The 57,671-nt window shown below is 35.5% G+C and carries 48 protein-coding genes (1 of these 48 running past the window's edge); 26 read left to right on the top strand and 22 right to left on the bottom strand.

Translation table 11 applies throughout. The features are described from left to right. A protein-coding gene (locus J0M08_07405; protein ID MBN8702875.1) for an ABC transporter permease crosses the window boundary here: on the top strand, positions 1-624 show its final stretch. Its footprint begins 642 nt before the window's first position; only the last 624 of its 1,266 coding nucleotides appear in the window; the start codon falls outside the window, past its left edge; it ends in the stop codon at positions 622-624. 225 nt (positions 625-849) lie between these two features. Continuing rightward, positions 850-2,463: a phosphoenolpyruvate carboxykinase (ATP) gene (pckA, locus tag J0M08_07400; GenBank protein MBN8702874.1), complete on the top strand. Its 1,614-nt coding sequence runs from the start codon at positions 850-852 to the stop codon at positions 2,461-2,463. A gap of 143 nt (positions 2,464-2,606) precedes the next feature. Here the strand turns inward: pckA and J0M08_07395 are convergent, their stop codons facing one another. After that, a complete protein-coding gene (locus J0M08_07395) occupies positions 2,607-2,978 on the bottom strand; it encodes a hypothetical protein (GenBank protein ID MBN8702873.1) in 372 nt (123 codons plus the stop codon). 262 nt (positions 2,979-3,240) lie between these two features. On the opposite strand from J0M08_07395, the gene J0M08_07390 reads away from it, so the two are divergent. Continuing rightward, positions 3,241-4,368, top strand: coding sequence for an SPFH domain-containing protein (locus tag J0M08_07390; GenBank protein MBN8702872.1), 1,128 nt, complete (start codon positions 3,241-3,243; stop codon positions 4,366-4,368). 12 nt (positions 4,369-4,380) lie between these two features. Next, positions 4,381-5,487: a hypothetical protein gene (locus tag J0M08_07385; GenBank protein ID MBN8702871.1), complete on the top strand. Its 1,107-nt coding sequence runs from the start codon at positions 4,381-4,383 to the stop codon at positions 5,485-5,487. 72 nt (positions 5,488-5,559) lie between these two features. On the opposite strand, the gene J0M08_07380 is transcribed toward J0M08_07385, so the two are convergent. Next, positions 5,560-6,837, bottom strand: coding sequence for a methionine adenosyltransferase (locus tag J0M08_07380; protein ID MBN8702870.1), 1,278 nt, complete (start codon positions 6,835-6,837; stop codon positions 5,560-5,562). A gap of 176 nt (positions 6,838-7,013) precedes the next feature. Between J0M08_07380 and J0M08_07375 the strand changes: the two genes are divergently transcribed. Continuing rightward, positions 7,014-9,509 (top strand): T9SS type A sorting domain-containing protein, encoded by a 2,496-nt coding sequence (locus J0M08_07375; GenBank protein MBN8702869.1) that lies wholly within the window; start codon positions 7,014-7,016, stop codon positions 9,507-9,509. Between the two features lie 16 nt (positions 9,510-9,525). On the opposite strand, the gene J0M08_07370 is transcribed toward J0M08_07375, so the two are convergent. Further along, complete coding sequence (locus J0M08_07370; protein ID MBN8702868.1) at positions 9,526-10,515, bottom strand: hypothetical protein; 990 nt, start codon at positions 10,513-10,515, stop codon at positions 9,526-9,528. A 2-nt stretch (positions 10,516-10,517) separates the two neighbouring features. Next, on the bottom strand, positions 10,518-11,033 hold the full coding sequence (locus J0M08_07365; protein MBN8702867.1) for a heavy-metal-associated domain-containing protein: 516 nt from the start codon (positions 11,031-11,033) through the stop codon (positions 10,518-10,520). A gap of 59 nt (positions 11,034-11,092) precedes the next feature. Between J0M08_07365 and J0M08_07360 the strand changes: the two genes are divergently transcribed. After that, the gene (locus tag J0M08_07360; protein ID MBN8702866.1) at positions 11,093-12,988 is read left to right on the top strand and encodes a T9SS type A sorting domain-containing protein; all 1,896 of its coding nucleotides are present in this window, start codon (positions 11,093-11,095) and stop codon (positions 12,986-12,988) included. 59 nt (positions 12,989-13,047) lie between these two features. Here the strand turns inward: J0M08_07360 and J0M08_07355 are convergent, their stop codons facing one another. The 5 genes from J0M08_07355 to J0M08_07335 all read right to left on the bottom strand — a co-directional run bounded on the left by J0M08_07355 (position 13,048) and on the right by J0M08_07335 (position 18,637). Continuing rightward, the gene (locus tag J0M08_07355; GenBank protein ID MBN8702865.1) at positions 13,048-14,712 is read right to left on the bottom strand and encodes an SBBP repeat-containing protein; all 1,665 of its coding nucleotides are present in this window, start codon (positions 14,710-14,712) and stop codon (positions 13,048-13,050) included. A 90-nt stretch (positions 14,713-14,802) separates the two neighbouring features. Continuing rightward, the gene (locus tag J0M08_07350; GenBank protein ID MBN8702864.1) at positions 14,803-15,108 is read right to left on the bottom strand and encodes a DUF5389 family protein; all 306 of its coding nucleotides are present in this window, start codon (positions 15,106-15,108) and stop codon (positions 14,803-14,805) included. Between the two features lie 80 nt (positions 15,109-15,188). Further along, the gene (locus J0M08_07345; protein ID MBN8702863.1) at positions 15,189-17,048 is read right to left on the bottom strand and encodes a gliding motility-associated C-terminal domain-containing protein; all 1,860 of its coding nucleotides are present in this window, start codon (positions 17,046-17,048) and stop codon (positions 15,189-15,191) included. 128 nt (positions 17,049-17,176) lie between these two features. Next, on the bottom strand, positions 17,177-17,509 hold the full coding sequence (gene gldC / locus J0M08_07340; protein ID MBN8702862.1) for a gliding motility protein GldC: 333 nt from the start codon (positions 17,507-17,509) through the stop codon (positions 17,177-17,179). A 39-nt stretch (positions 17,510-17,548) separates the two neighbouring features. Next, positions 17,549-18,637 (bottom strand): hypothetical protein, encoded by a 1,089-nt coding sequence (locus J0M08_07335; GenBank protein ID MBN8702861.1) that lies wholly within the window; start codon positions 18,635-18,637, stop codon positions 17,549-17,551. Between the two features lie 18 nt (positions 18,638-18,655). On the opposite strand from J0M08_07335, the gene J0M08_07330 reads away from it, so the two are divergent. The 7 genes from J0M08_07330 to J0M08_07300 all read left to right on the top strand — a co-directional run bounded on the left by J0M08_07330 (position 18,656) and on the right by J0M08_07300 (position 26,014). Next, positions 18,656-19,444 carry an outer membrane beta-barrel protein gene (locus J0M08_07330; protein ID MBN8702860.1) on the top strand — a complete coding sequence of 263 codons (789 nt, stop codon included), beginning with the start codon at positions 18,656-18,658 and terminating at the stop codon, positions 19,442-19,444. Between the two features lie 63 nt (positions 19,445-19,507). Beyond that, on the top strand, positions 19,508-20,284 hold the full coding sequence (gene nadE, locus J0M08_07325) for an NAD(+) synthase (GenBank protein MBN8702859.1): 777 nt from the start codon (positions 19,508-19,510) through the stop codon (positions 20,282-20,284). A 24-nt stretch (positions 20,285-20,308) separates the two neighbouring features. Then, positions 20,309-20,755: a hypothetical protein gene (locus J0M08_07320; protein MBN8702858.1), complete on the top strand. Its 447-nt coding sequence runs from the start codon at positions 20,309-20,311 to the stop codon at positions 20,753-20,755. 201 nt (positions 20,756-20,956) lie between these two features. Then, positions 20,957-22,318, top strand: a complete 1,362-nt coding sequence (locus tag J0M08_07315) for a pyridoxal-phosphate dependent enzyme (GenBank protein ID MBN8702857.1) — start codon at positions 20,957-20,959, stop codon at positions 22,316-22,318. Between the two features lie 45 nt (positions 22,319-22,363). Then, on the top strand, positions 22,364-23,164 hold the full coding sequence (locus tag J0M08_07310; protein ID MBN8702856.1) for an ABC transporter substrate-binding protein: 801 nt from the start codon (positions 22,364-22,366) through the stop codon (positions 23,162-23,164). A gap of 44 nt (positions 23,165-23,208) precedes the next feature. Further along, positions 23,209-25,491: a patatin-like phospholipase family protein gene (locus tag J0M08_07305; GenBank protein MBN8702855.1), complete on the top strand. Its 2,283-nt coding sequence runs from the start codon at positions 23,209-23,211 to the stop codon at positions 25,489-25,491. Positions 25,492-25,558: 67 nt separating this feature from the next. Continuing rightward, positions 25,559-26,014: a hypothetical protein gene (locus J0M08_07300; GenBank protein MBN8702854.1), complete on the top strand. Its 456-nt coding sequence runs from the start codon at positions 25,559-25,561 to the stop codon at positions 26,012-26,014. 77 nt (positions 26,015-26,091) lie between these two features. Here J0M08_07300 and J0M08_07295 read toward each other — a convergent pair whose 3' ends face one another. From J0M08_07295 to J0M08_07285, 3 genes are all read right to left on the bottom strand, one after another. Beyond that, positions 26,092-26,313, bottom strand: a complete 222-nt coding sequence (locus J0M08_07295; protein MBN8702853.1) for a DUF2795 domain-containing protein — start codon at positions 26,311-26,313, stop codon at positions 26,092-26,094. 173 nt (positions 26,314-26,486) lie between these two features. Next, complete coding sequence (locus tag J0M08_07290) at positions 26,487-27,035, bottom strand: cob(I)yrinic acid a,c-diamide adenosyltransferase (protein MBN8702852.1); 549 nt, start codon at positions 27,033-27,035, stop codon at positions 26,487-26,489. Positions 27,036-27,040: 5 nt separating this feature from the next. Next, positions 27,041-27,727, bottom strand: a complete 687-nt coding sequence (locus tag J0M08_07285) for an ABC transporter ATP-binding protein (GenBank protein ID MBN8702851.1) — start codon at positions 27,725-27,727, stop codon at positions 27,041-27,043. A gap of 153 nt (positions 27,728-27,880) precedes the next feature. Between J0M08_07285 and polA the strand changes: the two genes are divergently transcribed. Together polA and J0M08_07275 are read left to right on the top strand one after the other, a co-directional pair. Next, complete coding sequence (gene polA, locus J0M08_07280) at positions 27,881-30,697, top strand: DNA polymerase I (GenBank protein ID MBN8702850.1); 2,817 nt, start codon at positions 27,881-27,883, stop codon at positions 30,695-30,697. A gap of 89 nt (positions 30,698-30,786) precedes the next feature. Further along, positions 30,787-31,452 carry a hypothetical protein gene (locus J0M08_07275; protein ID MBN8702849.1) on the top strand — a complete coding sequence of 222 codons (666 nt, stop codon included), beginning with the start codon at positions 30,787-30,789 and terminating at the stop codon, positions 31,450-31,452. Here J0M08_07275 and J0M08_07270 read toward each other — a convergent pair. Together J0M08_07270 and J0M08_07265 are read right to left on the bottom strand one after the other, a co-directional pair. Beyond that, on the bottom strand, positions 31,438-33,348 hold the full coding sequence (locus J0M08_07270; GenBank protein ID MBN8702848.1) for a glycosyltransferase family 39 protein: 1,911 nt from the start codon (positions 33,346-33,348) through the stop codon (positions 31,438-31,440). The genes J0M08_07275 and J0M08_07270 overlap by 15 nt on opposite strands. Positions 33,349-33,363: 15 nt before the next feature. Then, positions 33,364-34,353: an acyl transferase gene (locus J0M08_07265; GenBank protein MBN8702847.1), complete on the bottom strand. Its 990-nt coding sequence runs from the start codon at positions 34,351-34,353 to the stop codon at positions 33,364-33,366. 10 nt (positions 34,354-34,363) lie between these two features. On the opposite strand from J0M08_07265, the gene J0M08_07260 reads away from it, so the two are divergent. Then, positions 34,364-34,897, top strand: coding sequence for a hypothetical protein (locus J0M08_07260; GenBank protein MBN8702846.1), 534 nt, complete (start codon positions 34,364-34,366; stop codon positions 34,895-34,897). 16 nt (positions 34,898-34,913) lie between these two features. On the opposite strand, the gene J0M08_07255 is transcribed toward J0M08_07260, so the two are convergent. Genes J0M08_07255 through J0M08_07240 form a run of 4 tightly spaced genes read right to left on the bottom strand, consistent with a single transcriptional unit; the run spans position 34,914 to position 38,228 of the window. After that, positions 34,914-36,335, bottom strand: a complete 1,422-nt coding sequence (locus J0M08_07255; GenBank protein ID MBN8702845.1) for a TlpA family protein disulfide reductase — start codon at positions 36,333-36,335, stop codon at positions 34,914-34,916. 26 nt (positions 36,336-36,361) lie between these two features. Beyond that, a complete protein-coding gene (gene coaD, locus J0M08_07250; GenBank protein ID MBN8702844.1) occupies positions 36,362-36,823 on the bottom strand; it encodes a pantetheine-phosphate adenylyltransferase in 462 nt (153 codons plus the stop codon). 11 nt (positions 36,824-36,834) lie between these two features. After that, complete coding sequence (locus J0M08_07245) at positions 36,835-37,365, bottom strand: RsmD family RNA methyltransferase (GenBank protein ID MBN8702843.1); 531 nt, start codon at positions 37,363-37,365, stop codon at positions 36,835-36,837. Continuing rightward, positions 37,353-38,228, bottom strand: a complete 876-nt coding sequence (locus J0M08_07240) for a DUF3822 family protein (protein ID MBN8702842.1) — start codon at positions 38,226-38,228, stop codon at positions 37,353-37,355. Before J0M08_07240 ends, J0M08_07245 begins: the two co-directional genes overlap by 13 nt. Before the next feature lie 184 nt (positions 38,229-38,412). Here J0M08_07240 and J0M08_07235 point away from each other — a divergent pair, with 184 nt between their 5' ends. The 3 genes from J0M08_07235 (at position 38,413) to J0M08_07225 (ending at position 41,293) form a co-directional block, all read left to right on the top strand. Then, entirely contained in the window at positions 38,413-39,237 is an 825-nt protein-coding gene (locus J0M08_07235; protein ID MBN8702841.1) for a T9SS type A sorting domain-containing protein, read from the top strand. Positions 39,238-39,303: 66 nt separating this feature from the next. Then, the gene (locus tag J0M08_07230) at positions 39,304-40,737 is read left to right on the top strand and encodes an AAA family ATPase (GenBank protein ID MBN8702840.1); all 1,434 of its coding nucleotides are present in this window, start codon (positions 39,304-39,306) and stop codon (positions 40,735-40,737) included. Beyond that, positions 40,727-41,293, top strand: a complete 567-nt coding sequence (locus J0M08_07225; GenBank protein MBN8702839.1) for a 2'-5' RNA ligase family protein — start codon at positions 40,727-40,729, stop codon at positions 41,291-41,293. The genes J0M08_07230 and J0M08_07225 overlap by 11 nt, the downstream gene beginning before the upstream one ends. A gap of 22 nt (positions 41,294-41,315) precedes the next feature. Here the strand turns inward: J0M08_07225 and J0M08_07220 are convergent, their stop codons facing one another. Both J0M08_07220 and J0M08_07215 read right to left on the bottom strand, forming a co-directional pair. Continuing rightward, complete coding sequence (locus J0M08_07220) at positions 41,316-43,055, bottom strand: ABC transporter substrate-binding protein (GenBank protein ID MBN8702838.1); 1,740 nt, start codon at positions 43,053-43,055, stop codon at positions 41,316-41,318. 57 nt (positions 43,056-43,112) lie between these two features. Further along, entirely contained in the window at positions 43,113-43,682 is a 570-nt protein-coding gene (locus J0M08_07215) for an aminoacyl-tRNA hydrolase (GenBank protein ID MBN8702837.1), read from the bottom strand. 216 nt (positions 43,683-43,898) lie between these two features. Between J0M08_07215 and J0M08_07210 the strand changes: the two genes are divergently transcribed. From J0M08_07210 to J0M08_07190, 5 genes are all read left to right on the top strand, one after another. Next, positions 43,899-44,582, top strand: coding sequence for a succinate dehydrogenase cytochrome b subunit (locus J0M08_07210; protein ID MBN8702836.1), 684 nt, complete (start codon positions 43,899-43,901; stop codon positions 44,580-44,582). Positions 44,583-44,621: 39 nt separating this feature from the next. Next, entirely contained in the window at positions 44,622-46,604 is a 1,983-nt protein-coding gene (locus J0M08_07205) for a fumarate reductase/succinate dehydrogenase flavoprotein subunit (protein MBN8702835.1), read from the top strand. A 25-nt stretch (positions 46,605-46,629) separates the two neighbouring features. Further along, entirely contained in the window at positions 46,630-47,397 is a 768-nt protein-coding gene (locus J0M08_07200) for a succinate dehydrogenase/fumarate reductase iron-sulfur subunit (GenBank protein ID MBN8702834.1), read from the top strand. 512 nt (positions 47,398-47,909) lie between these two features. Continuing rightward, complete coding sequence (locus J0M08_07195) at positions 47,910-48,512, top strand: hypothetical protein (GenBank protein MBN8702833.1); 603 nt, start codon at positions 47,910-47,912, stop codon at positions 48,510-48,512. Between the two features lie 31 nt (positions 48,513-48,543). Then, on the top strand, positions 48,544-49,479 hold the full coding sequence (locus tag J0M08_07190) for a hypothetical protein (protein ID MBN8702832.1): 936 nt from the start codon (positions 48,544-48,546) through the stop codon (positions 49,477-49,479). A 122-nt stretch (positions 49,480-49,601) separates the two neighbouring features. Here the strand turns inward: J0M08_07190 and J0M08_07185 are convergent, their stop codons facing one another. Beyond that, complete coding sequence (locus J0M08_07185; protein MBN8702831.1) at positions 49,602-52,487, bottom strand: outer membrane beta-barrel protein; 2,886 nt, start codon at positions 52,485-52,487, stop codon at positions 49,602-49,604. A gap of 155 nt (positions 52,488-52,642) precedes the next feature. Here J0M08_07185 and J0M08_07180 point away from each other — a divergent pair, with 155 nt between their 5' ends. Beyond that, complete coding sequence (locus tag J0M08_07180) at positions 52,643-53,515, top strand: diacylglycerol kinase family lipid kinase (GenBank protein ID MBN8702830.1); 873 nt, start codon at positions 52,643-52,645, stop codon at positions 53,513-53,515. Here the strand turns inward: J0M08_07180 and J0M08_07175 are convergent. Beyond that, a complete protein-coding gene (locus J0M08_07175; protein MBN8702829.1) occupies positions 53,508-54,119 on the bottom strand; it encodes a fumarylacetoacetate hydrolase family protein in 612 nt (203 codons plus the stop codon). The two genes, J0M08_07180 and J0M08_07175, sit on opposite strands and share 8 nt — an antisense overlap. Positions 54,120-54,447: 328 nt before the next feature. Here J0M08_07175 and J0M08_07170 point away from each other — a divergent pair. Next, on the top strand, positions 54,448-57,671 hold a 3,224-nt coding region (locus J0M08_07170; GenBank protein ID MBN8702828.1), incomplete at its 3' end, for a SprB repeat-containing protein.

The raw sequence follows: 57,671 nt of genomic DNA, 5'->3' as shown, positions 1-57,671 counted from the left end.
AAAAAATCGGTTTGGGTTGATATACAACAACTGCAAAAAATAAATTACTGGCCGCCCAATCAGATTGCAGGCTTTGAAATACTGCTGCATACAATTGAAAATTTAAACCCTACCGCAGATTATATAAGTACAGAAATAGGACCTTTGTATTCTTCAAAAACAATTCAGCAAGCAAACCCAACAATATTTTCATGGCTAGACCTTCAAGACATGAATGCCATTATTGTAATAGCTCTCATGATAATTGTAGCCAGCATTAATATGATTGCCACGTTGCTTATACTTATACTCGAGCAAACCAATTTAATTGGTATTTTAAAAGCTATTGGAGCAAAAAATTTTACTATTCGAAAAATTTTTCTGTATCACGCTTTATACATTTTATTTGTTGGGATTTTGGCGGGAAACATTTTGGGTATTGGATTGTGTTTTCTGCAACAAAAATTTGAATTTTTAACCCTTGCTAAAGAAACCTATTATTTATCAGTTGTGCCTATAAATATTGACTTTGTATCTATTGGACTGCTAAATTTATTGATTGTAATTTGTTGCATACTTTTTCTAATTATCCCATCCTACATCATATCTAAAATATCGCCTATCAAATCTATAAAGTTTGAATAAACGGTTAGAAAATGTTTAGAATAGCCCAAAAAAAGCGCTAATTTTTCAATTTATTAACAAAAAAGTGTTGTGGTTGAATTTTGCAAAAAGCCTACTATATAGATAATCAATTCATTACGCTTTTCACCCACCCGCCAACTTGTTGAAAACTTGTTTATAAGCCCTAGAATAGGGTTTCTTTAGTCTAGATTTGTTAAATTTGTGCCTTATTCTAAAACCAAAAAAATGAACGAAATAGGCTTAAGAGGCAAAAATGCAACTGTGGCAGATTTAGGTTTAAAGCATGTTGCAGCGGCATATTGGAATTATACTCCAGCACAGTTAGTAGAGGAGACAATACTTAAAGGCGAAGGTTTTTTAACTGATACAGGCGCGTTGGCTATTGAAACTGGCGAATTTACAGGTCGCTCGCCTAAAGATAAGTTTCTTGTTTACGATACTATTACAAAAGATACTGTTTGGTGGGGGGATGTAAACTATAAATTTGATGCGGATAAATTTGATAAATTATATGACAAAGTAGCCGCTTATTTAAAGGATAAAGAAGTATATGTTAGAGATACATACGCTTGTGCTGATCCTAAATACAGATTGAATATTCGTGTAGTAACGGAGACTCCTTGGGCTAACTTATTTGCAAACAATTTATTTCTTCGCCCTACTAAAGCCGAAATTGAAAATTTTGTACCGGAATGGACAATACTTTGCGTACCTAGTTTTATGGCAAAGCCTGAATTAGATGGCACTAGACAGCATAATTTCGCTATCCTAAACATGACACGCAAGGTTATTTTAATTGGCGGAACAGGTTACACCGGAGAGATTAAAAAAGGAATATTTACATTACTAAATTATATTTTACCGCAAGACAAAGGTGTATTATCAATGCACTGCTCTGCGAATATTGGAAAAGATGGCGATACAGCCATTTTCTTTGGATTATCGGGCACAGGAAAAACAACACTTTCTGCCGACCCTAACAGAGGGTTGATAGGCGATGATGAACATGGTTGGGGAGACAATACTATTTTTAATTTTGAAGGAGGATGTTATGCAAAATGCGTAAATCTTTCGAAAGAAAAAGAACCCCAAATATTTGATGCCATAAAATTCGGTGCGTTAGTAGAAAACATAGAAGTGTTTGAAGGCACATCAACTGTAGATTACGACAACATTTCAAAAACAGAAAACACAAGAGCTGCATATCCAATAAACCATATTGGCAATGCGGTAGAACCTTCTGTTGGAGGAATTCCTAAAAATATTTTTTTCTTAACATGTGATGCATACGGTGTATTGCCTCCTATCTCTAAGCTTACAACCGGTCAGGCAATGTATCACTTTATTTCAGGTTATACAGCAAAAGTGGCAGGAACGGAAGTTGGGATTACAGAACCAACCTTAACGTTCTCGGCTTGTTTTGGGAAAGCATTTTTACCATTACATCCAACAAAATATGCCGAACTACTTGGTAAAAAATTAAAAGAAAACAAAGTAAATGTTTGGCTTATAAACACAGGATGGACAGGTGGTGCTTATGGTGTAGGAAGCAGAATAAAACTTTCTTATACAAGAGCATTAATTACTGCTGCATTAAATGGAGAGCTCGATAAAGTAAAATTTGAAACACTTCCAATATTTGGACTAAGTGTTCCAACAGCTTGTACAAACATCCCTGCAGAAATTTTAAACCCTAGAAATACCTGGAAAGATAAAGAAGCGTTTGATACCAAGGCAAATAGCTTGGCTGCTTCATTCATCAAAAATTTCGAGAATTTTGCAAGTGCTGCTAACGAAGAAATTATGGCTGCTGCTCCAAAAGTAGCGGTTAACGCATAGTTTTTAGCCTACAGAGTGCATTCTTACACAAAAAAGCCGACAAACCAGTGTTGTCGGCTTTTTTGTATCCATCAAATTTTTGGCAAAAAAACTTATGCAATACCATAATCTGCTCGCTGTGCGCTGCTAAACAAAGGGGATTCTCAATCAACTAAAACTAAATTAACCCCTTTCAACTTCTTTTTTTCTCCATCCTTTATAGCTGTTATGCTTTCAATATAAATTTTTGCAGGATGTTCTTTTGCATTTAATAGATTCTTCATGTCTTGTGTCAATTTATTATCCTTAGACTGAAGAAGGTTTAACTGCTCTTTATAAATACAAGAAAAATCAAATGAAATTATCTTATAGGTAGAATCGGATGCAAGCAAAGAGCAGTCATTAAGGAGTTCTGAAACCTTAACTGTGGCTCCATCTTTATATCCTGCTACTGTTGCATATACTTGTGCTTGAGTTGTGCTTGTGATTAACAAACATGTTGCTAATACACAAAAAGAAATAAATTTATTTTTCATGGTTTGACGTTTTGGTTTACTTTAATCTACGCTCAAAAAAAAGTAAAATCAAGGTGTATTTACAAAAAAAAAACACAATATGTCTTCGGCTTTTCCGTTTGGCGCAACGGCAAAAAGCAACGGAAAAGAGCACATAAATGAGTAGTTAATTCTAATGTACAAATTCTATCAAGCTCTATTTGTACGAACAATTCTATCTCACAAAAACTTTACCTTTTACAAATATTATTTTGTAACTTATAATAAACCAAAAAAAATAGAGATGGGACTATTTGACAAAATAAAAGGCGAATTCATTGATATTATTGAATGGGTTGATGACCAAAACGATGTATTAGTTTGGAAATTCCCACGCTATCAAAATGAAATAAAAATGAATGCGAAACTTACTGTTCGCGAAAGCCAGTTAGCCGTATTTATGAATGAAGGGAAATTTGCCGACACTTTTGGTCCCGGCTTGCATACGTTAACAACGCAAAATATGCCTATTATGACAACCTTAAAAGGTTGGAAATACGGGTTTGACAGTCCGTTTAAGGCTGATGTATTTTATGTAAGCACCAAGCAATTCGCTAATTTAAAATGGGGAACAAAAAACCCAATTACACTAAATGATGCTCGCTTTGGATTTGTTGAATTTAGAGCCTTTGGTAATTACAGCATTCAAATTAGTGATGCTATAAAATTTTTGAAAGAAATTTCCGGAACTAATACTACCTACGAAACATCTCTTATTCAGGATCAGATACGAACATGGGTTGTAAGAAAGGCTACTGATGCACTTGGAGAAAGCAATATTCCTATAGAAAAAGTAGCAGGCAATATTGACGAGCTTTCCGATCTGCTTAAGGAAAAAATTTCTCCTATGCTTGATGTTTATGGCTTAAAACTTACTGATTTTAATATTGAAAATATATCCTTACCGGACGACCTAAAAAAAGAAATTTTCAAGTACAGTCGTTTAGATAAGATAGATATGCAAAAACTCACCCAATTTAATGCAGCTAACAGCATTGAACTAGCAGCCCAAAACGAAGGTGGAACTGCCGGAGCGGGCGTAGGAATGGGTATTGGACTAGGCGTAGGAAACATGATGGCAAATGCCATGAACCAAAATTTACAATCCAACAACAATCAACAAAATAACTCAGGAGTAAATAAAACACCACCACCACCACCTGATGGAATTCAATACTTTGTTTCCTTAAATGGCCAACAAAATGGACCAATGAGTTTATCTCAACTCACACAACTTGTTCAACAAGGAAACATAAAAAAGGAAACTTTTATTTGGAAAACCGGAATGGAAAACTGGATTGCTGCTGAAAAGTTTGACGAGTTAAAATCAATCTTTACCAGCATTCCGCCTGTTCCGCCTCCAATAGGATAAAAGATTTCCCAAATGGAATCAACAGAAAAAAATACCGATTTGATTGGCAATACTATTAAATGTAAAGGCTGCGGCTCGGCATTGACATACAACATCAAATCCGGTGAATTAAAGTGTATACATTGCGGAACAACCAATAGCATACGTTCCGAAAACGAAGCGGTTATTATTCATGAAAATGATTACGAAAAATTTATTTCGGAAAATGAAATCCCTTCTAATCTCAAACAAAAAGTACATGTTGTAAAATGTAATTCATGTGGCGCAAGTACAGATTTAAAGCCAAATGTAACGGCCGACAATTGCGCATTTTGTGGCTCACCAATTGTGATAAACAATGCTACCGATTGTGAGATCATAAAACCTTCCTATCTGCTTCCATTTAAAATAGAGTCCTCAGAAGCTAGTGTTCGTTTTAAAAAATGGCTTAAAGGTAAAATCTTTGCTCCATCCGGAATTGTTGAGCTGGCTCAAAAGAAGCAATTGCAAGGCATATACATTCCCTATTGGACTTTTGATAGTCATACCAAAACTAATTATACCGGACAAAAAGGAATCAATAGAACAGTATTCTATACTACTACTGAAAATGGAAAGACTGTTCAACGAAGCAGAACTGTAACCGATTGGTACCCATGTAGCGGCTACGTTGAAAATTTATTTGATGACACATTGGTTGTTGCCAGCACTTCGCTTCCAGTTGGGTACGCCAATAACCTAGAGCCATGGGATTTGCAAAATTTGGTAGTATACGATGAAAAGTATATTAGTGGTTTTAAATCCGAACAATATCAAATTGATTTAAAATCAGGATTCGAAAATGGAAAAGCAAAAATGAAAGTTGCAATTGAAAGCACTGTAAGAAGTGATATTGGTGGCGATAGTCAGCGCATTTCAACTATGGATATAAATTATACAGATATAAAATTCAAACACTTACTATTACCCATTTGGATTAGCGGTTACAGATACAACAACAAGCTATACACCTTTTTGGTGAATGGCAGAACTGGAGAAGTGCAAGGGGATTATCCTTTAAGCATAATAAAAGTTACACTTGCTGTAATTTTTTTCATAACTCTAATTTGGCTACTGTACACAACATTTGGCACCGAATAAATTTCAGATACACCCAAAAACAAAGAGGGCTGCAATATGCAGCCCTCTTTGTTTTTTATTAAATTTATTATTTTACGCCATTACTTCCTTCTCTACCACAGCAAATTCTTTTTTGAAAGAATCTACTAAGTCTAATTTTTCCCAACCAAATGTATCGTAGTTTTTACCGTTTACTTGTATAGTTTCAGGAGTACGGCCCATATGACCATATGCTGCGGTGTTTGCGTAAATTGGATTTTTCAAACCAAATCTTTTTACAATAGCACTCGGACGCATATCTACTAATTTTGCTACACGTGCAGCAATTTCTCCATCAGTTAATTTTTTACCTTCTGCATTTCTTACTTTACATGTATCGTAGGTATTTACATACAAACCTACCGGTTGTGCAACGCCAATTGCGTATGCTACTTGCACCAATACTTCGTCAGCAACGCCTGCAGCCACTAAATTCTTTGCGATGTGTCTAGTTGCATACGCAGCAGATCTATCTACTTTAGATGAATCTTTTCCAGAGAAAGCTCCTCCTCCATGTGCACCACGACCACCATACGTATCTACAATAATCTTACGACCTGTCAATCCGGTATCGCCATGAGGCCCACCAATCACAAACTTACCTGTTGGATTTACATGGTATTTTATTTCTTCGCCAAATAATTTTCTAACTCTGCCCGGTACTAATTTTTTAATACGAGGAATTAAAATATTTATAACATCGTCCTTAATTTTTGCTTGCATGTTAGCTTCCGAATCAAAGTCGTCATGCTGAGTAGAAAGGACAATAGTTTCAATCTTTTCAGGTTTACCTTTATCAGAATATTGAATTGTTACTTGCGATTTTGCATCTGGGCGCAAATACTTCATTTTTTTTCCTTCTCTTCTTATTGCAGCTAATTCTTTTAATAATAAGTGAGACAACTCCAATGGCAATGGCATGTAGTTGTCTGTTTCACGACATGCATAACCAAACATCATGCCTTGATCTCCAGCCCCTTGCTCTTCATCCTTTGAACGCTCAACACCTTGATTAATATCAGAAGATTGCTCATGCAACACATTTATAACACCACAAGAAACTGCATCAAATTGGTATTCAGATTTTGTATAGCCAATTTTAGCAATTACATCGCGCGCAATTTTTTGAACATCTACTTTAGCTTTAGCTGTTTCATTACATTTTATTTCTCCGCCAATAACTACCAATCCGGTTGTAACAAAAGTTTCGCATGCTACTTTCGCATTCGAATCGTGCGTTAAAAACGCATCAATAATTGCATCTGAAATTTGATCGGCAACTTTATCCGGGTGCCCTTCTGATACCGACTCTGAAGTAAATAAGTATGACATAGTAGTTTGTTTGATTAAGGGACAAAAATACAACTTTTGTGCTAAAAAACGATTTTTCGGATCGTAAAATCAAACAATTAAAGACATTTATTCGCTTTTTTGCCATTTTTTTCGTAAATTAAGTGATCCCCCTTTATTTTAACGGAAGCTATTTTTTATACTAAAACAGCCTTTTTATGATTAAACATTTTGTTAGCCTCGGCTTTATGCTGGCTTTTGTAGTTGCCTTTTCACAAAACACCACCTCCTCCCTTTCTGCTTCCAAAGAAGATTTTTACAAAAACATAGAACAGCAAAAAAAAGATGGCGTGCATAAGCGCAGAGTAAACCACTCTGTAAAAAGATTTAAGCGTTGGGAGTCGTTCCAAAAAGGTAGAATTGCTGAAGATGCCGGATTTTATGACCCTTCTATTCTATTTTCAGAATACAAAAAAAACAAACTTTCCGTAAATAAGAACAGTGCTACAGGCAACTGGTCATCACTAGGTCCTTCAAATGTTGAGTTGTTTAATTTTTCGAATTACCCTGGAATTGGACGCGTGAATGGCATTTTCTTTCACCCATCCGATTCAAATACATTTTGGGTAGGCACACCTGATGGAGGCTTGTGGCAAACCACAAATGGCGGGCAAACTTGGAGCTGTAATACCGATTTACTGCCCAATTTGGGTATTTCGGACATGGCAATAAACCCCCAAAATCCAAACACGATGTACGTTGCAACAGGCGACAAATATGGATATGTAGGATCATCCAGTGGCTTTTGGGGCGGAACATATAGTTCGGGTATATTAAAATCTACCGATGGTGGTAATACCTGGAATACGTCAGGCTTATCTTATTCTTTTAACAACCTACGACAGATACATAGGTTGTTAATGCATCCCACAGACACTTCAACTTTATTTGCTGCAACTACCAATGGATTAATGAAAACCGTAAATGCCGGGGCTACTTGGGTATCTAAATCGGGCGGACTATTTTATGATATCGAATTTAATGTTACCAATCCGGCTAGAATGTATGCCTCCGGACAACACGACATTTATTTATCAACAGACACCGGAAATACATGGACAAAGGTTGCAGCCAACGCTTGTGGAGGCTCAAGACTTTCTTTGGCTACTACCGCTGCAGATTCAACTATTGTGTATGCACTTTGCGGAGATGTAAATGGAGAGGTTTTTAAATCGACCAATGCAGGAAGCAGTTACAGTTCTTTATCCAATGCTACTATTTACTTTGATGTATATACAACCGTTTTAGAGGCATCTCCTACAAATAAAAATGTAGTATTTGTAGGAGATTATGAAATGCAAAAATCTACCAATGGGGCCAATTCATGGATTACGCTTGCGAATGACGGCTCTAACAATGATTATATACACGTAGATTATCATGATATAAAATTTGCTCCATGGAATAGCAATGTTTTATTTGCTTGTACAGATGGAGGTGTTTACAAAAGTGCCGATGGAGGTGCTACTTGGCTTGACTTAAGTAACGGGCTTGCTATTACACAAATGTATCGGTTAGGTGGCACACAAGGAAATGTAGATTATATGCTTTGTGGGGCACAAGATAATGGCACGTATCTTTACCGTAATGGCTCTTGGAGCCATATCCCATTAGGAGATGGCATGGATTGCGCTTTTGACCCCAACGACACTTCAATATATTATGTTTCTTACCAAAATAGCGGCATGTACGACTCTTGGGGAAATGACATATCGTACAATCAAGGATGCACTACTTGCCCTTGGGTTACAACTATTGTAACTAATCCACAAAAAACCTCAACAATATATACCCTTACAGATGATTTGGGTTACTCAACAGACTATGGTCAAAGTTGGAATTGGATTAGCGTGCCAACAGGGAACGAACTTACACACCTAGTTATTTCTCCGCAAGACACCAATATTATTTACACATTTACAGATAAGCGCATTTACAAAACCATTAATTACGGCAGCTCGTGGACAGATGTAACAGGAAACTTACCAACTTCGGGAGTAAACATTACCGGTATTACAATAAGTGATGTAAACCCAAATCATGTTTGGATTTCGTTTGGTGGATTTAATGCATCAAAAAAGGCATATTATTCAAGTGCCGGAGGAGCTACATGGACAAGTATCTCCACAGGCATTCCGAACATTCCTGTAAATTGTATTCTACACCAAAATGGTGCAAACGATGTGCTTTATGCAGGAACTGACCTAGGCGTATATTACAAAGACAACACGATGTCTAGCTGGATGCCCTATAACACAGGACTTCCGAATGTAATTGTAAACGAAATGGAAATTCAATATGGCCTAGGGAAGCTAAGGGCTGCTACATTTGGCAGAGGATTGTGGGAAACAAGCTTACATAATTACCAACCACCCAATGGAATAATGGAGCAAACAAGCGCAATCAACAATCTGCAAGTATATCCGAATCCTGTTTCCGGAAATATGCTAAATGGCAACTACTATACATCTAAAGAAACAACAGCAACAATTACTTTATATAACAGCATGGGGCAAACTATAAAATCAATAAAAACCGACACGAAGCCAGGAATCAATTATTTCAACATGGATTTTACGGGATTAGCAAAGGGGGCTTATGTTGCAGAAGTAAAAACTCCGTATGGTATAAAACGAGAAAATATAATCCGATAAACCTTGCTACTATTTTTTACAAATAAAAGTAGCGTTGAATTGCCAAGTGAAACACCGGGTAAGACTGCACAAACGATTGTTTGTATAGGGGAAGGCCAACGGTAAAATCAATACGCATATTTGATTTAATAATTTTTTGAATGCCTAGATGCACATCTACATAGTTATTGGCAAGCATTCCGGGATTTGAAATTTTAGCCATTTCTCTGTCTTGAATAATTATAAGTTGTTCGTAAGATCTACCTTGAAACTCTACATAGACATTGTAGTTGGTTTCATTATAATCGCTGTACTTTTTAGGAAAAATTAAGTACCCAAATGATAGGTTATAAATAAGTGTTCTGCCATAAATAAGTTCTGTTTTAACAGCTGGGCTATACGAAGTAGGATACGCATCTTCTTGATATTTCTTTGGGAAAGCAGCTCCGGTAGTTAATGATACAGCTAGTTTTTTATGCAGCAACGTAAATAAAAAACCTCCACCATAACCACCATTATCCTCCATCAAATCAGTTTCAGCCTCATCGTGCGCAGTTTTCACTAATGAGTACTCTCCATACACAGCAGCTCTAAAATGCGTGCCATCGCCATCTATTGTTAAATATCTGTATTTACTATAAAAATGAAAGCCTCCAAATCTATATGGATAAGACTTGCCCAAATTTATTTTATTGGTATAAAAAATAGTTTGGTTGCCTATGTGTGTATGTGTAATTAAATCTCTCGGAAGTTGTTTATCATGATGATTGGAGGCTGTTGCATTTACCAAAAGAGTAAGTTTAGGTGTTATGCCATACATAAGTCGCAAACCACCCATATTTCTTGGCTGACCAGCCTGCTTATAATTTTCGGCAAACAGACGTACTCCCAAAACTCCTTTAGGAACATTGCTAGCAGGCTCTGACAACGGATACAACTCTTGAGAAAATGCATGGTTAGTTAAAAGGGCAAAAAACAGAAATATAATTCTGCAGAAGTATCCCATAAATTTATTTATACGTTTCATTCTCAAAATGTAGCTATATAAATATTCTCCAAGGCTTTACCCTTGTTTCTTAATTCAGTTACTTTAACTTTCCATTTTTTATACTCCTTGGCACTCGTAAAATCTTTGTCCAAAAAAACAATTTCTCTCTCTCCCGATAATTTATCCTTTGAAACATCAACAAACAAGATGGTAAGATTGTTGGAATTATAGATAAAATCATCTATAAACTTTCCTTCGTTAAAATTAATTTTTGCTTTTACATGTCGCACCGAAAACCCTGCATCTACAACCTTTTGAGCCAATGCGTGAAAATCTACAACAACATCGGGCACCAATTGTATTTGAGCTGTTTTGGAATTCAAATCCATTTGCAAATCTTTTACAAAATCTAATTTGCGTATAGACCGCTCTGTTCCATAGGAACAGGCTGAACAAGTAAGTCCATTTATACCTATATTTACAGATACAATTTGAGCATACAGTGAATTTACAAACACATATACTACAAATAAAAAATAAAATCCAATCTTCTTCATACGCACCTCAATTTACGCAAATTAGCCCTAAAAGCCTATTAGTATCAGCTATTACTTTCTTGCTATTAGCTGTAAAAGTGCTAAATGCAACACAACTATCCAATGACACAAATCAGTGTGGTTACACAAAACGTGCATTAAACGCTATTCAACAGAGTAATTCTACTACACAAACAAGCAAATACGATGTAGTATATACAAAACTTAATCTTTGGCTAAACCCCGACACTAATTACATAAACGGCTATGCATCGCATTATATTATAGCCTTACAGAATTTAGATACATTGGTTTTTGACTTTTCGGACTCGCTGTCAATTGATAGTATTATCTACCATCATGTATCAACCAACTATATTCGGGCAAACAATACAATTAGTATCCCTATTGGAAATAAAATTACAACGGGCACACTTGATTCGATAAAAATTTACTATTCCGGAGCACCTGCAAAAACAGGGTTTGGTTCATTTAATAGATCGCAACATAATGGTACAAATATTTTATGGACGCTCTCTGAACCTTTTGGCGCAAAAGATTGGTGGCCATGTAAAATTAGCTTATCAGACAAAATTGATTCGATGGATATTGTAATTACAACACCATCTTATTATCGTGCTGCTTCTAACGGATTACTGGTAGCAGAAACTACAATCGGAAACCAAACAACATCACACTGGAAAACCAACTACCCTATAGAGCCTTATTTAGTGGGAATATCAATAACCAACTACACTATTTACTACAACTACTATATCAAAAATTCCGACACGCTAAAAATTTGGAATTACGTATATCCCGAAAACATTACTACTGCGCAACAAGAAACAGCTGAAATTGTAAAACACCTGCATCTTTTTGACAGCTTACTAATTCCCTATCCATTTGGCAAAGAAAAATATGGACATGCTCAATTTAACTGGGGAGGAGGAATTGAACACCAAACAATGAGCTTTGTTTCAAGCTTTAACAAATCTTTATTAGCGCACGAACTGGCTCATCAATGGTTTGGAGATATGATTACTTGCGCTAGCTGGGAAGACATCTGGCTAAACGAAGGATTTGCAACCTACTTGGAAGGGCTTACACAACAATACATTTACAAACAAAATTGGATGCTTTGGAAAAAAAACAAAATCAATTCCATAATTTCTTTGCCGGATGGAAGTGTAATGTGCAACGACACTACTGATATAAACAGAATATTTAGTGGCAGAATGAGCTATTCTAAGGGGGCGTATTTGTTACACATGACAAGGTGGGTGTTAGGAGATTCTATTTTTTTTAAATCGCTAAAAAATTATCTTACTGATACTTTATTAAAATATAAATACGCCAAAACCTCACAATTGATAGCGCATTTCGAAGAAACAAGCGGAAAAAACTTGCAAACATTTTTTAATCAATGGTATTACCAAGAAGGGCACCCAAGCTATACTGTTAGCTGGGGTTTTGCAGATGAAACACTTACGCTGCTTATTAACCAAACAACTTCACATACATCCATTTCTTTTTTTGAAATGCCTGTACCTATCTACATTAAAGGAGTTGCAGGCAAAGACACACTGCTTATACTTAACAATACGTACTCCGGACAAAAATTTGAAGTACCACTATCTTTCATTCCTAAAGAAATAATTTTTGATCCTGATTTATGGATACTATCCGCAAACAATAAAGTGCAGCGAATTAGTGAATTAAACAATGACGACAACAGAATACTAGTTTATCCTAATCCTGCAAAAAATGAAATTACAATTGAACTAGTAAATTTTTATAAACCCATTGATCAAATTGAATTAATCAATATTTTAGGACAAAAGGTATTTAGAAGCGCTTTCCCAGGTGTAAACAACACGGTAATTATACCTATTGACAATATAGACAAGGGCTCGTATTATTTAAGGGTGCTAACTGCAACAAACCATGCAATAAAAAAAATTATAAAGTATTAAATAAAAAAACGGGGTGTTAAATAATAACACCCCGTTTTCTATTTGCTATTTGCTATTTTCTAGTGTTGAACTACCACCCGTTTAGAAACAGATTTATCACCCTCCTGAATATTTAATAAATAAATACTACTTGAAAGACTTGACAAATCAAGCGATACATGTGCATCAAAAGAAATATTATCTATCAATTTCTCTCCAACTAGATTATAAACTGAAATACTTCTTCCTTCTGAATAAGACGTTGCAAATTGCAAACTCATCATTCCATTTGTTGGATTTGGCGCTAAAATCAATTCAATTGGCTTATCATTTGCACTGATTGCAGAAGGCGATAAAGTCATATTTGATGGATTAAAGCTCGCAAGAAAACATGTGGTATTAAAACCTGATGTGCTAATAGTTGAAGAACCAAAAGTGCAATTCGAACCATTTAAACTACCACTTAAAACGAAATTGCTTCCATTTTTTGCCAATGCTCTTCCATAACAAAAACCTACATTATGTTCATAGGCAGTTAAGCTTCCTGAGCCATCAAACTTTGCAAGATACAAAGGGCTTATTGAACCATTAGGAGACGGATATGAACCTCCTATATTTGACCCGGAATTCATTCCGCCTGTAAATAAAATATTACCAGAGCCATCAAATAATACTTCGTCAATTGTTGCTCCAATAGCGGTAATTACTTGTGTAGCCCACAAAACAGATCCATTAGTGCTAAGTTTGGCAACAAATGCATTAGTTGCTGCAACAGAAGAAGAAAATGTATTAACACCAAACATAGCACTACCGGTAAATGTGCCGGTTAAAGCTATATTACCTGTGGCATCCACATCAATTGAAATGGGATTATCCGTAGCAGTACCTCCCATCACCTCAGCCCACAAAGCACTACCAGAAGAATTAAATTTCGCTATATAAATATCATTCATTAATGCGGTACCCAATGTAGGAACTATAATTGTATCAATTTTATCCAAACTTCCCATCGAAAAGGTTGTACTGTTACCTGCAATATATACATTGCTCGAATTGTCAATTGCCAGTGTATTACCTTGATATGCGGCATTCTTAATCCATTGTTTATTTCCATTGGAGTCAAATTTTGCTAAAAAGCCTGTTCCCGTAAATGTTGAGCTACCGAAAGAATAATTGGTCGCACCCAATATCCCTGCCATGTTGCCCGTTAAATAACAATCTCCATTACTATCTACCACCAAGTCGTTAACCAAATCAGGATTGGAAGAACCAAAAGAACGCACCCATTGCAATACCCCGCTCGAATTATACTTTGCTAAAAAAATATCCTCTGATGTAGTTGGCACAGACGAAACTGTACTATCACCAAAAGTAGCAACTCCTTTTATTATTCCTGCTATATAAACATTACCGCTATTATCAACACCTATACCTGTTGTTTGATCATCTAAGCTAGAGGCTGTGTTAGCAGTACCTGCTTGCACAGTCCAAAGGCAGGAACCAGAGCTGCTGTATTTTGAAAGAAAAATATCTTTATTTCCACTACAAGTAAAAGTGGAAGCGCAAATGGAATTATTACCATAAAAATTATTGGTAGTAAATATATTGCCACTATTATCAATAGCAACATCGAAAGCCCATACAGGCGTTGCGGTATTATCATTTAACCGAGCAGCCCAATTCCATACCTGAGCATTAATACTCAACGCAAATAATCCGAAAAGAGATAAGTAAATTTTTTTCATATAACTTAAATTGGTTTTCTACAAATATATTTTTCTTTTTTTAACTAAGAAAATAGACATGCCTCCATTAAAAAGAAAAGATTATGACTTTTACATGAATATTATATACAAAGTCAAAAAAAGGATTACCCCTAAAGAGCCTGATAATAAAAGCATTGAGCGCCTAGGATTCTTAGTATATGTTTTATAGCTAAAAATACAATTACCAATTAACACCAATGGATAACTATTCATTAAAATAAATACAATCCAAGTTGATGTATGTGAGCCGGGAGCATCAAACAAAAATATAGAACTAAAAAAAATTAATGGCCACAAAAAAATTGGCAAAATATTGGCAACTAGTAAAAACACAAACCAAAACGGCTTGTTGTTATTTGCTTTATTTATGTCCATTTGCTTTTCATAACTATAAATTAAAAAAGCATCCTTAAATTGATTAATTTAAGGATGCTTTTTACAATCTAAATACGCACTTAATTTTTACTTCTACCTGCCAATAAGCTTAAAAAGCCTTGCACATCAAACTCTTTACCCGAATGCAATTCTGCTTTTAAGTTATAGTAATAAGTTCCATCAGAACACATAACACCTGCAATGGACCGTCCATCCCATCTAATCTCATCAGAGCTGGACTCAAACACTTTTAAACCCCATCTGTCGTATATTTCTATGTAAAAAGTTTTTACACCGCTGTTCGGAATATAAAATTCATCGTTTGTACCATCTTTATTAGGCGTAAACACGTTAGGTATAATCAACCCTTCTCCCACTTCAATAACTTTGTATGCGGTATCTTTACAGCCTTTCAAATTGGTAACAACTTGCATTACGGTATATGTTCCAGCTGCCTCATACAAATGTTTTGGATTTTGTTCTTGCGTTGTAACACCATCCCCTAAATCCCAAAAGAAAGTGGCACCTCTTTTGCTGCTATCTACAAAAGAATAGTTATTGCCAAACAAACCTTTTACAAGCGTGTCATAAGCTGCAATAGGAAGTGTAGCAATATTTACCTTACACATAGAAACTTTAGAAGTACATCCGTTTGCAACTGTTTGAAACACGGTAACAAAACCTGCAGTATCATTCCAATCCACAGCCATATTGCTAGTGCCTTGTCCATTAGTAATGGTAGTTCCTAAGGCAGATGTCCATGTAAAAGTTGGTCCGGTAGCGGAAGCTGTAAATTGATTGTTTGTATTCCAAGGGCAAATACTATCTATACAAGTAATAACAGGGCGTTCAGGCACATAACGAATAAGTGCGTATTGTGGATTATTGAAAGTGCTCCAAGAATTTTTTTCCAATGAGTTGTAAGGTGTTGCAGCGGATGCAGTTACTGCTCCCATATTATTCCAATTAGCCGCCAACGGAGCATTCCAATTTCCAATTCCGTCCCAAACACCACCATCTGTAGCCGCATCGTAATATACCTTTACGGATGCAGGAGGAGTGTTAGTTGTAAGATTCGTTGTCAAATCTAAATTATTTATCACATGGTAATAATCCGGCAATACGCTGCAAATAGTAGTATCTATAGCCGTTCGATTATATCCATCCACAGTGGCATCTTTGTTTACAAAACGAACCGCATAATTTGCATTAACCGCATTTTGAGGAGTAATTTCTATAGGTCTGTATCGAGTTGTACCAACAGCAGAGCCTACCGGAAATAAATAAGATGAAGTAGAATTTGTTAATCGCATTAAACTGCCTTCCATACCGGAGGAGGCTTTTATACTACTAACAAACCCTTCGCTTAAATAAGTTGTACTATTTGTTACAGCAGCAGGAGATGGATTCTTAACCTTAAAAACAAATGAGTCTGTTGCTAATTCTCTATCGTTAAGCGTAAGAACCCCTGTGGTAGAAGTCCAAATTGTATCTAATAAAATTGTTTTTCTTCTTGCAGCTCCGGTTCCTGTACCCGTTAATACTACATTATTAAACTCAGTACGCTGAGAACCTCTGATAAATTGTTCTGCCGTGCTAGAATAAAACTCAACTGTGCTTGTACCCGCTATAAATTGTGTTATACCCGCGTCATTAACCCAATCTTGCTCTACCTGATAAAGTCCATTACCTTGAGTAAAAGAACCTCCATTAGACAACAAATAAATTGACCCCGGATTTGTACTGTTCTTAAGTGTAATTGTTCCATTATTTGTTAAACTGGCAAAGGTTTGCCCTACATGGTGCAAATCTCCATTTACATGTATCAAACCTCCTGTGGTTACAGATACCTCGGTATCATTAATATAAAAAGTTGGTTGTGCAAACAGTTTGAAAAAAGGCAAACTTACTAACAATAAAACACGTAGAGTTGTATTCATAATGGGGTTATTCTTTACTGAATATACAATTTTTTTTCGCTACAATCAAGTTGAGCTATAAAATCTTAGGTTGAGGCCTATTTAACCTTTTTATAATCTATTTGTTTGTACCCAAAAGATAAATACGGCTATTTCTTATCTACCGACAATTTCATTTTCTCGGCAAAGTGAGCGGCATAATCACGTAAATCGTTCATTATTTTATCTTCTCCGGTTGCCCGCTCAAATGTAGCTGCCATGGATAGCAAATTCTGATGGAAAAATTGTTTCATTTCATCAACCAAAAAATCTTTGGTCCACAGATCTATTCTTAGTGTGTTTTCTTCGTTTTTATCCCACAAACTAATCATTACAGACTTACAATCTCCCTTTTCAGTGCTATCGGAGGACTCCCATTTAATACCAATGGGAAGTTTATTTTCGTCCATGGTAACGGTAAATTTTATTTCGGATGTTTTCATATACATTAATTTAATTTTTCATCTATTAAATTAAGATTTTTATTTAATAGGCTTATACTTTGATTTGCTCAGAATTTTTTGCGCATCCTTTTCATCTATCAACTGCTGCAATGTAATTGTAGGATTATTCTGCATATACTTTCGTACTATTTGCCACCCTATCCATGTGCCAACTCGTGAGGGGGATTCTTTATTGAATGCCGCTGTAAACGGGCCATCTCCGGTATATCGCAATATCTCATTATAATCGGTTGTAAAAAGCACTTTCTTTTCTATAAAAAATGCCCACATGTTAAACTCGTTTTTTTCGCACCAATCTAGCTGCTTGCCGGTATAACTAATTTTTAACGTGTCGGGTACATTCGGCAAAAGTGCATCCACTAAATACAATGTTTTTCCGTTATTTATAATTGTACTTAAGAAGTCCGATTTATCGGTATTTGCAGGAAACTCTAATGTAAGCCAACCTTTAATACAATCAGGCAATATATTTTCTTTATTCATGTTTAGTCGCTTATAGCCCGGCAACACATCGGGAGGAATATATTCGTAAAATTTGTTTTTCATTCCTAAATACATTTCGAGACTTATACCTAATACAGAATCGGAATACAGTATGGAGTAATTAAATCCTGTAAGTAATGTCGCAACTTTAGGCAAGTGTTTGTTTGGAAAAAAATACCGGTATCGTGTAAATGTTTCCGCTAATTGATTTTCGAGGAAGCTTACATCAGAATACTGTTTTTGACACTCGTTGTAAACATCCTTCATGTCGTTATTAGTAATAAACTGCTTTATGCTGTAGGCATAAGAGGAATCATACAATCCACCATTATTCAAAAAACCTTTTACATAATGCTTGTAAAAATTACCATATTTTAAAACCATTCCAGGCGTAGCACTTTTTACACTGTCCGGATTAAGAGAAAACAAATCTCTGTCCAACCGCATTACAGATACCTTTATTGAATCTGCAGCAGGGATATCTACTTTCTGCAATTCGGGAGTTTTACTATTTTGCTCAACAGAATTACACGCTCCAAAAAATAAACCAACACACAAAACAAGTATGTAAGTTTTTAAATTGCTTTTTAACTTAATTTGAGAAATTATAGTAATATTGTTCATACTTAAAAATATCTACACATGAAATTAACTAAACTTTTAACACTTTTTACAGCAATCCTACTTGTACAAACTTGTTTTGCTCAAGAAAAGGAAAATAATATGAAAAATTTTCGCTTTGGTCTAAAGGTTACACCAATGCTTGCGTGGTTTAGACCAGACGGCACCAAAGTAATTGAGAGCGATGGAGTAAAAGCAAAATTCGGATATGGTTTGATGACAGAGTTCAGATTGAATAAAAACATTTCTTTTGCAACCGGCATAGGAGCTGATTATGAAGGAGGGAAATTAAACTACAAAGATTCTGCAGTTTATTACGCGCTTGATAATAATATCCTAGACATAAAAGAAGATACTGCAGGCAAAAAATATGCTATCTACCTTTTAAACAATAGAGAATTTAATGTTTCGTATTTAAATATTCCAATTACCTTAAAAATGAAAACAGGTGACATTGGTGGAATTACCTATTATGGTTTGTTTGGAGGAGATTTGGGAATTCGCCTAAAAGCAAAAGCAACAGATAAAAAAACCGACTTACAAGTGCCTTCCGGATTTAATTATGACACCGAAAACATTAACATTACAAAAGACATGAATATATTGCGCATTTGCTTAAATGTTGGTGCCGGACTAGAATATAATTTGGCAGGCACAACATCGTTAGTAGTTGGCGTAAACTACAGAAGAGGTTTTTTATCTGCACCTAAAAGCACTTCCGATCAGTTAAGGAAAGGGAAAACAAAAACTAGTTTTTCTCAGCCGGCCCCGGGAGATGCATTTTTGTTGACAGTTGGGGTATTGTTCTAATCACAAATTATAAATTCAAATCCCGATCATATAAAAAGTGGTCGGGATTTTTTTTGAACTCCTATGCAAACAACTAAAATTATTGGCCACATTGTAGATTGGTTAAATTCTTATTGCGAACAAACTCGCTTAAATGGATTTGTAATAGGCATTTCCGGAGGAATAGATTCTGCACTAACATCTACACTATGCGCAGAAACCGGCAAGCAACTACTCTGCTTGAACATGCCCATTAGGCAGCACAAAGCAGAATACGATAGAGGTTCCGAACATATTAATTGGCTTTTAAAAAAATACCCGAACGTAACTTCTTTAGAAGTAGATTTAACAGCTGCATTTGAGCAATTAGAAAATACCTACCCTGCAGACATTCAAGACTGGCTTACCATGGCAAATACACGTGCACGATTGCGCATGACCACACTATATGCCTTTGCATGCAATAAAAAATTATTGGTTGCCGGCACAGGAAATAAAGTAGAAGATTTTGGCGTAGGCTTTTTTACAAAATATGGAGATGGAGGGGTTGATTTAAGTCCTATTGCCGACTTAATGAAATCGGAAGTGCGTGCGTTGGCCAAAGAATTAGGTGTTGTAGAATCAATTATAACAGCTGCTCCAACAGACGGATTATGGGCAGACGGTAGAACAGACGAAGATCAAATTGGCGCTAAATACGATGAGTTGGAATGGGCAATGAAACATATTGAATCTAATACAAACACGGAGTTAAACGATAGACAAAAAAAAGTACTGGAAATATACACGAGACTAAACAAAATTAATCAACACAAAATGAATCCAATTCCGGTTTGTATGATTCCAAAAAGTTTTTTTTAAGAGACACACAGTAACAATAAAAACATGAAAACAACTAGTACATTATCTCTATTTTTATTTTCTACATTATTGTTTTCACAATACGGGAATCGTTTCGACTGGCTTATAGGAACCTGGCACAGCACAATGGACGGAAGCCCATTTACAGAAATATGGCTAAAAAAAGAAAACACTTATTACGGAAAGGCATTTATTCTAAACAATACGGATACTGTTTTCTCAGAAACATTGCGTATCGAAAAAATTGACAACCATTGGGTTTTTATTGCAAGCATCAACCATTCAGCTCCTACGCTATTCACGTTAATAGAGAATGACACGAATACACTGATTTTTGAAAACAAAGAACACGACTTTCCTAACAAAGTAGTTTACGAAAACAAAGGCCACAAAAACATGATAGCATGGATAGAAGGAAAAGTAAAAGGAGAAACTAAAAAAGAAGAGTATTTATATACGAAAGTGAAATAAAATTTAACTTGATTTCTTACTAATAATTTCTTTCGTAAGTATAATAAAATGGGCTTCTGTGCGTCTCCTACAATAAATATATATGTGGGAACAAATGCTTAGAAATACATTCTAGTTAATTGCATCTTTTAAAACAATTATTTATAAAATTTCACTTTTTCTTTACCCTCATAAGTATTACATTTACTAAAAATTACAACCATGAAAGTTTGCAACAACATCCTAGAAACTATTGGCAATACTCCACTAGTACGATTAAATAAAATAGTAAAAGATATTCCGGCAACAGTTTACGCTAAAGTAGAAACCTTTAATCCTGGCAATTCTATTAAAGATCGCATGGCACTTAAAATGATAGAAGATGCCGAAAAAAAGGGTTTGATAAAACCCGGCTATACCATTATTGAAGGCACATCCGGCAATACAGGCATGGGACTTGCAATTGCAGCCATTATAAAGGGATACAAATGTATTTTTACAACTACCGATAAACAATCTAAAGAAAAAGTTGATGCTTTGCGTGCCTTTGGGGCAGAAGTAATTGTGTGCCCTACTAATGTAGAGCCGGAAGATCCTCGCTCTTACTACTCAGTTTCGTCTCGTTTAGAAAAGGAAGTTCCTAACTCATGGAAACCAAATCAATACGATAATTTATCCAACTCACTCGCACATTACGAAAGCACTGGACCAGAAATTTGGGAACAAACAAAAGGAAAAATAACTCATCTAGTTGTAGGTGTAGGTACAGGTGGAACCATTTGCGGAACAGGTCGTTTTTTGAAAGAAAAAAATCCGAATATTAAAATTTGGGGAATAGATACCTATGGCTCTGTATTTAAGAAATACAAAGAAACTGGGGTCTTCGATAAAAATGAAATATACCCCTACATCACAGAAGGTATAGGAGAAGATTTTTTACCTAAAAATGTTGACTTTAGCATTATTGATCATTTTGAAAAAGTAACAGATAAAGATGCTGCTATTTACACCCGAGAAGTAGTAAAGCAAGAAGGAATATTTGCAGGAAACTCCGCTGGGTCAGCAGTTGCAGGGCTTATCCAGATGAAAGACAAATTAAAAAAAGACGATTTGGTAGTTGTAATTTTTCACGACCACGGAACTCGTTATTTAGGCAAAATGTTTAATGATGATTGGATGAGAGATAGAGGTTTTATTGTGCATGAAAAACCAAAGGCAATCAATTTAATTGAGAAACATAAACACTTAGATTTGGTTACGATTGACAACACACAAACGGTAATGGAAGCAATTACCAAAATTACAAAATTCAATATCTCTCAAATACCAGTTGTTAAGGGAAACGAAATAATTGGCTCCATTGTGGATAGCGAAATATTTCCGAAAGTTTTAGAGAACCCTGATTTAAAAAACAAACCGGTTGAAAGTATTATGAGCAAGGCATTTCCTTTTGTAGATGCAAACACCTCGCTCGAAGATATTGCTAAAAAATTCACAAAAGAAAACAGCGCTATTCTAGTAAAAGACTTGGATGGCAAAAATCATATTATTACAAAACATGATTTGATTGATGCTATTGCATAGTTTACTAATCACTGCATTCGAGGTACCAAACTAAACTTATCTCAAATGAAAGTGATTGACCAACTGGGAAATACTGTTCAGTTAGCTTATTCACCCAAACGCATTATCTCGGTAGTTCCTTCTCAAACTGAGTTATTATTTGACCTGGGCTTGGACGAAGAAATAATTGGCATCACTAAATTTTGTATACACCCAAAAGAAAAAACAAAATCGAAACAGAAAATTGGAGGTACAAAAAAGCTAGATATAGAAAAAATAATTAGTCTTAATCCCGATTTAATTATAGCCAACAAAGAAGAAAACGACAAAGCTCAAATTGAATTATTAGCAACTAAATTTCCTGTTTGGATTAGCGATGTTGTTACACTTGACGATGCATATCAATTAATCATACAGCTTGGAATTATAGTAGGAAAGGAGCAAAAAGCCCGCGAATTAGTCGACAATATAAAAAATAGTTTCGCCTCTCTACTTCAACCCAAAAGCGATGTACAACATCAACTAAAAAACAAAACTGTTGCCTATTTAATATGGTCAAATCCATATATGTGTGCAGGATCAAACACATTTATAAATTACATTTTAGAAAGTTGCTTATTACTAAAAAACATCGTTGCTCATTCAGTGAGTAGGTATCCAGAAATTACAGCTGCAGATTTAAAAGCAAGCAATCCTGATTTCATATTCCTTTCCTCAGAGCCATTTCCGTTTAAAGAAAAACACCTTCACGAGTTGCAGCAAATATGCCCTACTGCAACCATAAAACTAGTTGATGGCGAATTGTTTTCTTGGTATGGCTCTCGCCTACAACGCACACCAAACTACCTAGAAAATCTGCTATTTTAAATCGAATAAAATATAGTAGATTTACATCTTTCTAGAAACAAACTTTGAACACGTTAAAAAAATATTTTTTCTGTTTATTTTTTTGTGCAGTACTCATTCCATTGCATGCGCAAAAGGTTGGCTTAGTATTGAGTGGTGGTGGGGCTAGCGGAATTGCCCATATAGGTGTTTTAAAAGCACTGGAAGAAAATGACATTCCTATCGATTATATTACAGGCACTTCCATTGGAGCCTTTGTTGGTGGATTATATTCAATCGGGTACTCCCCTACTGAAATTGAAACTCTCTTCAAAAACAAAAGGTTTACAAATATTGCTAGCGGAGAAATCGACAAAAAATATTTGGGTTACTTTAATACTCGAGAAGCAGATGCATCATGGATTTCACTCAAACTGAAAATTGATTCGATTTTTTCACCATTAATCCCAACCAATATAATTTCCCCCATACCACTTGACTTAGCCATGATGGAGCTCTTTTCATCCGCCTCTGCAGCTTCTAATTACAACTTCGATAGTTTGTATATTCCTTTTCGCTGCGTAGCATCTGATATAGAACTAAAACAGTCTTTAGTTTTTAGAAATGGGAATCTAAATGAAGCGATAAGAGCTTCTATGTCCTACCCATTTTTTATTAAGCCAATTACAATAAACGGCAAACTATTATTTGATGGAGGGTTATACAACAATTTCCCATCAAACATTATGTACGATGATTTTTACCCGGATTTTATTGTAGGCAGCAATGTTACCGGTAACTCTCCTCCACCCAACGAAGAAGATGTGTACTCGCAAGTACGAAGCATGATGGTTACTAAAACCAATTACGAACCGTATTGTGAGAATGGAATTATTATTAAACCTTGGGCAGATGTATCGCTGTTTGATTACGAAAACCCACAACGGCTTATTGATAGCGGGTATGTTGCGACCATGAGACAAATGAAGGCTATCAAATCGTGTATTAAAGAATTTGAATCAAGCGAAGAAAGAACTAAAAAAAGAACTGAATTCAAACAAAAAAGACAGCCTCTTTTATTTACAAAACTTGAAACCACAAACATTACTAGAAGACAAAACAAATACATTCAAAATTCACTAAAAATGAAAAACGGCACATTGCCATTAAACAAGCTAAAACAAAAATATTATTTATTGGCTGCTGATGACCGCATAAAATCTATTTATCCTAACGCTGTAAAAGATTCAGACTCTTCCTATATTCTAACTTTAAAAATAAAACCCGACAAAAGTCTAACAGCATTCTTAGGAGGAAATTTTTCCAACAGACCAATTAGTACGGGCTATATGGCACTTAAATATAATTATCTCAGAAATTTAGGATATACTTTTTTTGCAAATGCATACTTCGGAAAACTATACACCTCTGTTCACGCAAAAACTCAAGTTTCATTTAAATTTCCGTTTTCTTTTTACCTAGAGCCAAACATTACCTACAATCGATGGGATTTTTTTAAAAGTAGCAATGCCATTTTTGAAGATGTAAAGCCAGCCTACCTAATTCAGTACGATGAGTTTGTAGAAATGAATGCAGGAATTCCACTGGCCAATGCGGGAATTATTACTGGGGGAAGTGGACTAGGAGACATTAGAAACAATTACTATCAAACAGAAAAATTTAGCTCTACAGATACCGCAGACAAAACTACATTCACCTTTTTTAACTCTCACTTAACGTATGACTTTAACACATTGAACAGAAAGCAATATGCAAATAGTGGTAGCAAAATACATTTTAGTATAAAATATATGCAGGGTGAAGAGTACACGGAACCCGGTTCCACCTCTAGCACCAACCGAAAATTCAGAAAAATTCACGAATGGGTGCAAGCAAAGCTTTCCGTAGATCAATATTATATGACTAAAAAAAGAATAAAAATGGGAATTCTTTTTGAAGGTGTATTTTCTACACAAACACTATTTAACAATTACACTGCTAGCATACTCACAGCACCCGCATTTCAACCTACACCCGAAAGTAAAACATTTTTCCTAGAAGGATACAGAGCTCACAAATATTTAGCAGGTGGAGTAAAAAACATTCTCAGTTTTAGAAAAAATGTAGAACTACGCTTAGAGGGATATGTTTTTCTGCCGCACCAAGCATTAAAAAAAGATATTAATTTAAAAGCTACATATGGTTTACCTTTTAGCGATGTTCATTATATTGCAATGGCTGCAATGGTATACAATACAGCGCTTGGACCACTTAGCCTCAGCGTTAATTATTACGACAGAAGAAGAGAATCTTTTAATGTCCTGCTTCATTTTGGCTATCTAATTTTCAATAAGCGAACAATTGATTAAGTTTTTTTTCTAAAAAAATAAAAAATTATTATCTATCTTTAGGCTTAACCAAAAATTAAAAATATTTATGAAAAAGTTTTTCATTTACATCGCAGCAGTTGCGTTATTATCGAGCTGCACGTTTACCTCTAAAACAATGAGAGAGCCTAACACTCGTTTAAATTTAGAAATGAAAGACCTGTCGCTTTCTGAGCAATTTACAGCAGAGGCTACCTCAACTAAAATTTTCGGAATCGATTTTCAACGTTTATTTAAAAGAAGCGAAGCTAGTGTTTCTAAAGATGGGGCAACCGCAATCGCAAACCCATTGGTGTTTTTAGCCAGTATACCAGTAATTGGCACTTTTGCTATGGATAGAACATCCAACTTTGCAATGTATGAATTGATGAAAGCACATCCCGGATACGATGTGGTATTTTATCCTCAATTTGAAACAATAGAAGAACGTCCAATTGGATTAAGACTATATAGAAAAACAACAGTAAAAGTTACTGCTCGTTTGGCAAAAATGAATGGCAAATAAAACTTCAAATTTTATTTAAAAGAAAAAGCCCTTGCTAGTAAACTAGCAAGGGCTTTTTCTTTTGATTAAAAAATAATTTAATACTCATCCTCATTGAAAAAGAAATCTTCTTTTGTAGGATAGTCAGGCCAAATTTCTTCAATAGATTCATAGGATTCGCCTTCGTCTTCCATCTCTTGCAAATTTTCTATTACCTCCATAGGAGCACCCGAACGAATTGCAAAATCAATCAACTCATCTCTTGTAGCAGGCCAAGGAGCATCTTCTAAATAAGAGGCTAATTCTAGTGTCCAATACATGTTATATTTTTTTTAATTAAACTTATTAAACCAATTTAACCAACACCATGATTTAGTGTAAAAAAGCTAAAGTGGCATACCCAAACATTCTGCAAATCAAGAAAAATTGTTGAAACTAACAAAATAATTCGCCTATAAACTTATTTACAGGTAATTAACATTTTCAGATTAAGCTATAGTCTTGGTATCCAAGGAGTTTCAATAGCATTCAAATCTTGTGCTAATTTGCGAGAAAGCATAAAAAGATAATCAGACAGCCTATTCATGTATTGAATAACAATTTCAGGCACCGAACTCACCTCTGATAAATGAATAATATTTCTTTCGGCACGCCTACAAATACATCTTGATACATGACACAAAGATACCGTTGCATGTCCTCCAGGCAAAACAAACGATCGCATTGGTGGAAGCAAAACCTCCATTTCATCAATATGTTTTTCTAAATAGGTAATATCTGTTTCTATAAGTGAAGGAATTTTTATGTTTTTCTTCTCCGGATCACACGCCAACAAGGAGCCGATAGTAAAAAGTCTGTCTTGAATTTCTACCAATACGTTTACATAGCTTTTACCGATCGTCTGATCTCTCAACAAACCTATGTATGAGTTTAATTCATCAACTGTACCGTACGCCTCAATACGAATATGATGCTTGGGGACACGAGTTCCTCCTAACAATGACGTTTGACCCTTATCTCCGGTTTTGGTATAAATTTTCATACGTATCACTTTTTCTCTTTATTATCCGAATCACTTTCAATTGTTCCATCTTTCAACCGAACAATTCTATGTGCATATTTTGCAATGTCTTCTTCATGCGTAACCAATATTACTGTATTACCTTGTGCATGGATGGCTTCAAACAATGCCATAATTTCTACAGAAGTTTTAGAATCTAAATTACCGGTTGGTTCATCGGCCAAAATAATTGCCGGATTATTTACCAATGCTCTGGCAATTGCAACACGTTGGCGTTGCCCTCCAGACAACTCATTGGGCTTATGATGCATTCTATTGGCTAAACCTACTTGCGATAATACTTCTTTCGCCCTCACTTCTCGCGCAGACTTTGGAAGTCCGGCATACACAAGCGGAAGCATAACATTCTCAAGCGCTGTAGCTCTTGGCAATAAATTAAATGTTTGAAAAACAAATCCAATTTGTTTATTTCTCACTTCGGCCAATTCATCATCTATCATTTGTGCAACCGAAATATTATTGAGTATATACTCCCCGAAAGTAGGAGTATCAAGACACCCAAGCATATTCATTAATGTAGATTTACCCGAACCCGATGGTCCCATTAATGCAACATACTCGCCTTTGTTTATTTGCAAATTAACAGACTTCAGTGCATGAATAACCTCGGTGCCTATCTTATAGGTACGTGCAATATTATGTATTTTAATTATTGGCTGCATTTTATTAGAAATCAAATTTCGTAAATAAAATTGGGTATTCTACCAAATGTAGATATTAAAATTTGTGAATAAAATCTAGCTAATTTAACTAATCTATCCAGGTGAGTATATAGGTCACCTACTAGTATTTATGTAAATTGCAGCATGAATAAAAAACTATTTTTACTTGATGCTTTTGCCCTAATTTACAGAGCCTACTTCGCTTTTAGCAACAACCATAGAGTTAATTCAAAAGGACTAAACACATCTGCTATCTTAGGTTTTACAAACACTTTACTAGATGTATTAAAAAAAGAAAAGCCCACACATATAGCCGTTGTTTTTGACACATCGGCTCCAACCGAACGACACACAAGCTTTGCAGCTTATAAAGCACACCGAGAAGAGATGCCGGAAGATTTATCTAAATCCATACCCTACATAATTAAACTTATTGAAGGGTTTAATATTCCGGTAATTGCAAAAGATGGTTTTGAAGCAGATGATGTAATTGGCACACTTGCAAAAAAAGCCGAGCAGCAAGGGTTTGTAACCTATATGATGACGCCAGATAAAGACTATGGACAACTTGTTTCGGAAAATATTTTAATGTATAAACCTGCAAGAATGGGGAATGGAGCCGAAATTTTGGGTCCGGCAGAAATTTGTAAACGATGGGATATTCAACATGTAGATCAAGTAATTGAAATTTTAGGATTAATGGGCGATAGTGTTGATAATATTCCCGGCATACCCGGAGTTGGCGAAAAAACAGCGATACAGCTTATCAAAGACTTTGGAACTATAGACAATTTGCTTGTAAATACAGACAAATTAAAAGGAAAACTAAAAGAAAAAGTTGAGCTAAATAAAGATCTTGCACTACTATCAAAAAAACTTGCAACCATCATTTGTGATGTTCCGGTTGACTTAGAAGAAGACAAATTAATACTTACCGAACCCAACAGAGAAGCATTAAAAGAATTATTTACAGAATTGGAGTTAAGAAGATTGGCTCAACTTATTTTAGGTGAAGAGATAACTTCCGACTCAACTAATACAACTAGTGCAGATACTAAAAACGAGGGCCAAGTTGACTTATTCGGCAATGCAGTTGTAACCCAAAATGTAACGACTGCCGAATTAGAGGAAGATGCGCAAACAAATTACAAAACTATTTTAGACACTACGCATAGCTACACAATTATTGACACAACTGAGAAGTATGCAGAATTAGCAAATCAACTTCAACAACAACCTTCTTTTTGTTTCGACACCGAAACAACATCGCTAGATGTAAAGGATGCGGAATTAGTTGGAATGTCTTTTTGTTTTAAAGAGTTCGAAGCCTATTATATTCCAATACCTGCAAACAAAGAACAAGCGCAACAAATTGTAGATTTTTTCAAACCGGCTTTTTCAAATGAAAACAGCATAAAAGTTGCTCAAAATATTAAATACGATTTAAGTGTTTTAAGAAACTACGGTGTAGAAATTAAAGGGAAAATATTTGACACCATGGTAGCACATTTTTTAATACAGCCTGATATGCGCCACGGAATGGACGTGTTGGCAGAAACATACTTAAATTATTCGACAGTAAAAATCGACACGTTAATTGGCAAAAAAGGAAAAGACCAATTAAGTATGCGCAGTGTACCCATAAAACAAATAGCAGAATACGCTGCAGAAGATGCGGACATTACGTTTCAATTAAAAAATAAATTTGAGCCCATGTTAGCTCAAGCCAATATTACCGATTTGTTTGAGAAAATAGAAATCCCATTAATTCCGGTTCTATCTGCCATGGAGAGAGAGGGGATAAAGATTGACATAAATGCGCTACACGAATATTCAAAAGAATTAGGAATTGAAATTGCCAAAATAGATGCCGAAATTCAGCAATTAGCAGGCACTTCATTCAATGTATCATCCCCCAAACAAGTTGGCGATATTTTATTTGAAGTCCTTAAAATTGTAGAGAAGCCCCAAAAAACCAAAACCGGGCAGTATGCTACTTCGGAAGATGTTTTGATAAAATTAGTTGGCAAACATGCTATTGTAGAAAAAATTTTAGACTATAGAGAACTTCAGAAATTAAAAAACACATATGTAGATACATTACCTGAACTTATACATCCTAATACAGGACGCATACACACTTCCTTTAATCAGGTTGTAGCAGTTACCGGTAGATTAAGTTCTGACAATCCAAATCTTCAAAACATTCCAATTAAAACAGAAAAAGGGCGAGAAATTAGAAAAACATTTATCCCTAGAAATAGCGATTACTTATTGCTTTCGGCAGATTACTCACAAATAGAGTTGCGTATTATTGCTGAACTAAGTGGCGATGAGGGAATGATAGAAGCCTTTAATAGCGGGAAAGATATACATGCAGCCACCGCTGCTAAAGTGTATAACGTGCCGCTGGAAGAAGTAACTTCCGACATGAGAAGAAATGCGAAGATGGTTAATTTCGGCATTATCTACGGCATATCAGCATTTGGCTTATCGGAAAGATTAAACATACCAAGAAAAGAAGCAGCGTCCATTATAGAACAATATTTTATTAAATACCCGGGAGTAAAAGAGTATATGGATACAAGCATTGCTGTTGCAAGGGAAAAAGGCTATGTACAAACCATAATGGGCAGAAAAAGATATTTACGTGATATTAATTCAAAAAATGCGGTTGTGCGTGGTTTTGCAGAACGTAACGCAATTAACGCGCCAATACAAGGCTCTGCAGCCGACATGATAAAAATTGCGATGATTAATATTCATAATGAATTCATAAAAAATGATTTTAAATCAAAAATGATTTTACAGGTACACGATGAGTTAGTTTTTGATGTACACAAAGAAGAGTTGGAGACTATAAAGCCAATCATAAAAGAAAAAATGAGTGCTGCAATAAAAATGAAAATTCCAATAGAAGTAGAAATTGGAGTTGGCGAAAACTGGCTGAAAGCGCACTAAAATAAAAACATAACAGCTGTAACTTTTGAAAACAGCAATTCGTCCTATACTAAAAACACATTTAAAAACTCACTATTAAAAGTAGTATGATGAAAACAACTAGCAGACTTTTATTTGCATTGGCAATACTAATAATTTCATCGTGCAAAAACGATTCATTCTTGGTGCGCAAATATGTTCCCGGCACATTCAAAGAAAAAAGCACTCAAGTAGCTATAAATAATAGTAAAAAAGGGGATTCGAAAATTGAAGAAATTATTTCAAAAGAGTTTACCACCAACACAAATATCCCTACTAAAACAGAACCGGTAAAACCGTACAACACAAAACCTATTTTTCAAAAAACAGCTAACACAAATAATATTAAAACAATCACGGCATCCACTTCAAACAAACTAAAACACTCGTACACACTATCGGGTACTACAGAGCCACAAGACAAATACTACAACCCAAATTATCAAAATAATTATGTTTCCAAACAAGTAAGCAGTGCGGAAAACATGGCTATTGTAGCTTTTGTATTTATATTTTTCTTTTCGCCATTAGCAATAATTTTAGGGTTAATTGCTCGAAAAAAAATACGAATGGCTCGTGCGGCACTCATGAATCATAATGGAAATGAAAACTACGGAAAAGAAAACGCTAGCTTAGATACAGCTGACCTATTTGCCAAAATAGCAATTTTTGTACCTCTTTTAACTCTTTTATTTGTGCTATTAATTGCGGTATTCTTTTTATTACTTCTTATTTAAGTTGCAGTACTTATTTATAAAAGGCTCTACCGAAGATGCTCCTAAGTTTAATGCGGTATAAAAATCAGCACAAGCATATTGCGGTTGATTCATTTTCAAATACACCATTCCTCTATTAACATATGCACCCGGGCTCTTTGGCTTTAACTGAATTGATAAATTAAAATCTTGAATTGCTCCCGGCAAATCATTTCCTTCTGCTTTGGCAATACCTCTGTTTGATATTGTTTCCGCATGATTGGGTCGCAAGGAAATCGATTTATTTAAATCCGCCAATGCTCCCTTAATATCGCCCTTTTTGGTTTTTACAGCTCCCAAGCCACTTAATGCCTCGGCAGAATAAGGATCCCAGGCTAACGCCTTAACAAAGCATGTATTTGCCAACTCCAGTTCATTCAAATAAATATAGGCTGTACCTTTTGTAGAGTATGCAAATGGATTAATCGGTTTTAGTTTTATTGCTTGGTCTAAATCTAAAATAGCTTCTTTGTAATTGCCTGCATTCTTTTTACTCATGCCTCTATTCGAATATGCATCAGCGTACAATTTATTTACGTTAATAGCATTGGTATAACAAGTAATGGCATCGTTGTAGTTATTACTATTGTTGTGTGCGCTTCCTAAGTTATTCCAGGCGACCTCAGCAGTAGGATAACACCTAGTTGTATGCTCCCACAGTGTAAAGCTATTTTTCCACACCTTAATCTGAACTGTAGTTTGATATGCAAGTAGAAGCAAATACACAACTACCCCAAGTGCTACTAGCTTCTTCGTTTTTTCTTGCTCAATATACTTATTAATATAAAATGCAAATACCGTAAATATTCCAAGTGATGGAATATAACTGTACCTATCTGCCATTATTGCATTGCCTACCGGAATTAATTGTAAAACCAAGAAAATATTAACCACATAAAAAGCTAAACAAAAAAATAATTGCCGATTACTTTTAAATGATTTAAAAAGAAGCCAACAATAACCCAAAGACAACACAAAGCAAGCCCAAAACTCAATGCCAATAGCTCCTTTTGTGGGATATGGATAAATAGCGGACAGCTTAAATGGATAAATAAACTTTAACAAATAATTAATAAATCCATAGCAAGCAAATAAAATTCTATCGAAAAAATTTCGTGCAGCATTATCAAAAATAGCACTAGCAGAGCTTTGTGCTTTAATGGCAATCAACCCAAAAACCAATGCCAATAAAACAAAGATGGATTTTTCTGCAATTACTTTTATAGAATTTAGCTTTCTATTTAGAAGTATATCAATTAGTACAATAGTAATAGCAAGTGATACAGCTTGCCCTTTTGACAGTGCAGAAAAAACAAAACAAAGAAGAGATATAACAAAATACTTTTTGTGTTCATTAACACAGTATTCGATATAAGACAAAACAGAAAGCAAATAAAAAAATGTAAAAAGAACATCTTTCCGTTCTGAAACCCAAGCTACCGACTCAACATGAATTGAATGTACTCCAAATAACAATGAAGCTAGCCAAGCCATATTCGAATTAAATAATTTTTTAATAAGTACAAAACACAACAGTGTGTTAAACAAATGCAATAATAAATTAGTAAGATGATACTGAAATGGACTAAGCTTAGAGAGGTTGTAATCGAACGCTAAGGAAAGCCATGTAAGTGGATGGTAGTTACCATTTTTGAAACTGGTAAAGAAATTTTGAATTGTAGATGCAGATAGGGATTGAATATCGGCATTCTCAGTAACATATAAATCATCGTCCCAATTTGTAAAATCATTACTCAAACTACCCCAGTATGTTAATGCCGTAAACGCTAATAAAATCAAAACACGTATGCCCGTACCACTAAAAAAAGGAGCGTCCTTCTTTATCTGCTTAGTTGTATTTTTTCTAGTGTTTTTCACCTCTATAAAACAATCTTAATTGGTATAAAGTAAATTGCATCCTCGAATATCACTATTATCAAATCTTCCAAGAATTTCGAAAGAATTATCCGCATTAACCAAGCCTAAATCTTGTGTAGCAATAAAACTTACAGCATCAATATTGTACAAATCAATAATATTAACACCGCCAGTCTTTCCATTTTCCAATACATGAAATGGGTCGTTTACATCCCTTATTAAGACTTTCATCCAAGCAGGACATTTAAACGCTCCTTTCTTTTTTGCATAAGCTTGTGAAAACAATTCCGTCATCCCGTATTCCGAATGTATGGACGTAACACCTAATTGACCTGCTAAATACTGATGTAAATCAGAGCGAATAGGCTCTACTCCTCTACCCTTCATACCACCTGTCTCCATAACAATGGTATGGTCCAAACTGAGTTGGTATTGCTGCGCAAAATCAATTAAGGCAAATGTTACTCCAATTAAAATAGTTTTTTGTTTGCTTTTATTTAAGCTATCCAGCGCCAAACGAAGTTCTTCAAAGTTAGCTAGGTAAAACTTATTGTATTTATTTCCCGATAATTGCATTAACTCATTTACCATAAAAACCAAGGACGAATTAGTGCGTTCTAAATAAGAGGGAAGCAATGCTAAAATTGCATATTCCTTTATAGAACCATAAAAATGCTCAAAGCATCTAGTAAAGCTCTCAATATACAAATCTACATGTGTTACATATCTTTTGCTTGTTATAGAGCCGGTAGTAGCACTGCTTTCAAATGTTCTTGTAATTAGTCCTTCGGTTGATAGAACAGGCATCTGCTTAAAAAAATCTATTGGCAAAAAAGGAATTTCTTTATACGTACGAATTTGTTCTGGGACCTTTTTTAATGCATCTACAAATAGCCGGTATGGTTGACAATTCTTATATTGATAGGCAAAAACCGACAAACAAACCTCATTAAAAGTAGATTCATCAACGGCATAAATATCTCTTATTAGTTGTTCTCGTAACATACTCTTGCGTATGCAATTGCAATTTGGTATATTTAACAATATGCTAAAGCATGTAAATATATTATTTTTAGGAGTGTTTTTACTACTCTTTGCATCTTGTATTAAAACACGAGATATTTCTCCAATACCTGCAATTGAATTTAAAGATTTTATCAAATCATCCAATTTAGATTCGGCTCAACTCATTATTGGATTTAAAGACGGAGATGGAAATATTGGCTTGAAACAGTCTGACACAACAGGAATTTATAGTAAAAACAATTTTTACCACTACAATATTTACATGCGCTATTTTTACAAAAAAGCGGATGGAACTTTTGAGCAATTTGTTTTGCCTTCCGGAGACACCTTAGAGTATAAATATAGAATTCCGGATATAACACCCGAAGGACAAGACAAAACGCTAGATGGAGAAATGGAAATTACGCTATTTTCGCCTTACTATTATCCCGGACATACTGTTGTTAGGTTTGATGTATTTATAATCGACCAAGAACAAAATAAAAGCAATGTGATTAGCACTCCGGAAATTAACGTTCCTTAAAAAAATTTAGTGGTAGCTATTTACCTCCAACAGTTGTCTTTTTCTGTTTTACTTTTGTAATCTCCATAAATGTTCTCTCAATATCACCGGTTGGTTTTTCGGCCGGAGATTGCACCATTTTACCCTCGGGATTAATTAAATAGTAGGTTGGAATTGCCTTTATCTCATACAAATCTTTTACATACTTTAACTCGTCAAATAAAAACACCCAATCGTATTTTGAATTCTTTTGCAAAAAGCGCTCCATCGCCTCCTTTGTATTATCCGTTGATATACTAACAAACTCTATTTTATCTCCATATTTCTTTTTTAAAGTAGGAATCATTTTCATTTCTTCCAGACAAGGAATACACCAAGATGCCCAAAAATCAAGGTATACATACTTGCCTTTAAAATCAGAAAGCTGATGCATTTTTCCTGTTTTGTCGGGTAAAGAAAAATTAGGAGCCTCTGCATTTTTATTTAAACGGCCCAACTTGTAAAAAACATTTTGAGCTATTTTCTTGTGATTATCTATGCTTGAATTTTTCTGTATATGATTTAACAAAGCTGTAATGCTACCTCTATCAACTTGTTCAACATAATACAATTCATACAACCCTTTTAGCAAAACCAACTCTACAATAGTATCATTTGTAAGTCCCGACATTTTTTTAATTTCTTGGATTGTGCCTTCGTAATTGGCTTTATCATTCAACTCCAACAATAACTTAGATGCATCATTTCGCATTAACAATTTCTGAACATATTGCTTGAATACAGAATTGAAAAGAAACATGTACTCGAAATTAGTTTCGCTAATCTCAGAAGGTTTCCCAAAGTAAGTAACAGCGGGATTCTTTAACGTTTGTGTAATGCCATATTCCAACGACTTTAAATTACTTTTCAGGTGTGTCTTAAAAAATGGATTTGAGACATGCGCAAATCTTTTTTGCATTGCAACCGAAAAACTATCTAGTTTATTCTTTGCACGCCCAATTACAAAGTATTGATAATTGCGCATCCAAAAAGCATCAGTCAATTCGTTAAACTCCATAATTCTATAATTAAGATCTGTAGAGTCTAATCCCAACAAAACCAAATCAATATTTTTATCCATATACGGATTTACATATACACTTGTGTCTGGCTTTTGAAATACCACCGAGTAGTTTTTTTCCGGCTCAACAAACAAATGTCCTTTTAAATTATCAATTCGTAAATATATCTTTTGTATTGTTGGAGATTGTATAGTCAGCCTAAAATAGCCGGTATCATTTACTGTGGCTGATGCAGCGACTAGCTCTTTTTCCGTAATCAAATCATCATAAAAGCATGCATGAACCGCTTTGTTTTCAAATCCGCGAGCCATACCTACCACAACTACATTCTCGGAAAAAAGTGAAGTGGCAATACATACAAAAAACAAAACAGATTTATATTGAATACTTTTTTGCATAGAATTAAGTATTTGGAAACAGCAATCTATTTTTGCAAGTCGATACCTTTTGGAACAAAGGAAGATACATCTCCCCCGTTCTTAATAATATCACGTATAATAGTAGAACTAATTGCTGAATGTTCGGGTAATGTTAAAAGAAAAATTGTTTCCACATTAGTATGCATAGCTCTATTCATTTGCCCAATTCCTCTTTCAAACTCAAAGTCGGCAGATGTTCTAAGGCCTCTTAAAATATAATTTGCGCCAACAGTTTTACAAAATTCTACTGTTAAACCTTTGTAATCAGCAGCTTCAACCTTTGTTTCACTGGCAAATAATTGCTTTATCCATGCTACTCTTTTCTCTACAGAAAAAAAAGACGACTTGGTAGAATTAGCTCCAACAGCTATAATTATTTTATCAAAAAGAGGAATTGCCCGTCTGATAATAGATTCGTGTCCAATAGTAATTGGGTCGAAAGACCCTGGGAATACAGCTATTTTCATTGTGTGCGGCTTTATTTAAATATACTAAAATGAACTTTACCGTATTTTCTTACCTCCAAAAATCGTTCCGTATTTTCAAAATCGTGCGATTGATCGTGCTCTATAATAAGTATTCCATCTTCAGTTAAATAGTTATTTGAAAAGACAATCTCAGGTATTTTAGCAGTTTCGCGCATTTCAAATGGAGGGTCGGCAAATATTACATCAAATTTTTCGACACAATTCTTCAAATAGGCAAACACATTTACTTTCAATGTTTTAATCGTATCCAACTTTAGCTCCTTTGCTTTATTCTTCACAAAATTAAAACAGCCAAAATGAGAATCAACGTATGTAATACTTTTGCACTCACGTGATGCAAATTCAAAACTTATACTTCCAATACCACCAAATAAATCTAGCAACTTAACTGATGTAAAATCGATGCGATTATTCAGAATATTGAACAACCCTTCTTTGGCATAATCTGTAGTTGGCCTAGCAGGCAAATTACTGGGAGCAACAATATTGCGTCCTTTGTGAATGCCGCTTATGATACGCATGAATACTGATTAAAAATGGTGTAAAAAAAATGAGCCGGTAAACTATCTAAGTTAGTGTGGTATTTAAAGGAATCTATTCGGGTGCCAAATTTTATAAATCGAATATATTTAAACAGCAAATCGTACAAATTAGATTTTCTATTTATCTCTCCCAACAACTCTACCTCCTGCTCTTCCGGGTTAAGTTTCAACTGATCAAACACAAATAAAATGTAATAAATAAAATCTTCCTGTGATTTATAAATAAAGCAATTGTAAAAAACTAAATTTTTGTTTTGAATAACCAATATATCCAATTGACCCGACTGAACTTGCACTATAAACTTAGATGTGGTGGCATTCTTGTATTTAAATAATACACCATCAATCAAACTACTTGAATGGTGAATAAAACGAATGCCAACAAATTTTTTTAAAAATATTTTTTTTATCTCGGAATCAATCGTATATATATTTTGACAATCTAAATAGCGCAATTTTTCGTTACTAATTTCATCATTCGGCTCGGGTTGATGATTTATAGAAAAATAGTTTAGTTTGTTAGTAGCATCAAACAATGCCGCTGGAACCAATGTAGATTTTGGATGCACGCATGCCAAACTATAAGACTTATACGATTTTGCTAAATGAGTAGATTGATTTAAAATAGAACTTAAAACATCTTTCAACTGAGAAAAAGCTGTTGCATCTTGAAACGAATATTGTTCTAAACCTAAGTATGTATTCTGCTTTACATCCAACACCGCAACAACAAAGTCGTTCAAAGACAGTGTCATAGAAACATGACAGTGCGGACTACTTAAAACTGCACCAACAGTATCAAGCAAAGAGTATAATTTAGTATGTCTAGAAATTGCTACCACTGTTTCTTGATTTTCATACACCTAAAAGTACAAACACTTTATGAGAATCGTATTTTATTACCACAATTTTAATTTAGTTGTGCCCAAACTCCATTCTTGTTTGCTTCCTACAAATTCTAATTTAGAGTGTAGGTAAAAATAATTAATTAGTTTACATTTGAAACACACCTAAAAATTATTTAAAATGAAAAAACAATTACTTTCTTTTTTATCCGTTTTAGCATTATCTATCGGTACTATTTCTGCACAATGTACAATTACGTTTTCGAACGTGGTTAACAATTCATGCAACTCTAGCAATCAACTATATTGCAACGGAAGCGCTTCTGCCATGGTAAGTCCGGCCAATGTATATACCTATAGTTGGTCTAACGGTCAATTTTTACAGGGCGCATCACTTTTATGTGCCGGCACATATACAGTTCAAGCAACAGGACTTAGTATTTCCGGAAGCACAACTTGCACCGGCACCGTTACAATAACACAACCAACTGCCATAACAGCAGTTTCAACCGCCACTGCAACAACATGCCTTTCTTGTACTGACGGAAAACTTAGCGCAACAGCATCTGGCGGTACAGGTCCCTATTCCTATACTTGGCAACCTGCCGGGCTAGTAGGTCAAACACAAAGCAACGTGCCTGCAGGAAGTTATTTTGTGCAAGTTACAGATGCTAATGGATGTACATTTTTAGATACTAACCCTACGATCGTTCTACCGGGAGGCTTTTCGAGCGTAAATGAAACCAATTCTGCGCTTGTGTCTGTTTACCCCAACCCTGCTGAAAACGAGTTGTTTATTAAAAGTACTTCCAATTTATTTTTTGATAAGAACACTGTTAAAATCTATGATGTATTGGGCAAGCAAATTAAAATGCAATCTATAACTTTATCTACTCAAAATTCAGCTTCATTTGATATAGCAACGCTTCCCAAAGGATTGTATTATTTCATAATTGAAAATAATCAATCGGGACAACAAGTTACATCTCGTTTTATAAAAAAATAATTTTTTATCGTTTTTATCTAGGCTTGTTAAGTTAGCTCTTAACAAGCCTTTTTAGTCTTAAAAAACATGAACCTAGAGCTTTTCAAAGATTTACTTCAACAAAAAGCTTCTTTTCAATATACTACCGACCAACAAGTTGTAATTGAAAAATTACACCGACTACTTTTCGACAAGAATGAACGTATCTTAATCATTAGAGGATATGCCGGCACCGGAAAAACTTCGTTAATTGGTTCGCTCATAAAAAGCTCTCAACAAATTGGCAGAACCTTTGTACTGCTTGCCCCTACAGGTCGTGCCGCCAAAGTACAAACTCAACACACCAAGCAAATTGCATATACTATTCATAAAAAAATATACAAAAGAACTTCCGATGACGATACATTCACTAAAGTAGAATTGCAATACAACACACACAAAAACTGCATATTCATTGTGGATGAAGCTTCCATGATACCTGATTGGCAAAGCGGAGAAAATCAAAATTCTCAATCCGGAAGAAGTTTGCTAGACGATTTGTTTGCCTATGTTTTTAGTGGATTTAATTGCAAATTAATCTTAATGGGTGACAATGCTCAATTACCCCCAATTGGTTCAAATAAAAGCCCTGCACTAGAAAAAACGTATGTAGAAAGCAATTGGTCTTTTGCAACCCAACATGTGCAGTTGCGCGAAGTGGTAAGGCAAGCAACAGACTCTAGTATATTATTAAACGCCACACAACTACGATTGCTATTGTTACAAAAAGAAATGCCTGCAAAAATTCCATTGTCGCTAGATTCTGATTTTATTGCTATTACAGGCTATGAACTGGAAGACACGTTGAATAGCGCCTATTCTAAATACGGTGCAGAAAATGTTTTGGTTCTATGCAGATCTAACAAAACTGCCAACCAGTATAATCAACAAATACGAGCAAGAATAAAATGGTTAGAAAGCGATATTGCAGCAGGAGACTATTTGATGATTGTAAAAAATAATTACTCTTGGTTGCCCAAGGAATCTAAAATTGGGTTTATAGCCAACGGAGATATTATTCAAATTGAAAGAGTATCTAAACAAGAAGAAAAATATGGGCTCAAGTTTGCAAATGTTGTTGCTCGATTTATAGATTATGAAAACGAGCCAGAAATGGAATTTAAAATAATTTTAGATGTACTAACTTCAAACAATGCATCTTTAGAAGCAGAGCAACAAAAAAAATTATACTATGCAGTATTGGAAGATTACATGCACATTACATCAAAAAAAGAACGACTAAGAGCTGTAAAAGAGGATCCGTATTTCAATGCATTGCAAGTAAAATTTGCATATGCAATTACATGCCACAAATCCCAAGGTGGGCAATGGAAACAAGTGTTTATAGACCATGGATTTTTGAATCCGGAAAACTACAATTTTGAATTTATACGTTGGCTATATACCGCTATTACAAGAGCTACTGAAAAAGTGTACTTGATTAATTTTAATCAAAATTATTTCGAATTAAATGACAACTAACAATCCTGAATCTCTTTATTTTATTGCTATTATTCCGCCACAGCCAATATTTAATAAGATTTTCGCTTTCAAGGAACACATGGCAGCAAACTATGATTCAAAAGCGGCATTAAAATCGCCACCACACATTACCCTGCAAATGCCTTTCAAATGGGACACTCACAAAGAGGAAATACTCACAAATACGCTCCAACAATTCTCGCAACAACAAATTGAGTTTGAGATGGAGTTGTTAAATTTTTCGCACTTCGAATCGCGTGTACTTTATATTGACATAGTTGCGAATAACTATTTGCATATACTACAAAAGGAACTAGCTTATGCCATGCAAGCACTCCAACTATTTAATTCCACTCATAAAAGCAACGGATTTAAACCGCACATTACTATTGCGTTTAGAGATTTAAAAAAACAACAATTTCAATTAGCCTGGAAAGAATTTATAGAGATGAAATACCATGCTAAGTTTAAAGTGAACTCCATTTGTTTATTAAAGCACAACGGAAAAACATGGGATGTTTTTAAAGAACTAAATTTTAAGAAGAATAACGAATAAACGATTGAAATAACAGATGGCTTCAATCAATTATAGGATAATTAATTGGGGTTTCTTTATAAACTTGGGTGTAATTTCTGTATCGAAGCGGATTGGGAAATAAATTTTTCACTTTAGACTGTTTTAATTGATAGCTTTCATCATACCACAAAACAATTACCGGTGCTTCTGTCATCATTAATTGTTCTGCTTTTGCAAAATATTCAAAACATTTTTGTTCATTAATTTCCTTTTTACCGGCTTCAAAAAGCAAATCATACTCCTGATTAAAATACCTGCTGGTATTAGGATACGAAGGTTTTGATTTGTCTGCAGGCAATGTTTTTCCATAAAATGACCACAAAAAACTTTCAGGACTAGGATAGTCTGCACCTAAAGCATTCTTATACATATCAGCTGTTCCGTTTTGCACTGCGTTTATTTTATCCGGAAACGAAACCACATCAATATTAATGGTTATGCCCAATACATTTATAAGTTGTTTCTCAACTTCAAAAGCCACGCTTGTATTTCTTTGCCCTCCACTATTTACCAAAAATTTAAAGGAAGGAAAGCCCTTTCCTCCCGGATAGCCGGCTTCTGCCAATAACTTCCTAGCTTTTTCCGGATCATAGGTATACCCTTTTATTTTTGAAATGTCGTAATCTCGAAAAGAAGGAGGAACAACACCACTTTCAGCAGGACCATATGCTTCATTATTTAAAACAACCTCAACTATTCTATCTCTGTTTATTGCGTAGTTAAAGGCTTGTCGAACTTTCACATTATCAAAAGGAGGACGTGTAACATTAAACTCAAAAAAATGGGTTATCATTTCCGGAATTCTTTCTAATGTATAAATAGCAGAATCGCCTTGAAATTTTTTTATTTGCTTTTGTACTATTGTATTTACATCTTCCGAAGGAAGTCCAATAATTGCATCTATCTCCCCTTTTTTAAAAGCCTCCAACTCATCCTTTTTATTTGGCAAAAAAGTGAAACAAATTTTATCTAAATAAGGCAACTTTTTCCCACTAGAATCTAGAACATGATAATTTACGTTTCTGGATAAGACTAATCTTTTGAAATCCTTCCCGCTCTTAGGAAACACAAACGGACCCGTACCAATTTTTAATTCATTACCATAAGTATCGTACCCTTCTTTAGGAAATACAGCGGTAGCCAATGTAGCTAGTTTTAATAAAAATGTACCGCTTGACTGAGTAACTTTAAGTTGAAGCGTATAATCATCCAACACTTTTATACCCTCTATTTCTGTGGAAGGTTTTTCAGTCTTGCTTTTTGCATAGTACTCGTTAGCACCAACAAGAATATCCTTAAACGTAGTTTCGAAAAGCTTGTTATTTTCGGAATACGTACATAACTGTTTAAAACAATAATTAAAATCATTGGCAGTAACCTCTCGTCCTATGCCATTTTCAAAACAAACATCATCATGAAACTTAACACCCTTCTTTAGAAAAAAAGTATAGGTTGTACCGGCAGAATCTATCATCCAACGCTCTGCAATGCTTGGTTGTACGTATAAATCTTTTGTATTAAACATTAAAAGTCCTTCATACACTTGCGATGCAATATGCGAAGAAACTGCATCAACAACAGCGTGTGGGAATAGTGTTTGGTAATAGTCGGTCTCGTTTAACAATAAAGAATCACCCCAAATAGTTTTTGCGGTACTATTTTCTTGCGAATCGTTTTTTAATACACAACCTGCACAAAAAACAATTAAAACAATAATAAAAAGTGAACTCGATTTAAACATCAATCAATAATAATATCTCAAATATAATTATTTAGGGGTAACAATAAATAAAAAGGGCTATTTGTTATTAAACAAACTCATACTTCGCTGTAGTCCAATCGTTGCAAATGATACGACAAACTCTTTTGCACTAGTTATTCTGTTAGGCAGCTCAACAAGTTCTTCTTCCGACCACTTTCCCAACACGTAATTTACTTGGCTTCCTTTTGCAAACTCATTACCAATACCAAATCGCAATCGAGCATAATTTACGGTCGCAAGCGTTTCTTGAATACTTTTAAGACCATTATGCCCTCCATCACTTCCCTTTCCCTTCATTCGCAACGTACCAAAAGGCAGCGCTAAATCATCGGTAACTATTAAAATGTTTTCTAATGGTATTTTTTCAGTCTGCATCCAATAGTTTACCGCTTTTCCACTCAGGTTCATAAATGTGGTAGGCTTAATAGCAACTAATGTTCGCCCTTTATGTCTAACTTCAGCTCTAAAAGCCAATCTATCGCTCAGAAAAGAACCGCCTAATTCCTTAACTAACTTTTCAACAACTAAAAACCCTATATTATGGCGTGTTTGCTCATATTCAGCACCAATATTTCCTAAACCAACGATTAAAAATTTACTACTCATACTTTTCCAAAGTGAATCCTTCTTTTAAACTACAAATTTTTCATTGTTTTTCAATCACTCTTTGGATAGTAATTTAGAATGATTTTTAATAGCGGCATTTTAAATAAACAACCAACCTTTTCGTTGAAACTTTGTTAATATTTAAAAGGCAAAATGATTTTTAATACCATTTCACAGTTATATTTGTACGTCAAAAAAAAATAGATAGTTTATATTATGAGTAGCGCAAAACAATTTTTTAGTTCGTCCATTGGAAAAAAGGTGTTGATGTCTTTAACCGGTATTTTTTTATGTACCTTTTTAGTGGTGCATCTTATTGGCAACTTGCAGCTTTTTAACAATGATGGAGGAGTAGCCTTTAACAAGTACTCAGTTTTCATGACCACTTTTCCTCCCATCAAAATTATTTCTTATTTACTTTATACAAGTATCTTATTACACGCTATTTTCGGACTTGTTATTACAATGGCTAATCGTAAGGCACGACCTGTAAAGTATGCTGTAAATCGTCCGCAAGACAATAGTGCGTGGGCATCTCGTAATATGGGAATTTTAGGAACAGTACTTTTTGTTTTTATTGTTGTTCATATGGGTGATTTTTGGTACGAGTACAAATTTGGCAAAATACCAACTGTGATGATAGAGGGAGTTGAGTATAAAGATTTATATGCCGAAGTAGCCGAAGCGTTTTCTCAAAAATGGTATGCCTTGCTGTATGTAGTATGTATGGTTGCAATTTCATTCCACCTTGCACATGGCTTTCAAAGCGCGTTTCAAACATTAGGCTTAAACCATAAAAAGTATATGCCGTTGATTAAAAACATTGGCATTTGGGTGTTTGCAATTATAATTCCTGCATTATTTGCAGCTATGCCTATTTATTTTGCGTTTATAAAATAACACATCAATCAAGATTCACCATTCATCATTCAAGATAGTATGTCAAAAAAATTAGATTCAAAGATACCGGATGGTCCAATAGACCAAAAGTGGACAAAATATCGTTCGTCTGTGCCGCTAGTAAATCCGGCCAACAAACGAAGTTTGGAAATTATTGTTGTCGGTTCTGGTCTGGCCGGTGCCGCTGCTGCTGCATCTTTAGCAGAACTTGGGTATTCCGTAAAATGCTTTTGTTTTCAAGATAGCCCCAGAAGAGCGCACAGTATTGCTGCTCAGGGAGGTATAAATGCTGCGAAAAACTATCAAAATGATGGAGACAGCACTTATCGCTTGTTTTACGATACCATCAAAGGTGGCGATTACAGGGCACGTGAAGGGAATGTGCATCGTTTAGCAGAAGTTAGTGGAAACATAATTGACCAATGTGTAGCTCAGGGAGTTCCGTTTGCTCGTGAATACGGAGGGTATTTGAGCAATCGTTCTTTTGGTGGAACACAAGTACAGCGTACATTTTATGCAGCAGGTCAAACCGGGCAACAATTATTATTAGGTGCTTATAGTTCGTTAGAAAGACAAGTTGGAATTGGTACCGTAAAAATGTACTCTCGCCATGAAATGCTAGAAGTAGTTACTATTGATGGGAAAGCAAGAGGAATCATAGCACGAGATTTAGTTTCGGGCAAATTGGAAAGACACTTTGGACACGCAGTATTATTGTGTACGGGTGGTTACGGAAACGTATTTTTTCTTTCTACGAATGCCATGGGATCTAACGTTACAGCAGCATGGAAAGCGCACAAAAAAGGTGCATTCTTTGGCAACCCTTGCTTTACACAAATTCACCCCACATGTATTCCGGTTTCAGGAGATCATCAGTCTAAGCTAACATTGATGAGCGAATCACTAAGAAATGACGGACGTATTTGGGTTCCGAAAAAACAAAACGACACTCGCAAAGCCAACGAAATACCTGAAGAAGAAAGAGATTATTACTTAGAACGCAGATACCCAGCCTTTGGAAACCTAGTACCTCGGGATGTTGCATCTCGTGCTGCGAAAGAAAGATGTGATGCAGGTTATGGAGTAGGTGCTTCTAAAATGGCTGTTTACTTAGATTATGCAGCCGCAATAGAGCGCTATGGAAAAACAAAAGCAAATCAATTAAACCTGCACAACCCGGATGCCGCAACAATAAAGAAACTTGGGAAAGATGTTGTACAAGAAAAATACGGCAACTTATTTGAGATGTACGAGAAAATTACAGGAGAAAATCCATATGAGGTTCCTATGAGAATTTATCCAGCAGTGCATTATACGATGGGCGGACTTTGGGTTGATTACGAATTGATGACTACCGTTCCTGGCTTATATGCGCTGGGAGAGGCTAATTTCTCCGACCACGGAGCTAATCGCCTTGGAGCATCAGCGTTAATGCAAGGTTTAGCCGATGGTTATTTTGTAATCCCTTACACAATTGGAAATTATTTGTCTGCAGAAATTCGCACAAAAGCAATCAGCACGGATCACGAAGCGTTTGTAGAAGCGGAAAAGAAAGTACAAGAAACATTAAACAAACTAATCAATAACAAAGGCACTAAATCGGTAGATTATTTCCACAAAAAATTAGGAAAAATAATGTGGGATAAATGCGGAATGGCTCGTAATGAGAAGGGGCTTAAAGAAGCTATTCAAGAGATTAAACAATTGAGAGAGGAGTTTTGGAAAGAGGTACGTGTGCCTGGATCAACAGACGAATTGAATCCGGAATTAGAGAAAGCCGGCAGAGTAGCTGATTTTATTGAGCTAGGAGAATTGATGTGTATGGATGCCTTAAATAGAGAAGAATCATGCGGAGGACATTTTAGAGAAGAGCATCAAACAGAAGAAGGAGAAGCTTTGCGCCATGACGAAAAATTCATGTACGTGGCTGCATGGGAAAACAAAGGAAACAATACATGGGAGCTTCATAAAGAAGAATTGAATTATGAAGTAGTACACCCAAGTCAAAGAAGCTATAAGTAATTTGAAGGATTAAAAATAGAATATTATGGGATCAGGAAACGGACAATTATTGAACCTAACTTTAAAAGTTTGGAAACAAAAAAACGCAAAAGCACCAGGAAGCTTTGAAACATACGATCTAAAGGGCATTTCAACCGACATGTCCTTTTTGGAGATGTTTGATGTACTAAACGAAAAGCTTATAAACGAAGGGAAAGAGCCTATTGCATTTGACCACGATTGCCGTGAAGGTATTTGTGGAATGTGTAGTATGTATATAAATGGTCGTGCTCATGGTCCAATGGATGCTACCACCACTTGCCAATTGCACATGCGCCATTTTAAAGATGGAGAAACAATAACCGTGGAGCCATGGAGAGCCTCTGCATTTCCTGTATTAAAAGATTTGGTTGTCGATAGAAGTGCGTTTGATAGAGTTATTGCAGCTGGTGGATTTATCTCCGTAAATACCGGCAACGCAAAAGACGCCAATAATATTCCGGTTCCAAAACCTGATGCTGATAAATCATTTGCTGCTGCCGCTTGCATTGGCTGTGGTGCTTGTGTGGCTGCTTGCAAAAACTCTTCTGCAATGCTATTTGTTTCTGCTAAAGTTTCTCAGTTGGCATTATTGCCACAAGGTAAGGTAGAAGCTCAAGACCGTGTTTTAAACATGGTAAAACAAATGGACGAAGAAGGCTTTGGAAGCTGTACAAACACAGGTGCTTGTGAAGCAGAATGCCCTAAAGAAATTTCTTTGGAAAACATTGCACGTATGAATAGAGAGTATATTTTAGCTAATGTGACTAAGTAAACTCTGCCGCTAAAGCACCCCGTTTTTTCTTCTTTAATTGCTTAGTAATGTCATTCAAGGGATTATTTAAACCTAAAACAACAGGTTTAAATAATCCCTTTTTAATTTGTTTGACATCATGAACTTTCTAACTCTAGCATCCTAAATACAAGAATTACTCTAGCACCAAACTTTAAGCTTTTCATAGTATGGCTTATATGTTCGAATAAGAACACAGCACCAAACCTCTCAATCCCTATTTTATTTAAAATGAATTAAAACAGACATAGAATTTGTTTGACTCCTTTCTTTCTGTTCAACTATACCCAACGCTTCACTCAACATCAATGGTATACAGGTAGGTTTTTTAACAGTCAATTAAAAAAAGCCTCGAATTCCGATTATATAAGATCTGAATTAGAGGACATCAAAAAATCAATAAAATTAATTTTCAGTTATAGGTTACTTTTCATTTCGCTTAGTGTAGTAGTAATAAACGAGCATACAAAACTAAACTAGTAAGACATACTATTATGGTAACAAGAAGAAGAATAAAACAATTTGCTGTATTCGCAGGATTATTTATCGCTTTATTCATTCATAAAGCAGCGGCCAATCAAAGAAATAGCCTTTTTTCGAACGTCACTATTGGATTAGGAGCAACGTACAACCTAAACACGAAAGCAAAAGGAGTTCTAGGTCGAATTGATACGGAGGTATTTCCTCGAACTAAATTAATTGCAGAGTACACCTATTTTCCAAAATATGTTAGCACTATACCAGAATATGAATCAGTAGGAATAAGCGAATACTATATACAGGGATTTCTTGCATTTAATATTATAGAATACAAAGGATTTAAAACGTTTATTGGGGCAGGAGGTTCGGCAAGTAAATGGATAAACAATAACGAATTTTCGAGGGCCGCCAGCAGAACAACAAATCTAAGTGGAGATGCTCTTTTGGGTGTACAACAGCAAATAAAAAAAATTAATCTGTTTAGCGAATTCCGTTACAATTTATTCTGGGGCGAATACCATATTCAGGCAGGAATTGGAATCTTTCTTTATCAAAAAAACAAATCATCAAAAAAGTCGCTTGCTGACGCAGTGGCGTGTCCAAAGTTTAATTTTTAATTTTTATTAACCAATCTAAAACTAATCAATTATGAAAACCAATCTAATTAAAAAAATGATACTAGCAGTTATAGTAGTAGCTGGAGTATATCTTGTGTCTTGCAACAAGGAAAGGCTTATAAGACCATCAATTCAAACGAGTAATCTTGAATCCTTTTTCAAAGCGAATGCAGCTCAACGACAAAGTTTCAGAATTCAAAACTCGCAATATCAATCTATAACAGGAAGTAAAGGAACTATTTTAACTTTTAGACCCAACACATTTGTAAATGCTAATGGATCGGCAGTTACCGGTGAAGTGGAAATTTTCTTGAGAGAAATTTATGATAAAGCGGATATGATTCTATCAAACAAACCTACAATGGCAACTGACGGAATTCTTGTTTCGGGTGGCGAGATATCTGTTGAAGCATTCCAAAATGGTAACGAATTAAAACTAGCACCGGGAATGACCATATCGGCTAGCTTTCCTAAAAACGGAACCGAATTACCAATGAAGTACTTTGATGGACAAGAAGAAGATGGGCAAGTTTTATGGACGCTTGGAGATACAACTATTACCGTACAAGACAGTTCGAATTATTGCATGCCTGCTTACTATTGTTTAGAACTAGAAGACGTTAACTGGGCAAATTGCGATTACTACTTTAACGACCCACGTCCGTTAACTGACATTGAAATTGAGGTGCCAGAAAACATGAACGATACAAACACCGCAGTATTCCTAGTTCCAGACAACGACAATATTGTAATTCGACTATATGAATTCAATAACGGAAAATTTTCTGTTGGCTGGGGTTATCAAGTACCGGTTGGACTTAAAGGGACCCTTGTGGCTATTTCTGAAATCAATGGCAATTTCTCTTCTGCATTCTTACATACTACAATTACGCAGAACCATTATCAATCCTTGGTATTTAGCCCAACCACGTTAGCACAGTTTACGTCCGACCTAAGTAATTTATAAACTAAGTAACCTGTTTTCTATAACAAGAAAAGGTTCCGGAATATACCGGAACCTTTTCTTGTTATAATTATTTCGTTGCGAACAACCGTGCTTAATGAGCAGCTCGCAATATGGTCTGTCTATTAAAATTTAAATGCAGCTCCAAGCGAAACAGTTGGTGCAAACAATGTACTTACCATCACGTTGTCTGTGTCTTTTGTTCTTATCGCTGATTCATTTGCAGCTTCTGATGTAGCATCAAATTTTCTATTGCCATTTATATCTTGATAGAAGATTTGTTTTTGCGCCAATGCATCTCTCACATTTAACTTCAACTCCAAATTTCCTTTCAAAAAGGATTTAGTAATTTGAAAATCTAGCATGTGTCTTGGATTCTCCCAAATATCTGGCTCATCAGTACTACCCACAACAAAAATTCTCTTCCCTACAAAATTATAAGAAACACTCACAGAAAATAGTTTTTCTAGGTCGTTGTACATAATCCCTGAATTTACAATTACCGGAGATTGTCCTTGCAAAGATCTATCAGCGGTTGCTCCATTTAAACTACTCACATCAACTTTCGATTTAATGTACGACACATTTGAAAAAAGTGTTGTGTTACTTAAAAAAGTAAATGAGTCTGTATTGCAAAGTGAACTTAATTTAAAGCGTAACTCTAGTTCCGCTCCAATATTAGTAGCGGATGCAACGTTAGCATAGGTAATGCTTCGTATCTGACTTCCAGTATTAGCAACTTGTTCAATTGGATTAATTATTTTCTTATAAAATCCGGTAACAGAAATTAACTGTCCTGCACCCGGGAATAGTTCATAACGAACATCGTAATTATGAATAGTAGATCGTGTAAGATTTGGATTTCCGCTTACCGCAAAATCTGTAATAAAATCATAGAAATTAAAATTGGCAAGCTCTCTAAATTCTGGACGAGAAACTGTTTTGTAATACGCTAAACGGATATTTGTTTTTTCAGTAACAGACCACACTGCATTTACAGAAGGAAGAATATCAATTGTTGTAGTATCTGCAACAATTGGGCTTCCAGAAATTGCATCAAAATTAGTGATTGCTTGTCGGTACGACTCCACGCGAGCTCCATAAATTAATCTGTACTTGTCTTTATATCTGGAATCTCCCATGATATAACCTGCATGTAAAATTGACTTTGCATTATAGCTATCCAAAGGCGTTGTAGCCTCCGATAATTTTAGTCCTCCATTATAGGGACTAGCGTTATTAGTAACACCCATACTCGATGAGCTAAACAATTGATCTTCTGACAATGAAAGCAAATCTGTATCAAATTTTATTAAATTACCCTTTCTATATTGTGTAAATCCAAGTAAGCGAGCCACGAACTCTCTGTTTCTAGCTTGGTTAAAGCCACCTATTTTAAATTCGTTCTTTAATTTTTTCACATCAACGTTGTAAGAAAAATCATATTTAGCACTGAATATTTGTTCTTTACTCGTGCTAAAAAACATACTTCCTGCACTGCTTGTTGTAATTGTGTTGGGCTGTATTTGAGCAAAATAAGGCTGTCCATCATCTTGCACACTTCCATATTTATTATATACCACTTTTCTAAGGTTCGGAATATTTCTTTTTATATCGCTGTAAGCGCCCACCCATTTCAATCGCAATTTAGATGCGCCCAAAAGATGGTCGCCAATAATTTGACCCGAGTAGATATTATTTTGCGTAAACCACCTTACCGATGATTTTTCCCAATTCTCTGCCATTGCATCATTCAACCCTTTACGCAATGTAACTTTGTCTTCGGAATTAATACTGTAAATATTTTTAATAGACACTTGGTTATTTTCATTTAGCTTATAAGACAAATTCCACAAAGCACTTGTCATAAGCGCATTTGAATATATAGAATCATTGTACTCTCTCGTTTTAATAATATCTACCGTTTGCTCTTCAAATTCTCTTCTAGTTGCAAAAGAGGTGTTAAAAGAATTGTTGTAAGTAACGGCAAATACACTTCCCGCTTCCTTTCCAAATACAGTACCTACATTAAATAACGAATACTGAAAATTAAACGAAGGCAATGCTTTTCTGTTTTCAATTCCCCAAGAATAATTCATCAATTTAGCATACTCTGCCCTATCATCGTTTGTAGCAGCCGCCATTTCTTTTGTTGTAGGCACATCTGATTTTAATGCTCTTGTACCATCGTCTATTCCTAACCAATCGTATTTTCCTCCATCATACGTCTTAAAATTATTGAACGTTGAAAATTTATTATAAGAAGCTCCAACAGAAATAGATTGACCAGATTTCTCTGGAATTGATTTTGTATTTATTTGAATAACACCTCCGGCAAAATCCCCTGGCAAATCAGGTGTAGCAGTTTTTACAATTACTAAATTATCCAAGAAATTAGAAGGGAATATATCGAATGCAAATGCACGTCTATCAGCTTCTGAGCTTGGCAATGGAGCTCCGTTAATATATGCTGCGTTATATCTATCATTCATACCACGTATAATAGCAAACTTATTGTCTTGAATGCTTGCTCCGCTAACACGCTTTATTACATCGCTTGTGCTTCTGTCTGGAGTTCTTTTGATACTTTCTGATGAAATACCATCCGATACTGTTGCACTGTTTTTTTGCAGGACAAGCAATGAATTTACAGATTCTTTATTCATTGTTGCTGTTACCACAACTTCACCCAAATCGGTTGAAGATTCTTCTATAGTTACATCAACAATTGTTGGCTGACCATTCTTAACTGATATTCCTTTAATTACTTTTACGTTGTACGAAATAAATTTCACAACAATTGTGTAGGTGCCTTCTTGTAAATTATTAATAGAGAATTTCCCGTCAAAATCGGTACTGGCTCCTGTTGTAGTGCCCTCAATAAGTACGTTTGCACCGGGTACGGTTTCTCCGGTTTCTACATCAACAACTTTCCCTTTAATAGATCCTTGCCCAAAAGACGCAACCGATGATAAAATAAAAAATGTTACAATGGTAAATAGCTTATTCATGTTATATTTATTTACCACAAAAGTTCTAATTTAAGGCAAACAGAACTTTACTAACGCGTTATTTCAATGTTAAGCCAAAAAGCTTAATGTTAAATTAATATTATGTAAATAGGGATGTTTATATTTGAAGCCCAGATACAGTTTAATCTTTTTAAATGAAGGCTCTTATAGTTGTAAATCCCATTTCAGGAGGAAAAGATAAATCTTTTGCAATTGACTTATTAAAAAACAAATTGCGTAAAGACATTGTTGCAGAATTCTTATTTTGGAATAAACAGGAAGACCGATTAGCTATTATTACTAGAATAAAAACGGGGGACGAACAATTAGTAATTGCGGCTGGAGGCGATGGCACTATTAATCAAGTGGCGCAAGCTGTTGTTAATTCTGGAAAAACACTAGGCATTATTCCGCTTGGCTCAGGCAATGGATTAGCTAGACATTTACAAATACCATTAAATGTTACGAAGGCGATTGAATTAATTAATGACCTTACATCAAAAAAAATTGACACTTGTACCATAAACGGCATTTTTTTTATGTGTACTGCAGGTATTGGGTTTGATGCGCATATAGGAAAACTGTTTGCAGAAGCCAAAACTCGCGGACTAAAAACGTATGTCAAACTGATTGCACAAGAATTATTCAGCTACAAACCTCAGGAATATATCCTGCACAGCGATGGAGATACAAGAAAAGTAAGTGCATTTTTAATTACTATAGCAAATGCTTCGCAATATGGGAACAATGCTTTTGTTGCGCCACAAGCAGTTATAGATGATGGCAAACTAGACATTTGTGTTCTTAAGCCATTCAAATGGTGGAATATTCCTAGTTTAATTATACGTGTATTCAACAAAACATTTAACACATCTAAATTCGTTGAAACATTTACTACCACTAAAATTTCTATTACTAGGCACACAGCAGGTGCTATTCATTTTGATGGCGAGCCTGGTTTTGCAGAAAAAGAAATTACATGTGAAGTAAATCATAAATCCATAAATGTAATTACAGGGTTTATTTAATTTGAAAATTCAACACTTTAATTCCATTCAAATAAGCAGTAAGCTCATCTCCTATTACAACAGGCGCAACGCCTTCTGGAGTTCCCGTAAAAATCAAATCGCCCGTTTTTAGTGTAACAAACTTAGACACAAAGGCAATTATTTTATCGATACCAAACAACATGTCCTGGGTATTTCCCTTTTGAACTACCGAATCATTTTTTGTTAGACTAAAATCAATGCTATCTAATTTCCCTAACTCTGCTTTTCTAATGAATTTGCCAATTGGAGCAGAGCCATCAAAGGCTTTTGCTTTTTCCCATGGCAAGCCTTTTTGCTTGCAAATTTCTTGCAAATCTCGTGCAGTAAAATCTATACCAACCGTAATTTCATCGTAGTATTTATGCGAAAACTTTTCTTCAATATGCTTGCCTGGTTTAGATATTTTCACAACCACCTCTAACTCGTGATGTATTTCTTTAGAAAAATCGGGGTAGTAAAACGGCTGATTATCTTTTAGGAGAGCCGTATCTGGCTTCATAAAAAAAACAGGTTCTACAGGAACTTCGCTTTTCATTTCTTTTGCGTGATTAACATAATTACGACCGATGCAAATTATCTTCATTTCTATTATTTTATATGTTTTACTACAAACAACTTATACTTGGATCACAAATTATATTTCAATTTATCGGTAAATAAATAAGATAAAGTTAGAAAAAAGTAGAGTATTGAATCCTTCTATCTATTTTTACGCTAAGCACTTTTACAAAAGATTGTATAGTTAGCAAAGAAAGAATCTAAACTACTGCAAACAAAGTTAAATATACATTATGTATATGTTAGACTTATTCATTTAACACAAATAACACTTGATTATTTTAGAAATAACTGTTACTTTATAGTCGAAACACTTAGACCCCGAAAAAGGAATAAGCTAATTACCTCTTTTTATGAATAACATTACACGCATATTTCTTGTAACATTATCTTGCTTTTTAGCATTTATAGGCAGCGCAATTGCTCAAGACAAATCATCTTACAAATGGATTCCCGATTCAAAAAACGACAACGGAAATTTCACGGTTAATGTTGCGAATGCAGTGCCGGTACCAGCCTGTACAGTTGTTGCAGAAATGGCGGTAACAGGAGTAGTTGGATCGGATGGTCCATTTACTTACAAGTGGAGTAATGGGGCAACAACCGCAAAAGCATTACTTTCTACTTCAGAATTAAATCATTTTGTTGTTGTAACAAATAAATATGGCAAATCAGTAAAAAAGAATATTCAACTTCAGCTATTAGCAGCACTAACAGCAACTATTGTTACCACTTCTGTAACTCCCTGCTTTGGGGGTACTAATGGAACCGCTTGTGTGAATGTTAGTGGTGGCACCCCTCCTTATAGCTATAGTTGGAGCAATGGAGTTACTGCCTCTGGGTCCTTTACCACCCACTGTATTACTAATTTAACCGCTGGCACCTACACTGTTGTGGTACGCGATTCTAGCAACTGTGTGGCAGGTATTAGTGGGTCGGGTGTAGTAAGTCAACCCGACATAGTTGCAGTTACAATTACCAATAGTGTTTCAGCCTGCACAGGAACTACCAATGGCGTTGCGACTGCTTCGGTTACAGGTGGCACACCGCCTTACACGTATCTATGGAGCAATGGCGTTACAACTTCAGGGAATTCAGGATTATCATTAGGGGTGTATTCTATTACCGTTAATGACAGCAGGGGCTGCTCAGCAACAAAGTCTACAACAATTACAGCATCCGGAGGGCCAATTGCGAGTATTACCAACACAGTAACTTCCTGCACCGGCACTAGCAATGGCGTTGCCACAGTCTCCATTACAAATGGAACATCTCCCTATACTTATTTATGGAGTAACGGTAGAACGGTTGCTAGCAATACAGGGCTTTCTACTGGGGTTTACACAATAACAGTTACTGACAATAGAGGTTGTACAACCACAGAAAGTACCACTATTACTATATCTGGCGGCCCTGTCGCAACAATTACAAACAGTGTGTCCTCATGTACCGGCACAACCAACGGTGTAGCTACTGCATCTGTAACAAACGGAACATCACCTTACACCTATTTGTGGAGTAATGGTAGAACTGTTGCTAGCAATACAGGGCTTTCCACCGGGGTTTATACATTAACAGTTACTGACGACAGAGGGTGTTCATCTGTTGCAAGCACTACCATAATTGGTTCTGGAGCACCTATCGCTACTATCACCAACAGTGTGTCTTCCTGTACAGGAACAACAAATGGTGTGGCAACAGCTTCTGTAACGAATGGAACCTCGCCTTATACCTATTTGTGGAGCAATGGCAGGACTGTCGCTAGCAACACAGGGCTTTCTACCGGGGTTTATACATTAACAGTTACTGACAATATTGGTTGTACAGCTGTTGTAAGCTCTACCATTACAGGATCCGGAGCACCTATCGCAACAATTACAAACAGTGTGTCTTCGTGTATCGGAACAACAAATGGTGTAGCTACTGCTTCTATCACAAACGGAACATCACCTTTCACCTATTTGTGGAGTAATGGTAGAACTGTTGCTAGCAATACAGGATTGAGCACTGGCGTTTTCACATTAACTGTTACTGATAATAGAGGGTGTACTACTGTAGCCACTACTACTATTACAGGTTCCGGAGCACCTGTGGCTACTATTACAAATAGTGTATCATCATGTACAGGTAATTCGAACGGGGTCGCAACAGCTTCTATAACAAATGGAACATCGCCTTATACCTACTTGTGGAGCAATGGCAGAACGGTCGCTAGCAACACAGGCCTTTCTACCGGGGTTTATACATTAACAGTTACTGATAATATTGGCTGTACAGCTGTTGTAAGTACTACCATTACCGGTTCCGGAGCGCCTATCGCAACTATTACAAATAGCGTTTCTTCTTGTACCGGCACAACAAATGGTGTGGCGACTGCTTCTGTAACAAATGGAACTTCGCCTTATACGTACTTGTGGAGCAATGGCAGAACGGTCGCTAGCAATACAGGACTTTCCACGGGAGTTTACACATTAACAGTTACTGACAATATTGGTTGTACAGCTGTTGTAAGCACTACCATTACAGGATCCGGAGCGCCTATTGCAACTATTACAAATAGTGTATCATCATGTACGGGTAATTCGAACGGTGTAGCTACTGCTTCTGTAACAAATGGAACTTCGCCCTATACCTACTTGTGGAGCAATGGCAGAACTGTTGCTAGCAATACAGGATTGAGCACTGGAGTTTACACAGTAACAGTGACTGACAACATTGGTTGCACAGCTGTTGTAAGTACTACCATTACAGGTTCTGGAGCACCTGTCGCTACTATTACAAATAGTGTATCATCATGTACGGGTAATTCGAACGGTGTAGCTACTGCTTCTGTAACAAATGGAACTTCGCCCTATACCTACTTGTGGAGCAATGGCAGAACTGTCGCTAGTAATACTGGTCTTTCCACGGGAGTTTACACATTAACAGTTACTGATACTAGAGGGTGTACTACTGTCACTACTACTACCATTACTGGTTCCGGAGCGCCTATCGCCACTATTACAAATAGTGTTTCTTCGTGCACTGGTAATTCAAATGGTGTAGCCACTGCTTCTGTAACAAACGGAACTTCGCCTTATATCTATTTATGGAGCAATGGCAGAACTGTCTCTAGTAATACTGGCCTTTCCACGGGAGTTTACACATTAACAGTTACTGACAACATTGGCTGTACAGCTGTTTTAAGCACTACCATTACAGGTTCTGGAGCACCTATCGCAACTATTACAAATAGCGTGTCCTCTTGTACTGGAAATTCAAACGGTGTAGCCACTGCTTCTGTAACAAATGGAACTTCGCCCTATACCTACTTGTGGAGCAATGGCAGAACTGTCGCTAGTAATACAGGACTTTCTACAGGTGTTTATACGTTAACAGTTACTGACAATATTGGCTGTACAGCTGTTGTAAGCACTACCATTACAGGATCCGGAGCACCTATCGCAACTATTACAAACAGCGTTTCCTCTTGTACTGGAAATTCAAACGGTGTAGCCACTGCTTCTGTAACAAATGGAACTTCGCCTTATACATATTTATGGAGTAATGGCAGAACTGTCGCTAGCAATACAGGATT

It is taken from the genome of Bacteroidota bacterium (genome assembly GCA_017303975.1).
Taxonomy (GTDB): Bacteria; Bacteroidota; Bacteroidia; order JAFLBG01; family JAFLBG01; genus JAFLBG01.
This window is presented reverse-complemented; position numbering and strand designations above follow the sequence as displayed.

Bases quoted from the DNA above. Each gene is read 5' to 3' on its own strand.
- pckA (MBN8702874.1), top strand. From the start codon at position 850: ATGAACGAAATAGGCTTAAGAGGCAAAAATGCAACTGTGGCAGATTTA.
- J0M08_07395 (MBN8702873.1), bottom strand. From the start codon at position 2,978: ATGAAAAATAAATTTATTTCTTTTTGTGTATTAGCAACATGTTTGTTA.
- J0M08_07390 (MBN8702872.1), top strand. From the start codon at position 3,241: ATGGGACTATTTGACAAAATAAAAGGCGAATTCATTGATATTATTGAA.
- J0M08_07385 (MBN8702871.1), top strand. From the start codon at position 4,381: ATGGAATCAACAGAAAAAAATACCGATTTGATTGGCAATACTATTAAA.
- J0M08_07380 (MBN8702870.1), bottom strand. From the start codon at position 6,837: ATGTCATACTTATTTACTTCAGAGTCGGTATCAGAAGGGCACCCGGAT.
- J0M08_07375 (MBN8702869.1), top strand. From the start codon at position 7,014: ATGATTAAACATTTTGTTAGCCTCGGCTTTATGCTGGCTTTTGTAGTT.
- J0M08_07370 (MBN8702868.1), bottom strand. From the start codon at position 10,515: ATGAAACGTATAAATAAATTTATGGGATACTTCTGCAGAATTATATTT.
- J0M08_07365 (MBN8702867.1), bottom strand. From the start codon at position 11,033: ATGAAGAAGATTGGATTTTATTTTTTATTTGTAGTATATGTGTTTGTA.
- J0M08_07355 (MBN8702865.1), bottom strand. From the start codon at position 14,712: ATGAAAAAAATTTACTTATCTCTTTTCGGATTATTTGCGTTGAGTATT.
- J0M08_07350 (MBN8702864.1), bottom strand. From the start codon at position 15,108: ATGGACATAAATAAAGCAAATAACAACAAGCCGTTTTGGTTTGTGTTT.
- J0M08_07345 (MBN8702863.1), bottom strand. From the start codon at position 17,048: ATGAATACAACTCTACGTGTTTTATTGTTAGTAAGTTTGCCTTTTTTC.
- gldC (MBN8702862.1), bottom strand. From the start codon at position 17,509: ATGAAAACATCCGAAATAAAATTTACCGTTACCATGGACGAAAATAAA.
- J0M08_07335 (MBN8702861.1), bottom strand. From the start codon at position 18,637: ATGAACAATATTACTATAATTTCTCAAATTAAGTTAAAAAGCAATTTA.
- J0M08_07330 (MBN8702860.1), top strand. From the start codon at position 18,656: ATGAAATTAACTAAACTTTTAACACTTTTTACAGCAATCCTACTTGTA.
- nadE (MBN8702859.1), top strand. From the start codon at position 19,508: ATGCAAACAACTAAAATTATTGGCCACATTGTAGATTGGTTAAATTCT.
- J0M08_07320 (MBN8702858.1), top strand. From the start codon at position 20,309: ATGAAAACAACTAGTACATTATCTCTATTTTTATTTTCTACATTATTG.
- J0M08_07315 (MBN8702857.1), top strand. From the start codon at position 20,957: ATGAAAGTTTGCAACAACATCCTAGAAACTATTGGCAATACTCCACTA.
- J0M08_07310 (MBN8702856.1), top strand. From the start codon at position 22,364: ATGAAAGTGATTGACCAACTGGGAAATACTGTTCAGTTAGCTTATTCA.
- J0M08_07300 (MBN8702854.1), top strand. From the start codon at position 25,559: ATGAAAAAGTTTTTCATTTACATCGCAGCAGTTGCGTTATTATCGAGC.
- J0M08_07295 (MBN8702853.1), bottom strand. From the start codon at position 26,313: ATGTATTGGACACTAGAATTAGCCTCTTATTTAGAAGATGCTCCTTGG.
- J0M08_07290 (MBN8702852.1), bottom strand. From the start codon at position 27,035: ATGAAAATTTATACCAAAACCGGAGATAAGGGTCAAACGTCATTGTTA.
- polA (MBN8702850.1), top strand. From the start codon at position 27,881: ATGAATAAAAAACTATTTTTACTTGATGCTTTTGCCCTAATTTACAGA.
- J0M08_07275 (MBN8702849.1), top strand. From the start codon at position 30,787: ATGAAAACAACTAGCAGACTTTTATTTGCATTGGCAATACTAATAATT.
- J0M08_07265 (MBN8702847.1), bottom strand. From the start codon at position 34,353: ATGTTACGAGAACAACTAATAAGAGATATTTATGCCGTTGATGAATCT.
- J0M08_07260 (MBN8702846.1), top strand. From the start codon at position 34,364: ATGCAATTGCAATTTGGTATATTTAACAATATGCTAAAGCATGTAAAT.
- J0M08_07255 (MBN8702845.1), bottom strand. From the start codon at position 36,335: ATGCAAAAAAGTATTCAATATAAATCTGTTTTGTTTTTTGTATGTATT.
- coaD (MBN8702844.1), bottom strand. From the start codon at position 36,823: ATGAAAATAGCTGTATTCCCAGGGTCTTTCGACCCAATTACTATTGGA.
- J0M08_07245 (MBN8702843.1), bottom strand. From the start codon at position 37,365: ATGCGTATCATAAGCGGCATTCACAAAGGACGCAATATTGTTGCTCCC.
- J0M08_07235 (MBN8702841.1), top strand. From the start codon at position 38,413: ATGAAAAAACAATTACTTTCTTTTTTATCCGTTTTAGCATTATCTATC.
- J0M08_07230 (MBN8702840.1), top strand. From the start codon at position 39,304: ATGAACCTAGAGCTTTTCAAAGATTTACTTCAACAAAAAGCTTCTTTT.
- J0M08_07225 (MBN8702839.1), top strand. From the start codon at position 40,727: ATGACAACTAACAATCCTGAATCTCTTTATTTTATTGCTATTATTCCG.
- J0M08_07220 (MBN8702838.1), bottom strand. From the start codon at position 43,055: ATGTTTAAATCGAGTTCACTTTTTATTATTGTTTTAATTGTTTTTTGT.
- J0M08_07215 (MBN8702837.1), bottom strand. From the start codon at position 43,682: ATGAGTAGTAAATTTTTAATCGTTGGTTTAGGAAATATTGGTGCTGAA.
- J0M08_07210 (MBN8702836.1), top strand. From the start codon at position 43,899: ATGAGTAGCGCAAAACAATTTTTTAGTTCGTCCATTGGAAAAAAGGTG.
- J0M08_07205 (MBN8702835.1), top strand. From the start codon at position 44,622: ATGTCAAAAAAATTAGATTCAAAGATACCGGATGGTCCAATAGACCAA.
- J0M08_07200 (MBN8702834.1), top strand. From the start codon at position 46,630: ATGGGATCAGGAAACGGACAATTATTGAACCTAACTTTAAAAGTTTGG.
- J0M08_07195 (MBN8702833.1), top strand. From the start codon at position 47,910: ATGGTAACAAGAAGAAGAATAAAACAATTTGCTGTATTCGCAGGATTA.
- J0M08_07190 (MBN8702832.1), top strand. From the start codon at position 48,544: ATGAAAACCAATCTAATTAAAAAAATGATACTAGCAGTTATAGTAGTA.
- J0M08_07185 (MBN8702831.1), bottom strand. From the start codon at position 52,487: ATGAATAAGCTATTTACCATTGTAACATTTTTTATTTTATCATCGGTT.
- J0M08_07180 (MBN8702830.1), top strand. From the start codon at position 52,643: ATGAAGGCTCTTATAGTTGTAAATCCCATTTCAGGAGGAAAAGATAAA.
- J0M08_07175 (MBN8702829.1), bottom strand. From the start codon at position 54,119: ATGAAGATAATTTGCATCGGTCGTAATTATGTTAATCACGCAAAAGAA.